At 71.8% G+C, this 57,671-nt stretch carries 49 protein-coding genes and 2 pseudogenes (1 of these 51 running past the window's edge); 32 read left to right on the top strand and 19 right to left on the bottom strand.

Features of this window, described 5'->3' with window-relative positions:
- Positions 1-1,463, top strand: the 3' portion of a protein-coding gene (locus OP18_RS41235) for a bifunctional FO biosynthesis protein CofGH (RefSeq protein ID WP_052388102.1). It extends 1,018 nt beyond the left edge of the window; the window shows 1,463 of its 2,481 coding nt (coding positions 1,019-2,481); the start codon falls outside the window, past its left edge; it ends in the stop codon at positions 1,461-1,463.
- On the opposite strand, the gene OP18_RS41230 is transcribed toward OP18_RS41235, so the two are convergent.
- Positions 1,436-2,122: a signal peptidase I gene (locus tag OP18_RS41230; protein WP_033364644.1), complete on the bottom strand. Its 687-nt coding sequence runs from the start codon at positions 2,120-2,122 to the stop codon at positions 1,436-1,438. The two genes, OP18_RS41235 and OP18_RS41230, sit on opposite strands and share 28 nt — an antisense overlap.
- A 399-nt stretch (positions 2,123-2,521) precedes the next feature.
- Between OP18_RS41230 and OP18_RS56075 the strand changes: the two genes are divergently transcribed.
- Positions 2,522-2,779: a WhiB family transcriptional regulator gene (locus OP18_RS56075; protein ID WP_033364663.1), complete on the top strand. Its 258-nt coding sequence runs from the start codon at positions 2,522-2,524 to the stop codon at positions 2,777-2,779.
- 47 nt (positions 2,780-2,826) lie between these two features.
- Here OP18_RS56075 and OP18_RS41220 read toward each other — a convergent pair whose 3' ends face one another.
- Entirely contained in the window at positions 2,827-3,183 is a 357-nt protein-coding gene (locus tag OP18_RS41220) for a DUF3499 domain-containing protein (RefSeq protein WP_033364642.1), read from the bottom strand.
- Positions 3,184-3,356: 173 nt separating this feature from the next.
- Here OP18_RS41220 and OP18_RS41215 point away from each other — a divergent pair, with 173 nt between their 5' ends.
- Positions 3,357-3,806 (top strand): metallopeptidase family protein, encoded by a 450-nt coding sequence (locus tag OP18_RS41215; protein ID WP_033364641.1) that lies wholly within the window; start codon positions 3,357-3,359, stop codon positions 3,804-3,806.
- Positions 3,807-3,810: 4 nt separating this feature from the next.
- Here the strand turns inward: OP18_RS41215 and OP18_RS41210 are convergent, their stop codons facing one another.
- From OP18_RS41210 to OP18_RS41195, 4 genes are read right to left on the bottom strand one after another with little or no spacing between them, the layout of a single operon-like run.
- A complete protein-coding gene (locus OP18_RS41210) occupies positions 3,811-5,157 on the bottom strand; it encodes an NAD(P)/FAD-dependent oxidoreductase (RefSeq protein ID WP_033364640.1) in 1,347 nt (448 codons plus the stop codon).
- Positions 5,154-5,747 carry a pyridoxamine 5'-phosphate oxidase family protein gene (locus OP18_RS41205; protein ID WP_052388101.1) on the bottom strand — a complete coding sequence of 198 codons (594 nt, stop codon included), beginning with the start codon at positions 5,745-5,747 and terminating at the stop codon, positions 5,154-5,156. The genes OP18_RS41210 and OP18_RS41205 overlap by 4 nt, the downstream gene beginning before the upstream one ends.
- Entirely contained in the window at positions 5,732-7,111 is a 1,380-nt protein-coding gene (locus OP18_RS41200) for an aspartate aminotransferase family protein (RefSeq protein ID WP_033364661.1), read from the bottom strand. The genes OP18_RS41205 and OP18_RS41200 overlap by 16 nt, the downstream gene beginning before the upstream one ends.
- On the bottom strand, positions 7,108-7,608 hold the full coding sequence (locus OP18_RS41195; protein ID WP_211273833.1) for an Lrp/AsnC family transcriptional regulator: 501 nt from the start codon (positions 7,606-7,608) through the stop codon (positions 7,108-7,110). Before OP18_RS41195 ends, OP18_RS41200 begins: the two co-directional genes overlap by 4 nt.
- 230 nt (positions 7,609-7,838) lie before the next feature.
- On the opposite strand from OP18_RS41195, the gene OP18_RS41190 reads away from it, so the two are divergent.
- The 6 genes from OP18_RS41190 to speB all read left to right on the top strand — a co-directional run bounded on the left by OP18_RS41190 (position 7,839) and on the right by speB (position 14,219).
- Complete coding sequence (locus OP18_RS41190) at positions 7,839-9,074, top strand: polyamine ABC transporter substrate-binding protein (protein WP_245635703.1); 1,236 nt, start codon at positions 7,839-7,841, stop codon at positions 9,072-9,074.
- A 4-nt stretch (positions 9,075-9,078) separates the two neighbouring features.
- Positions 9,079-10,227, top strand: a complete 1,149-nt coding sequence (locus OP18_RS41185) for an ABC transporter ATP-binding protein (RefSeq protein ID WP_033364638.1) — start codon at positions 9,079-9,081, stop codon at positions 10,225-10,227.
- A gap of 85 nt (positions 10,228-10,312) precedes the next feature.
- A complete protein-coding gene (locus OP18_RS41180; protein WP_033364637.1) occupies positions 10,313-11,221 on the top strand; it encodes an ABC transporter permease in 909 nt (302 codons plus the stop codon).
- Positions 11,221-12,024: an ABC transporter permease gene (locus OP18_RS41175; protein ID WP_033364636.1), complete on the top strand. Its 804-nt coding sequence runs from the start codon at positions 11,221-11,223 to the stop codon at positions 12,022-12,024. Before OP18_RS41180 ends, OP18_RS41175 begins: the two co-directional genes overlap by 1 nt.
- A gap of 3 nt (positions 12,025-12,027) precedes the next feature.
- On the top strand, positions 12,028-13,227 hold the full coding sequence (locus tag OP18_RS41170) for a saccharopine dehydrogenase family protein (RefSeq protein ID WP_033364635.1): 1,200 nt from the start codon (positions 12,028-12,030) through the stop codon (positions 13,225-13,227).
- Entirely contained in the window at positions 13,224-14,219 is a 996-nt protein-coding gene (gene speB / locus OP18_RS41165) for an agmatinase (protein ID WP_033364634.1), read from the top strand. Before OP18_RS41170 ends, speB begins: the two co-directional genes overlap by 4 nt.
- A 27-nt stretch (positions 14,220-14,246) precedes the next feature.
- Here speB and gabT read toward each other — a convergent pair whose 3' ends face one another.
- Together gabT and OP18_RS41155 are read right to left on the bottom strand one after the other, a co-directional pair.
- Positions 14,247-15,569, bottom strand: a complete 1,323-nt coding sequence (gene gabT, locus OP18_RS41160; RefSeq protein WP_033364633.1) for a 4-aminobutyrate--2-oxoglutarate transaminase — start codon at positions 15,567-15,569, stop codon at positions 14,247-14,249.
- The gene (locus tag OP18_RS41155; protein ID WP_033364659.1) at positions 15,569-16,999 is read right to left on the bottom strand and encodes a gamma-aminobutyraldehyde dehydrogenase; all 1,431 of its coding nucleotides are present in this window, start codon (positions 16,997-16,999) and stop codon (positions 15,569-15,571) included. Before OP18_RS41155 ends, gabT begins: the two co-directional genes overlap by 1 nt.
- A 115-nt stretch (positions 17,000-17,114) precedes the next feature.
- Between OP18_RS41155 and OP18_RS41150 the strand changes: the two genes are divergently transcribed.
- Complete coding sequence (locus OP18_RS41150; RefSeq protein WP_033364632.1) at positions 17,115-18,539, top strand: aldehyde dehydrogenase family protein; 1,425 nt, start codon at positions 17,115-17,117, stop codon at positions 18,537-18,539.
- On the opposite strand, the gene OP18_RS41145 is transcribed toward OP18_RS41150, so the two are convergent.
- The gene (locus OP18_RS41145; protein ID WP_052388099.1) at positions 18,511-19,494 is read right to left on the bottom strand and encodes a cation diffusion facilitator family transporter; all 984 of its coding nucleotides are present in this window, start codon (positions 19,492-19,494) and stop codon (positions 18,511-18,513) included. The genes OP18_RS41150 and OP18_RS41145 overlap by 29 nt on opposite strands.
- A gap of 122 nt (positions 19,495-19,616) precedes the next feature.
- On the opposite strand from OP18_RS41145, the gene OP18_RS41140 reads away from it, so the two are divergent.
- The 14 genes from OP18_RS41140 to OP18_RS41075 all read left to right on the top strand — a co-directional run bounded on the left by OP18_RS41140 (position 19,617) and on the right by OP18_RS41075 (position 36,002).
- Positions 19,617-20,987, top strand: a complete 1,371-nt coding sequence (locus tag OP18_RS41140) for a phosphomannomutase/phosphoglucomutase (protein ID WP_033364631.1) — start codon at positions 19,617-19,619, stop codon at positions 20,985-20,987.
- Between the two features lie 30 nt (positions 20,988-21,017).
- Positions 21,018-21,203, top strand: coding sequence for a Trm112 family protein (locus OP18_RS41135; RefSeq protein ID WP_033364630.1), 186 nt, complete (start codon positions 21,018-21,020; stop codon positions 21,201-21,203).
- On the top strand, positions 21,200-22,408 hold the full coding sequence (locus OP18_RS41130) for an SIS domain-containing protein (protein WP_033364629.1): 1,209 nt from the start codon (positions 21,200-21,202) through the stop codon (positions 22,406-22,408). The genes OP18_RS41135 and OP18_RS41130 overlap by 4 nt, the downstream gene beginning before the upstream one ends.
- Positions 22,405-23,367 carry a cation diffusion facilitator family transporter gene (locus OP18_RS41125; protein ID WP_033364628.1) on the top strand — a complete coding sequence of 321 codons (963 nt, stop codon included), beginning with the start codon at positions 22,405-22,407 and terminating at the stop codon, positions 23,365-23,367. The genes OP18_RS41130 and OP18_RS41125 overlap by 4 nt, the downstream gene beginning before the upstream one ends.
- 1 nt (position 23,368) lies before the next feature.
- On the top strand, positions 23,369-24,511 hold the full coding sequence (manA, locus tag OP18_RS41120; protein WP_033364627.1) for a mannose-6-phosphate isomerase, class I: 1,143 nt from the start codon (positions 23,369-23,371) through the stop codon (positions 24,509-24,511).
- A gap of 328 nt (positions 24,512-24,839) precedes the next feature.
- Positions 24,840-26,330 (top strand): adenosylhomocysteinase, encoded by a 1,491-nt coding sequence (gene ahcY / locus OP18_RS41115; RefSeq protein ID WP_033364626.1) that lies wholly within the window; start codon positions 24,840-24,842, stop codon positions 26,328-26,330.
- A gap of 145 nt (positions 26,331-26,475) precedes the next feature.
- Positions 26,476-27,318, top strand: coding sequence for an iron uptake transporter permease EfeU (gene efeU / locus OP18_RS41110; protein WP_033364625.1), 843 nt, complete (start codon positions 26,476-26,478; stop codon positions 27,316-27,318).
- A gap of 33 nt (positions 27,319-27,351) precedes the next feature.
- Positions 27,352-28,497, top strand: coding sequence for an iron uptake system protein EfeO (gene efeO / locus OP18_RS41105; RefSeq protein WP_033364624.1), 1,146 nt, complete (start codon positions 27,352-27,354; stop codon positions 28,495-28,497).
- 78 nt (positions 28,498-28,575) lie between these two features.
- Positions 28,576-29,835, top strand: a complete 1,260-nt coding sequence (gene efeB, locus OP18_RS41100) for an iron uptake transporter deferrochelatase/peroxidase subunit (RefSeq protein WP_033364623.1) — start codon at positions 28,576-28,578, stop codon at positions 29,833-29,835.
- A 285-nt stretch (positions 29,836-30,120) separates the two neighbouring features.
- Complete coding sequence (locus tag OP18_RS41095; protein ID WP_033364622.1) at positions 30,121-31,878, top strand: ABC transporter family substrate-binding protein; 1,758 nt, start codon at positions 30,121-30,123, stop codon at positions 31,876-31,878.
- 78 nt (positions 31,879-31,956) lie between these two features.
- Positions 31,957-32,943 (top strand): ABC transporter permease, encoded by a 987-nt coding sequence (locus OP18_RS41090; protein WP_033364621.1) that lies wholly within the window; start codon positions 31,957-31,959, stop codon positions 32,941-32,943.
- Positions 32,936-33,847, top strand: a complete 912-nt coding sequence (locus OP18_RS41085) for an ABC transporter permease (protein ID WP_033364620.1) — start codon at positions 32,936-32,938, stop codon at positions 33,845-33,847. The genes OP18_RS41090 and OP18_RS41085 overlap by 8 nt, the downstream gene beginning before the upstream one ends.
- On the top strand, positions 33,844-34,965 hold the full coding sequence (locus OP18_RS41080) for an ABC transporter ATP-binding protein (protein WP_052388098.1): 1,122 nt from the start codon (positions 33,844-33,846) through the stop codon (positions 34,963-34,965). Before OP18_RS41085 ends, OP18_RS41080 begins: the two co-directional genes overlap by 4 nt.
- Complete coding sequence (locus OP18_RS41075) at positions 34,962-36,002, top strand: ABC transporter ATP-binding protein (protein ID WP_033364619.1); 1,041 nt, start codon at positions 34,962-34,964, stop codon at positions 36,000-36,002. Before OP18_RS41080 ends, OP18_RS41075 begins: the two co-directional genes overlap by 4 nt.
- Positions 36,003-36,085: 83 nt before the next feature.
- On the opposite strand, the gene OP18_RS41070 is transcribed toward OP18_RS41075, so the two are convergent.
- A complete protein-coding gene (locus OP18_RS41070; RefSeq protein WP_052388097.1) occupies positions 36,086-37,012 on the bottom strand; it encodes an RDD family protein in 927 nt (308 codons plus the stop codon).
- 72 nt (positions 37,013-37,084) lie between these two features.
- Here OP18_RS41070 and OP18_RS41065 point away from each other — a divergent pair, with 72 nt between their 5' ends.
- Positions 37,085-38,080, top strand: coding sequence for a stage II sporulation protein M (locus tag OP18_RS41065; RefSeq protein ID WP_033364618.1), 996 nt, complete (start codon positions 37,085-37,087; stop codon positions 38,078-38,080).
- 9 nt (positions 38,081-38,089) lie between these two features.
- On the opposite strand, the gene OP18_RS41060 is transcribed toward OP18_RS41065, so the two are convergent.
- The 5 genes from OP18_RS41060 to OP18_RS41040 form a co-directional block, all read right to left on the bottom strand.
- A complete protein-coding gene (locus tag OP18_RS41060; RefSeq protein ID WP_081971551.1) occupies positions 38,090-39,433 on the bottom strand; it encodes a DUF58 domain-containing protein in 1,344 nt (447 codons plus the stop codon).
- A gap of 61 nt (positions 39,434-39,494) precedes the next feature.
- Positions 39,495-40,478 carry an AAA family ATPase gene (locus OP18_RS41055; protein ID WP_245635704.1) on the bottom strand — a complete coding sequence of 328 codons (984 nt, stop codon included), beginning with the start codon at positions 40,476-40,478 and terminating at the stop codon, positions 39,495-39,497.
- A gap of 17 nt (positions 40,479-40,495) precedes the next feature.
- Positions 40,496-41,869, bottom strand: a complete 1,374-nt coding sequence (locus tag OP18_RS41050; RefSeq protein WP_052388096.1) for a DUF4350 domain-containing protein — start codon at positions 41,867-41,869, stop codon at positions 40,496-40,498.
- The gene (locus OP18_RS41045) at positions 41,866-42,426 is read right to left on the bottom strand and encodes a DUF4129 domain-containing protein (RefSeq protein ID WP_033364615.1); all 561 of its coding nucleotides are present in this window, start codon (positions 42,424-42,426) and stop codon (positions 41,866-41,868) included. Before OP18_RS41045 ends, OP18_RS41050 begins: the two co-directional genes overlap by 4 nt.
- Positions 42,423-43,274 (bottom strand): hypothetical protein, encoded by an 852-nt coding sequence (locus OP18_RS41040; protein WP_033364614.1) that lies wholly within the window; start codon positions 43,272-43,274, stop codon positions 42,423-42,425. The genes OP18_RS41045 and OP18_RS41040 overlap by 4 nt, the downstream gene beginning before the upstream one ends.
- 119 nt (positions 43,275-43,393) lie before the next feature.
- Here OP18_RS41040 and mtrA point away from each other — a divergent pair, with 119 nt between their 5' ends.
- The 6 genes and pseudogenes from mtrA to OP18_RS62735 all read left to right on the top strand — a co-directional run.
- Positions 43,394-44,083, top strand: a complete 690-nt coding sequence (gene mtrA / locus OP18_RS41035) for an MtrAB system response regulator MtrA (protein WP_033364613.1) — start codon at positions 43,394-43,396, stop codon at positions 44,081-44,083.
- Positions 44,084-44,166: 83 nt separating this feature from the next.
- Positions 44,167-45,777, top strand: coding sequence for an MtrAB system histidine kinase MtrB (gene mtrB / locus OP18_RS41030; protein ID WP_052388105.1), 1,611 nt, complete (start codon positions 44,167-44,169; stop codon positions 45,775-45,777).
- On the top strand, positions 45,774-47,675 hold the full coding sequence (locus tag OP18_RS41025) for an LpqB family beta-propeller domain-containing protein (protein ID WP_156090143.1): 1,902 nt from the start codon (positions 45,774-45,776) through the stop codon (positions 47,673-47,675). Before mtrB ends, OP18_RS41025 begins: the two co-directional genes overlap by 4 nt.
- A gap of 8 nt (positions 47,676-47,683) precedes the next feature.
- Positions 47,684-48,439, top strand: coding sequence for a ComF family protein (locus OP18_RS41020; RefSeq protein WP_245635702.1), 756 nt, complete (start codon positions 47,684-47,686; stop codon positions 48,437-48,439).
- A gap of 345 nt (positions 48,440-48,784) precedes the next feature.
- A pseudogene (gene hpf, locus OP18_RS62740) lies at positions 48,785-49,139 on the top strand (ribosome hibernation-promoting factor, HPF/YfiA family); the annotation flags it as partial.
- A gap of 80 nt (positions 49,140-49,219) precedes the next feature.
- Positions 49,220-49,420: pseudogene (locus tag OP18_RS62735) on the top strand (sigma 54 modulation/S30EA ribosomal C-terminal domain-containing protein); the annotation flags it as partial.
- A 79-nt stretch (positions 49,421-49,499) separates the two neighbouring features.
- Here the strand turns inward: OP18_RS62735 and OP18_RS41010 are convergent.
- From OP18_RS41010 to OP18_RS41000, 3 genes are read right to left on the bottom strand one after another with little or no spacing between them, the layout of a single operon-like run.
- A complete protein-coding gene (locus OP18_RS41010) occupies positions 49,500-50,603 on the bottom strand; it encodes a glycerophosphodiester phosphodiesterase (RefSeq protein ID WP_033364610.1) in 1,104 nt (367 codons plus the stop codon).
- Between the two features lie 41 nt (positions 50,604-50,644).
- Positions 50,645-51,697, bottom strand: a complete 1,053-nt coding sequence (locus OP18_RS41005) for a GNAT family N-acetyltransferase (protein ID WP_052388095.1) — start codon at positions 51,695-51,697, stop codon at positions 50,645-50,647.
- Complete coding sequence (locus OP18_RS41000; RefSeq protein ID WP_033364609.1) at positions 51,694-52,842, bottom strand: GNAT family N-acetyltransferase; 1,149 nt, start codon at positions 52,840-52,842, stop codon at positions 51,694-51,696. Before OP18_RS41000 ends, OP18_RS41005 begins: the two co-directional genes overlap by 4 nt.
- A gap of 172 nt (positions 52,843-53,014) precedes the next feature.
- Here OP18_RS41000 and secA point away from each other — a divergent pair, with 172 nt between their 5' ends.
- Positions 53,015-55,936 carry a preprotein translocase subunit SecA gene (gene secA / locus OP18_RS40995; protein ID WP_033364608.1) on the top strand — a complete coding sequence of 974 codons (2,922 nt, stop codon included), beginning with the start codon at positions 53,015-53,017 and terminating at the stop codon, positions 55,934-55,936.
- A 1,321-nt stretch (positions 55,937-57,257) separates the two neighbouring features.
- Here the strand turns inward: secA and OP18_RS40990 are convergent.
- On the bottom strand, positions 57,258-57,671 hold a 414-nt coding region (locus tag OP18_RS40990), incomplete at its 5' end, for an Rv3235 family protein (protein WP_052388094.1).

The raw sequence follows: 57,671 nt of genomic DNA, 5'->3' as shown, positions 1-57,671 counted from the left end.
ACGAGCTGGCCGAGCGTTCCCGGCAGCACGGCTTCACGCTCAGGGAACGCCTCACCGTCTACCCGGAGTACGCGAAGAAGGGCGTCCCGTGGCTCGACGCCCGGCTGGCCGCCCACGTCGCGGCGCTCATGGACCCCGCGACCGGCCTGGCCCTGGAGGGCGTCAAGCCCGAGGGCCTGCCCTGGCAGGAGCCCGACGGCGGGATCGAGAGCAGCGGCCGCACCGACCTGCACGAGGCCATCGACACCGAGGGCCGCACCAGCGACCGCCGCGGCGACTTCGACGCCGTCTACGGCGACTGGCAGGAGGTCGCCGGCCGGGTCACCAGCGCGCCGGCCGCCCGCCTCGACAGTGAGGTCCACAATGGACTGCGGCTCGCCGAGGAGGAGCCGGGAAGCCTCCTGCTGCCACGGTACGAGGCCGCGGCGCTCGCGCTGTTCAATGTGGACGGCGCGGGACTGGAGGCGCTGACGCGGATCGCCGACGACCTGCGCCGCGACGCCGTCGGCGACGACATCACGTACGTCGTCAACCGCAACATCAACTTCTCCAACGTCTGCTACGTCGGGTGCCGGTTCTGCGCGTTCGCCCAGCGGGAGCGCGACGCGGACGCGTACCGGCTGTCCTACGAGGAGGTCGCCGACCGTGCCGAGGAGGCGTGGCGGGCCGGCGCCGGCGAGGTCTGCATGCAGGGCGGCATCGACCCGAAGCTGCCGGTGAGCGCGTACGCCGACCTGGTCCGCGCGATCAAGGCGAGGGTCCCGGGCATGCACGTCCACGCGTTCAGCCCGATGGAGATCGTGACGGCCGCGTCGAAGGCCGGCGTGTCGATCCGCGACTGGCTGACCCAGCTGAAGGACGCGGGCCTGGACACGATCCCGGGCACCGCCGCGGAGATCCTCGACGACGAGGTCCGCTGGGTCCTCACCAAAGGCAAGCTGCCGACGTCGGCGTGGGTGGAGGTGGTGACGACCGCGCACGAGCTGGGCATCCGGTCGAGCTCCACGATGATGTACGGCCACGTCGACCACCCCGGCCACTGGCTCGGCCACTTCCGCGTGCTGGCCGGCATCCAGGACCGCACGGGCGGCTTCACCGAGTTCGTGGCGCTGCCGTTCGTGCACCACAGCGCGCCGATCTACCTCGCCGGCATCGCCCGGCCGGGCCCGACGTGGCGCGACAACCGGGCCGTGCACGCGATGGCCAGGATCCTGTTGCACGGCCGGATCGACAACATCCAGTGCTCATGGGTGAAGCTCGGCGACGAGGGCACGGTCGCCATGCTCAACGGCGGCGCCAACGACATCGGCGGCACTTTGATGGAGGAGACCATCTCCAGGATGGCGGGCTCCGAGCACGGTTCCGCCCGCACCCAGCAGGAGCTGGAGGCGATCGGCAAGGCCGCCGGCCGCCCGGTCCGCCAGCGCACCACCACCTACGGCCACGTCACCGCCCGCGCCTGAACCAGCGGCGCGGCGGGGAAGCCGGCGGGCGAAGCGGCCGCCGGCACGCCGAAGGCAGCGGGCGGCAACACGGCAAAGGTGGCCGGCGGCGCGGCGGGGGAGTCGGCAGGCGGTGCGGCGGGCGAAGCGGGGACCGGCGGCGGCAGGGCAACGGGATCCGGCGGCAGCGCGCCGGTCGTGGGCACCATGGCCACCACCGCGACAAGGCCGCCGAGCACGACGATCCGCAGCACCCGCCGGCGAGGCCAGACGAGTGCCAGGATCAGCGCGCCACCGGCGATCTTGAACGGGTGCGTGCGGACCTGGACGACGGGCCAGCCCAGGTGCGGCAGGATCAGCCGGACCGGCCCGATCACCTGTCTTCGCTCCACCGGACGGGTGTCGGGCCGCTGGTTGGCGTCACCCTTCACCGTGAACGTGCCGTCCTCGGCCTGGGCGATCACCCGGTGGGTGACCAGCCCGCGGGGGTCGGAGTAGGTGACGATCTCGTAGACGGCAAGGGAATCGGCATTCGGATCGACGAGAATCACATCGCCGGCGTGCAGCGCGGGTGACATCGACTCCGACATGACCACGTAGGGCTTCCAGCCCAGGCCGGCGACGCCGACCGTGAACAGCACGATGGTGACCGCGGCGCCGAGCAGCAGCCGCCTGATCACGACAGTACCCCGGGTCGAGCCACTGCCGCGCCGAACTCCAGGTTTCCCCGCACATCGGCGTATTTCGGCGGTGGATCCGGGCCTCTGAGCGAAACGCGGGGAGCAAACCCGGCGCGTCCGGCGTGTCGCCCGTTACCTCCGGCGGGGCTTGCTCGGTATGGGTACGGCACGGGGTGCAGGCGATCGCCCGAGCGGGCCTATTTATCAGGTTCGGCTTGACGACGCACGCATTACACGCGTGTAATTTCACGGGGGATGTTCGAGGGGATGACCGAAAGTCGGCCATCTTTCGGACATATAGAACACCGCGCCGAGGAACAGCAACCTTGTAGGACATGCGCCTTCCGCGTGGGGGGTTGCGCCGGCATCGTCGCCGGCGCGCAAGAAGGAGGCACGCTGATGGACGGCCGACCAGTCGTGGCCGACCTGCTGGGTAACGCTCCGGAGTGGCAAGAACGCGCTTTGTGCTCGCAGACCGACCCGGAGGCATTCTTTCCGGAGAAGGGTGGGTCTACCCGGGAGGCCAAGCGCATCTGCTCACGCTGTGAGGTGCGGGCGGACTGCCTTGAGTACGCGCTCGGACACGACGAGCGCTTCGGGATCTGGGGTGGGCTCTCAGAACGGGAGCGTCGCAAGCTCAAACGACGCGCTGCCTAGCAGGTCGCAGGTTTTGTGAAGGGCGCCGGCCGCAGGGCCGGCGCCCTTCACGCGTCCGGAGGAATGACCCGCAGGTGCCCGCGGCGGCCCTGCTGGTGCGGGTGGTTGCCGGGGTCCTCCTTGTGCGGCGCGGGGCGGGCGGCCTCGCGGACCGCCTCGGCCAGGGCGACGAGGTCGTCGTTGGACGGCGGGGGTGGACCATACTCACCCTCGTGCCGGACCAGGTCCCAGCCCCGGGGTGCGGTCAGGCCGCGGGCGTGCGATTCACACAGGTCATAGGAGTGCGGCTCGGCGAACGCCGCGAGCGGACCGACGACTGCGGTCGATTCGGCATAAATGTACGTCAACGTCGCAACGGGCTGTCGGGGGCATCCGTTGCGCGAGCATCGACGTGGGGTCCTCACGGCCGAACCGTATCGCTCCGTGGGCCGCAGCCCAACCCCGAAGCCTCACGACACGCCGTGGTGACCACGCCGACACGCCCGTCCGGTTGACGAACGGCACGTCGAAGTGGCATGGACGATCGCACGGTGGCGCCGAACCACTGCCGTCGCGGTCGTGGCGCTACGCTGACAGCGTGGCGAGCCCCGATCGACGACGCAGCGGTCCCGGACGGCGCGGCCGCGACCGGCATGGTCGAGGGCTGCGCGGCCGGCTGGTGCCCGCCTCCCTGCCGATGTCCCGCACCCGCGCGGAGATGTTCGACGACCTGGTCCTCGACTCCGTCGAGCAGCTGGAGCAGCGCTTCGCCAACGAGCTGGCCGGCGTCGAGTTCGCCGTCGAGGACGTCCCGCCGGACCTGAACGTCTACGACTCCGACGTCCTGGAGGACGGCGAGGTGCCGCTGGCCAGGCTGCTGCCCGGCCGTCCCGGCCGGCACGGCGTGCCACCGCGCATCGTGCTCTACCGCCGGCCGCTGGAGTTCCGCGCCGCGGACCACGACGACCTCGCAGACCTGGTCCACGACGTGATCCTGGAGCAGGTCGCCAACCTGCTCGGGGTGGCGCCGGAGGATCTCGAGCCCTGACACGTCAGCCGCCCAGCACGCGCGCCATGAGGGCGGCCCGCCGCGACGGCCGCCCGGTCCGTGACTCCGACGCGTCGGCGCCGGTCATGACCCGCAGGGTGGTGTTGACCCCGAGCCAGCGCAGCGGCTCCGGCTCCCACCGCGGCGAGCGGTGCCCCACCCAGGGCAGGCCGACCAGCGGCGAGTCCACCTTGCGGATGAGGTCCGCGAGGGTACGGCCGGCGAGGTTGGACGTGCCGACCCCGTCGCCGACGTAGCCGCCCGCCCACGCCAGGCCCGTGACCGGGTCGAGCCCGACCGACGCCATCCAGTCCCGCGCGATGCCGAGCGGCCCGCCCCAGGTGTGCCCGATCTCGGCGTCGCCGAGCGCCGGGAACAGCTCGACCAGGACCCGGCGCAGCTCGGCGAAGACCCGCGGCGACGCGTCGAACGACGGCGAGACCGCGGATCCGAAGTGGTACGGCGCGCCCCGCCCGCCGAAGGCGAGCCGGTCGTCGGCGGTGCGCTGGCCGTAGATGATGAGGTGCCGGTGGTCGGAGAACGTCTCGCGGTGGGCCAGCCCGGCCGACGCCCAGAACGACGCGGGCAGCGGCTCGGTCGCGATCATCAGCGAGTAGACCGGCGCGATCGCCCGGCGCAGCCCCGGCAGCCGGGGCGTGAACCCTTCGGTGGCCCGCACCACGATCGGCGCGCGGACCGTCCCGTGTGGAGTGTCGGCCCGCCCGGCGCTGATCGCCGTGACCGGGGTCCGCTCGTACAGGCGCACCCCGAGCCGCTCGACGGCGTCGGCCAGCCCTCGCACCAGCTTCGCCGGCTGGATCGCCGCGCAGTGCGGCGTGTACGTGCCGCCGAGCACGCTGGTCGCGCCGACCCGCTCGGTCGCCTCGGCGGCCGACAGCAACCGCAGGTCGATCCCCAGTTCCTGCGCCTCGGCGACCTCGCGCCGCGCCCGCTCCAGCTGCACCGCCGAGCGCGCCAGGACGACGGTGCCGCCCTTGGCGTAGTCGCAGTCGATGCCCTCGGCCGCGGCGACCCGCCCGACCTCGTCCACTGTGGACTCCATGGCGGCGTTGAGCGCCAGGGCGGCGTCCAGCCCGTGCGTGCGGGCCAGCGCCGGCACCGACCGGGGGAACAGCGCCGAGCACCAGCCGCCGTTGCGCCCGCTGGCCCCGAACCCGGCGGTCTCCGCCTCCAGGACCACCACGCGCAGCGCCGGGTCGGCCTTGGCGAGGTAGTAGGCCGTCCAGAGTCCCGTGTACCCGGCGCCGACGATCGCCACGTCGGCGTCGACGTCGCCGGGCAACGGGGCACGCGGCGGCACCGAAGGAAGCACGGACATCCAGAAACTCATGATTCCTCCTCGCACTCGATCGGTTCGCCGCGTTCAACGCGAAACGGCACTACCCCGGTCCACACGTCATATCCGGCGTCCTCGGGGGAGGTGCTCGGCGGGCCGGCGCTCACCTTGACGGAGACCTCGGTGAGCGGCAGTGCGAGGACCAGGGTGGCGGCCAGTTCTTTGCGTGAGGGCGGCCGTACCTCGGCCCACCGGCCGGGCAGGATGTGCTCGCTGATCGTGCGCAGGGCCGGCACCTTGTCCTCGACGACCGTGCAACGGCCCAGGGCCATCACCGACCGGTAGTGCATCGAGGTCTCGAACGCGCTGCGGGCCAGGACCAGGCCGTCCAGCAGCGTCACCGTGAAGCAGCACGGCGCGCCGCCGGCGAGGGTGCGAAACAGCCGGCTGCCGGTGGAGCCGTGGAACAGCACCGAGGAGCCGGACCGGCCGTACGCGACGGGAATCGCGTACGGCTGTCCATCGTGGACGATCGCGACCTGGGCGACCGTCCCCGCGTCGAGAATGCCGTGCAGCACCGCCGGATCGTCGACCTGCAGCTCGGGCAGCCGGCGGACGCTGGTGCGGCTTACAGGCGCGCCCATGCCTCGGTCAGTACCGAGCGCAGGATCTGCTCGATCTCGGCGAAGTGGCCCTCGTCGCAGATCAGCGGCGGCGCGAGCTGGATCACCGGGTCGCCGCGGTCGTCGGCGCGGCAGTAGAGCCCGGCGTCGAAGAGGGCCTTGGACAGGAAGCCGCGCAGCAGCGCCTCGGACTCCTCGTCGTTGAAGGTCTCCTTCGTCGCCTTGTCCTTCACCAGCTCGATGCCGAAGAAGTACCCGTCGCCGCGCACGTCGCCGACGATCGGCAGGTCGTACAGGCGCTCCAGGTAGGACCGGAACAGCGGCGAGTTGGTCCGCACGTGCCCGTTGAGGTCTTCGCGCTCGAAGATGTCCAGGTTGGCCAGCGCCACCGCGGAGCCGACGGGGTGACCGCCGTAGGTGATGCCGTGGGCGAACCAGTTGGCGCCGTCCAGGAACGGCTCGGCGAGCCGCTCGGAGGCGAGCATGGCGCCGAGCGGCACGTAGCCGGAGGTGAGGCCCTTGGCGACGGTGATGATGTCGGGCTGGTAGCCGAAGCGGGTGGCGCCGAAGTACTCCCCGAGCCGGCCGAACGCGCAGATGACCTCGTCGGACACGAGCAGCACGTCGTAGCGGTCGCAGATCTCGCGGACCCGCTGGAAGTACCCGGGCGGGGGCGGGAAGCAGCCGCCGGCGTTCTGCACCGGCTCAAGGTAGACGGCCGCGACGGTCTCCGGGCCCTCGAACTCGATCGCCTCGGCGATGCGGTCCGCGGCCCAGACGCCGAACTGCTCCTCGGTCATCGACTCGTCGGGCCGGCGGTAGAAGTTGGTGTTGGGCACCCGGAACGTGCCGGGCACGAGCGGCTCGAACTCCTGCTTCAGCACGGGGATCCCGGTGATCGACAGGGCGCCCATCGACGTGCCGTGGTAGGCGATCGAGCGGGACAGCACCTTGGTCTTCATCGGCTTGCCGGTGCGCTTGAAGTACGAGCGGGCCAGCTTCCACGCGCTCTCGACGGCCTCGGAGCCGCCGGTGGTGAAGAAGACCCGGTTCAGGTCGCCGGGGGTCAGGTCGGCGAGCCGGTCGGCCAGCTCGATCGCCTTCGGGTGCCCGTAGGACCACAGCGGGAAGTACGCCAGCTCCGAGGCCTGCTTGGCGGCCGCCTCGGCGAGCTCGTGCCGGCCGTGCCCGGTCTGGACCACGAACAGCCCGGCGAGGCCGTCGAGGTAGCGCTTGCCGTTGCTGTCGTAGATGTACGGCCCGTCGCCGCGGACGATCACCGGGACGGGCGCCTCGGCATAGGCCGACAGGCGGGTGAAGTGCATCCAGAGGTGATCGCGGGCGGCCTGGTCGAGGCGCGCGGCGTCGGGCTGCTGATCGGTCATCGGGTCCCCCACGCATAGGTCTGCTTGGCGAGCTTGAGGTAGACGAAGGTCTCCGTGGCGGTCACGCCAGGGATGCTCCGGATCGTGTCGTTGAGAAGGTTGAGCAGGTGCTCGTCGTCGGTGCAGACCAGCTCGACGAGCAGGTCGTAGCCGCCGGCGCAGATCACCACGTAGTCGATCTCCGGCACCGCGGCGAGGGCCTTGGCGACCGGTCGCAGGTCGCCCTCGACCTTCAGTCCGATCATCACCTGCCGGGCGAAGCCCAGGGTCAGCGGATCCGTGACAGCCACGATCTGCATCACCCCGGTGTCGAGCAGGCGCTGCACCCGCTGGCGGACGGCCGCCTCGGACAGGCCCACGACCTTGGCGAGGGCGGCGTAGGACATGCGACCATCGCGCTGCAGCTGCTCGATGATCCGCTTGTTGACGTCGTCAAGGACGGGCTCGGTCACGTGTGGATTCTTGCCCATGACCCGGCAGTTGGCAACTAATTCCATAGCTTGATCCGTGCCGTTCTGCGGATTCGTGATGAGCCAGGAAGCGATCGTCGTTAGGGCCCGTATTTCAGCCGGGTGACGACGGTAACCTCGGTTTGACCATATGGCGCTTTTCGTTGTGCGGCTCGATCGTGACAACGGAATCCCTTGTCTGCGATGGCACCTCGTGTCAGGATCGGTCGTCGGTTACCGCCCCCCAAGGTTCCGGCCCGAGATCCGTAGGAGCCCTCGTGCGAAACCCCTCTCGCCCGCCGCTCTCCGCAGAAGCGGCCGCGGTCCTCAATGCCACCGGCCTGTCGCGCCGGACCCTGATGCGTGGTCTGTTCGCCGGTGGTGCCCTCATCGCGACGGGCGGCGGCCTGGCCGCCTGCGGCACGAAGCCCGCCAAGAAGACCGAGGCGGAGAAGGCGGCGTGCGTCGCCACCGACGTCTCCGCCACCGAGAAGAAGCTGACCTTCTCCAACTGGCCCCTCTACATCGACGTCGACGAGAAGGACGAGACGAAGCGGCCGACCCTCGACGCGTTCGCCGCGAAGACCGGCATCGCCGTCACGTACAACGAGGACGTCAACGACAACAACGAGTTCTTCGGCAAGGTCCGCAACCAGCTGCAGGCCTGCCAGTCGATCGACCGCGACGTCATGGTGCTCACCGACTGGATGGCCTCCCGCGTCGTCGGCCTCGGCTGGGTCCAGCAGTTCGACAACGCCAAGACGCCGAACTTCACCAAGAACGTCCTCGCGACCCTGCGCAACCGGCCGTGGGACAAGGACATGAAGTTCGCCGCGCCATGGCAGTCGGGGCTCACCGGCATCGCGTACAACGCGAAGGTCACCAAAGAGGTCCGCACCATCGACGAGCTGCTCACCCGCGCCGACCTCAAGGGCAAGGTGGCGGTGCTCTCCGAGATGCGCGACACCGTCGGGCTGATCCTCATGTCGCAGGGCAAGGACCCCGGCACCGTCACGGAGGCGGAGTTCGACGCCGCGCTGGAGAAGCTCAAGAAGGCCGTGGACTCCGGCCAGATCCGCAAGTTCACCGGCAACGACTACAAGGAAGACCTCAACAAGGGCGACCTCGCGGCCTGCATCGCGTGGTCCGGCGACGTCATCCAGCTCAGCGCCGAGAACGAGGACGTCAAGTTCGTCACGCCCGAGTCGGGCCTGATGCTGTGGTCGGACAACATCCTGATCCCGTCGACGGCGACCCACAAGGGCAACGTCGAGCAGCTCATCGACTACTACTACGACCCGAAGGTCGCGGCCGAGCTGGCGGCGTACGTCAACTACATCTGCCCGGTCCAGGGCGCGCAGGACGAGATGCAGAAGCTCGACCCCGACCTGGCCGGCAACCAGCTGATCTTCCCGGACGCCGCGACGCTCGCCAAGACCAAGGCGTTCAAGGCCCTCACCGAGGACGAGGACAAGAAGTTCTCGGCGAAGTTCGAAGCGATCTCGGGGGCCTGAGCCGATGACCGAGCAGCCATACGGAGCGAGCGGTGCCGACCTCAACCTGGTCGGCGTGACGAAGTCGTTCGGCGCGTTCACCGCCGTCGACGATCTCAGCCTGACGGTGCCCCAGGGGTCGTTCTTCGCCCTGCTCGGCGCCTCCGGTTGCGGCAAGACCACGACCCTGCGGATGATCGCCGGGCTCGAGGAGCCGACGACCGGCCGTATCCTGCTCGGCGACCAGGACGTGACGCGGCTGCGGCCGTACAAGCGCCCGGTCAACACGGTGTTCCAGAGCTACGCGCTCTTCCCGCACCTGTCCATCGCCGACAACGTCGCGTTCGGCCTGCGCCGGCGCGGCGTCAAGGGCATCGCCGACCAGGTGGAGCGGATGCTCCACCTGGTCGACCTCGACGGGTTCGGCAAGCGCAAGCCGTCGCAGCTGTCCGGCGGCCAGCAGCAGCGCGTCGCCCTGGCCCGGGCCCTGATCAACCACCCGCAGGTGCTGCTGCTCGACGAGCCGCTCGGCGCCCTCGACCTGAAGCTGCGCCGGCAGATGCAGGTCGAGCTCAAGCGGATCCAGACCGAGGTCGGCATCACGTTCGTGCACGTGACCCACGACCAGGAGGAGGCCATGACCATGGCCGACACGGTCGCGGTCATGAACGCCGGCAGGATCGAGCAGCTCGGCAGCCCGGTGGAGATGTACGACTTCCCCGGCACCGCCTTCGTCGCCAACTTCCTCGGCCAGTCCAACCTGTTCGCCGCCACGGTCACCGGCCGCTCCGGCGACGACGTCCTGGTCGAGTCGCACGGCGCCCGCTTCTCGGTGCCCGCCGCCCGCTGCCGGGTCACGGACGGCCCGGGGTGGCTCGGCGTGCGCCCGGAGAAGCTGCACCTCGCGACCGGGCTGGACAAGGTGCCGTCCGGGCACCAGTCCGTCACCGGCATCATCACCGACTCCTCCTACGTCGGCGTCAGCACCCAGTACCTGGTGCGGCCCGCCTGGGGCGACGAGCTGACCGTGTTCTCGCCCAACTCCGGCGTCGCCGCCCCGCTCGCGGTGGCCGGCGAGGTGACCGTGCACTGGCGCCCCGAGCACGCGTTCCTGCTGCCGCGTCCCGAAGGGCAGACGGTGGCGCCGGTCGTCGACGCCGAGGCCCTCGCATGAGCGGCCCGCAGCGGAGCGAGGAGCTGCGAATCAGCAGCTCAGTGTGGAGCTCAGGGCGGCGCCGGAGCGTAGCGGAGGTGGCGGCATGAGCGCGTTGGGTCATGTCGGGGCCGGGGCCCCCGCCGGTACACCGGCGAAATTGGCGAAGCCGAGGAGGCGGTGGCTGCCGTACGTGCTGCTGCTGCCCGGCGGCCTGTGGCTGCTGCTGTTCTTCGCGGTGCCGGCGATCCAGCTCTTCGCGACCAGCCTCTACGACCCGAGCGGCTCGCTCGAAGAGGGCTACGCGATGACGTGGCAGTTCAGCAACTACGCCGACGCCGCCGCCGAGTACCTCCCGCACTTCATGCGCTCGCTCGGCTACGCGGCCCTCACCACCGTCATCTGCCTGCTGCTGGGCTACCCGCTGGCGTACGCGATCGCGCTCAAGGGCGGCCGTTGGAAGAACCTGCTGCTGGTGTGCGTGATCGCGCCGTTCTTCACCAGCTTCCTGATCCGCACCCTGGCCTGGAAGGTCATCCTGTCGGACAACGGCTGGGTGGTGTCCACGCTCAACGCGCTGCACGTGCCGCTGCCCGACGGCCGGCTCCTGGCCACCACCCCGGCCGTGATCGCCGGCCTGGTCTACAACTTCCTGCCGTTCATGGTGCTGCCCCTGTACGCCAGCCTGGAGAAGCTCGACCCGCGGCTGCTGGAGGCCGCCGGCGACCTGTACGCCCGGCCGGTCGCCCGCTTCACCCGGGTCGCGCTGCCGCTGTCGATGCCGGGTGTCGTGGCCGGCACGCTGCTCACGTTCATCCCGGCCGCGGGCGACTACATCAACGCGCAGCTGCTCGGCACCAACCGCCAGTACATGATCGGCAACGTCATCCAGTCGAAGTTCCTGAAGGTGGGCGACTACCCGAGCGCCGCCGCGCTGTCGTTCACGCTCATGGCCGCGATCCTGGTGCTGGTCTTCGTCTACGTGCGGCGCGCCGGAACGGATGAGGTGCTCTGATGCTGCATCGCCTGCGCCGCTACGTCGCCGACCACTGGGTCATGGGGATCGGCCTGCTCGTGCTGCTGTACCTGTTCGTGCCGATCGGCGTGGTCGCCGCGATGTCGTTCCGCGACGCCGGCCGCAACGCGCCGTACTCGCTGGAGAACTACAGGTTCACCTGGGCGCACTGGGCCGACCCGTTCGGCGCCGCCGGCATCGGCCACGCCTTCTGGCTCAGCATCGCGATCGCCGCGCTCGCCACGCTCGGCGCGGTCATCCTCGGCACGCTGATGTCCTTCGCCCTGGCCCGCCACACGTTCCGCGGGCGCGCCGCGACCAACACCCTGATCTTCCTGCCGATGGCGACGCCCGAGATCGTCATGGGCTCCTCGCTGCTGGCCCTGTTCGTCGCCGCCGGCGTGCAGCTCGGCTTCTGGACGATCGTCATCGCCCACGTCATGTTCTGCCTGTCGTTCGTGGTCGTCACCGTCAAGGCCCGCCTCGCCGGGCTCGACCCGCGGCTGCAGGAGGCCGCGATGGACCTCTACGCCAACGAGACGCAGACGTTCCTGCGGGTCACGCTGCCGCTCGTCATGCCCGGCATCGTCGCGGCGGCCCTGCTGTCCTTCTCGCTGTCCTTCGACGACTTCATCGTCACGAACTTCAACTCCGGCAGCGTCGTCACGTTCCCGATGTTCGTCTGGGGCGCCTCCCAGCGAGGCATCCCGCCGCAGATCAACGTGATCGGCACCGCCATGTTCGTCATCTCCTTCCTGGTCGTGCTCATCGGCCAGCTCCCCAACATGCGTCGGAAGGCTTAGCGCATGCGTCTGCTCATCGTCGGCGCCGGTGGCGTCGGCTCCGCCGCCGTGCGCATCGCCGCCCGCCGCGACTTCTTCGAGGCGTGCGTCGTCGCCGACTACTCCCTCGACCGGGCCCGGGCCGCCGTCATGGACGCCCGCTTCACCGCGGTCCAGCTCGACGCCTCCTCGGCCGCCGCGGTGCACCAGCTGTGCGTCGCGCACCGCATCACGCACGTGCTCAACGCCGTCGACCCGCGGTTCGTCATGCCGATCTTCGAGGGCGCGTTCGCCGCCGGCGCGCACTACCTCGACATGGCGATGTCCCTGTCGAAACCGCACCCGGAGCGGCCGTACTCGCAGACCGGCGTGAAGCTCGGCGACGAGCAGTTCGCCGCCGCCGGGCGGTGGGAGGCGGCGGACCGGCTCGCCCTGGTCGGCATCGGCGTCGAGCCGGGCCTGTCCGACGTGTTCGCCCGGTACGCCGCTGACGAGCTCTTCGCCCAGGTGCACGAGATCGGCGTCCGCGACGGCGCGAACCTCGTCGTCGAGGGCTACGACTTCGCGCCGTCGTTCTCGATCTGGACGACGATCGAGGAGTGCCTGAACCCGCCGGTCATCTGGGAGCGTGAGCGCGGCTGGTACACCACGGCGCCGTTCTCCGAGCCGGAGGTGTTCGACTTCCCGGCGGGCATCGGCCCGGTCGAGTGCGTCAACGTCGAGCACGAGGAGGTGCTGCTCATCCCGCGCTGGGTCAGCGCCGAGCGGGTCACGTTCAAGTACGGCCTCGGCGACGAGTTCATCGACGTGCTCAAGACCCTGCACAAGCTGGGCCTGGACAGCACCCGCCCGGTCCGCGCCGGCGGGGTCGAGGTCGCGCCCCGCGACGTGGTCGCCGCCTGCCTGCCCGACCCGGCCGGCCTCGGCGACCGCATGCACGGCAAGACCTGCGCGGGCACGCTCGTGACCGGCATCGGCAAGGACGGCTCGCCGCGCCGCACCTACCTGTACCACGTCATGGACAACGCCTGGTCGATGCGCGAGTACGGCTCCCAGGCCGTCGTGTGGCAGACCGCGATCAACCCGGTCGTCGCCCTGGAGCTGCTCGCCGCGGGCACCTGGTCGGGCCGCGGCGTGCTCGGACCGGAGGCGCTGCCGCCGAAGCCGTTCCTGGAGCTGCTGACCGCGTACGGCTCGCCCTGGGGGATACGGGAGGAGCAATGACCAGATACGGGCCGATGTACGGGCCGGACATCACGTTCCTCGGGGTACCGGCCTGCGACCTCGCCGCGCTGCCCGAGGCCGACGTCGTCATCATCGGCGCGCCGTTCGACGGCGGCACCTCCCACCGCCCCGGCACCCGCTTCGGCCCGGGCGCCATCCGGCAGGCCTGCTATCTCGCCCACGACGGCTCCCGGCCGTCCCTCGCGCTGCGCGTCGACCCGCTGCGCGACCTGCGCGTCTACGACGCCGGTGACGTCGAGATGTTCTCCGGCGACGCGGCCGGCTCGATCGCCGCGCTGCAGGACGCGGTCGCCGGGGTCGCCGCGGCCGGCGCCATCCCGGTGATCCTCGGCGGCGACCACACCATCGCCTGGCCCGACGCCACCGGCGTGGCCCGCCACCTCGGCTACGGCCGGGTCTCCCTCGTGCACTTCGACGCGCACGCCGACACCGGCGACACCGAGTTCGGCTCCCTGGTCGGGCACGGCCAGCCGATGCGCCGGCTCATCGAGTCCGGCGCCGTGCGCGGCGACCGCTTCCTGCAGCTGGGGCTGCGCGGGTACTGGCCCGGCCCGGAGACCCTCGACTGGATGGCGCGGCAGCGCATGCGCTCCTACGAGATGACCGAGATCGTCGCCCGCGGGCTCGACGACTGCCTCACCGAGGCCTTCGCGATCGCCACCGACGACTGCGACGGCGTCTTCCTGTCCGTCGACGTCGACGTGGTCGACCCCGGCATGGCCCCCGGCACCGGCACCCCCGAGCCCGGCGGCCTCACCGCCCGCCAGCTGCTCGACGCGGTCCGCCGGTGCTGCTACGAGCTGCCGGTCGTCGGGGTCGACGTGGTCGAGGTGTCGCCGCCCTACGACCACGCCGAGATCACCGCGTACCTGGCCAACCGCGTCGTGCTGGAGGCCCTGTCCGCGATCGCCCGCCGGCGCCGCGGCGACCCCTGGGACCCGCGCCGCCCGCTGCTCGACGGCCGGGGCTGAACGCTCCCGGCCGCCGAGGCGGGGTACCTACAGCGCCGACTCCAGCACGTCCAGGGCGCGGTGCAGGGTCGCGTCGTCCATCACCAGCGGCGGCAGGAACCGGATCACGTTGCCGTACGTGCCGCAGGTGAGCAGCAGCAGGCCGGCCTCGTGCGCCGCCTTCTGGATCGCCGCGGTCCTCGCCGCGTCCGGGGTGGCGCCCAGCGGGGCGCCCCGGCCGTAGGCCCGCTCCGCCGTCACGGCGCCGGGCTCCGCCGAGCCCGGCACGACGATCTCCACGGCGAGCATGGCGCCCCGGCCGCGGACGTCGCCGATGACCGGGTGCGCCGCGGCGAGGGATTCCAGGCGCGGCCGCATGACCGACTCGATCCGTCGCGCCGCGGCGCACAGGTCGAGCTCGCGCATGGTCTCGATCGACGCGAGCGCGGCCGCGCAGGCTATCGGGTTGCCGCCGTACGTGCCGCCGAGGCCGCCGGCGTGCACCGCGTCCATCACCGCGGCCCGGCCGGTCACCGCGGCCAGGGGCAGCCCCCCGGCGATACCCTTCGCGGTGGTGACGAGGTCGGGCTCCACGCTCTCGTGGGTGGTGGCGAACCACTCGCCGGTGCGGCAGAAGCCGGTCTGGATCTCGTCGGCGACGAACAGCGCCCCGGCCGAACGGGCCCACGCGGCGATCGCCGGCAGGAACCCGGGCGCCGGGACGATGAACCCGCCCTCGCCCTGGATCGGCTCGATGAGCACGGCGGCGACCTGGTCGGCGCCGACCTGCTTCTCGATCATGCCGATGGCGAGCGAGGCCGCGTCCGGGCCGGACAGCCCGTCGCGGAACGGGTACGACATCGGCACCCGGTAGATCTCCCCGGCGAACGGGCCGAAGCCGTGCTTGTAGGGCATCGCCTTCGCGGTGAGCGCCATCGTGAGGTTCGTGCGGCCGTGGTAGGCGTGGTCGAACACCACGACCGCCTGCCGCCCGGTGGCGTGCCGGGCGATCTTCACCGCGTTCTCCACGGCCTCGGCGCCGGAGTTGAACAGCGCCGAGCGCTTCTCGAACGCGCCCGGGGTCAGCGCGTTGAGCTGCTCGCAGACCGCGACGTACCCCTCGTACGGCGCGATCATGAAGCAGGTGTGGGTGAAGCGCTCGACCTGCCGCCGCACCGCCTCCACCACCTTCGGCGAGGCGTTGCCGACGTTGGTCACGGCGATGCCGGCCGCCATGTCGATCCACTCGCGGCCGTCCACGTCGGTCAGCGTGCCGCCCGACGCGTGGTCCACGTAGGAGGAGATCATGCTGCCGACGCCGCGGGCGACCGCCGCGCCGCGCCGCTTGTGGATGTCGCTGGACGCCGTCATCACAGCTCGATGTTGTGCATGACGTGCTTGATCCGGGTGTAGTCCTCCAGCCCGTACATGGACAGGTCCTTACCGTAGCCGGAGGACTTGAAACCGCCGTGCGGCATCTCGGCGACGATCGGGATGTGGGCGTTGACCCACACGCAGCCGAAGTCGAGCCGGCGGGTCATCCGCATGGCCCGGCCGTGGTCCTTCGTCCAGACCGAGGAGGACAGCCCGTACTCGACGCCGTTGGCCCAGCGGACCGCCTCGTCCTCGTCGGTGAAGCGCTGCACGGTGATGACCGGCCCAAAGACCTCGTCCTGGATGATCTCGTCCTCCTGGCGCAGGCCGGACACGACGGTCGGGGCGTAGAAGTACCCCTTGTCGCCGACCCGGGCGCCGCCCGCGTCGAGCTTCGCGTGGTCCGGCAGCCGGTCGAGGAAACCGGCCACCCGGGCCAGCTGGTTGGCGTTGTTCAGCGGGCCGTAGAGCACGTCCTCGTCGTCGGGCGCGCCGGTCTTCGTGGCGGCGGCCTGCTCGGCGATCGCGGCCACGAAGTCGTCGTAGATGCCGGGGCCGGCCAGCACGCGGGTGGCCGCGGTGCAGTCCTGCCCGGCGTTGAAGTAGCCGGCGACCGCGATCGCCTCGGCGGCCGCCTCGAGGTCGGCGTCGTCGAACACCACGACCGGCGCCTTGCCGCCGAGCTCCAGGTGGGTGCGTTTGAGCATCGGCGCGGCCGCGCCGGCGACCTCGCGGCCCGCGCGCACCGAGCCGGTGATCGACACGAACTGCGGCGTCGGGTGCGACACCAGGGCCCGGCCGGTGTCCCGGTCGCCGGTGACCACGTTGAGCACGCCGGGCGGCAGGAACTCCGCGGCCAGCTCGGCCAGCAGCAGCGTCGACACCGGGGTGGTGTCGGAGGGCTTGAGCACGACGGTGTTGCCGGCCGCGAGGGCCGGCGCGATCTTCCAGACGGCCATCATCAGCGGGTAGTTCCACGGGGTCACCTGCGCGCAGACGCCGATCGGCTCGCGGCGCACGTAGCTGGTGTGGCCCTTCATGTACTCCCCGGCGGACTTGCCCTCCAGGACGCGGGCGGCGCCGGCGAAGAACCGGACCTGGTCCACCGCGGGCGGCAGCTCGTCGCTGGTGGTCAGCGCCCGCGGCTTGCCCGTGTTCTGGCACTCGGCGTCGATGAGCTCGGCCGCGCGGTCCTCCATGGCGTCGGCCAGCTTCAGCAGCGCGCGCTGGCGCTCCGCCGGGGTGGCGTCCCGCCACGTCTCGAACGCCTTGCTGGCCGCCTTCACCGCGCGGTCCACGTCGGCCTCGCCGGAGACCGGGGCGGAGGCGAACACCTCACCGGTCGACGGGTCGATCAGGTCCGAATAACGGCCGTCGGCGGGCTCCACGTGGGCGCCGTCGATGAAGTTCTGCAGTTGCTTGGTCATGTCCACTCCTTTGAGTGCCGGCAGCCACATCCTTCCATCGATTCCGCAGCGCACAACCCTTTGGGCAACTGTTTCCGCGTCGTGAACGGGCGGGCGGCGGCGTAGGCTGGCGGGTGTGACCCCGTTCTACATCGCCGGCCGACCGGCGACCAGCGACGACGCCGTCGAGATCCGCCACCCGTTCGACGGCCGGGTGGTCGGCAGCACGTCCAACGCCACCCCGGCGCAGGTCGAGGAGGCCGTCGCGGCGGCCGCGGCGGCCCGTGCGAGCGCCGCCGCCCTGCCCGCGAGCGCCCGAGCGGCGGCGCTGGACCACGTCAGCGCCCGGCTCAAGGAGCGCGCCGAGGAGGTCGCCCGACTGATCACCGGGGAGAACGGCAAGCCGCTGAAGTGGTCCCGCGGCGAGGTCGGCCGGGCGGTGTCGACGTTCCGCTGGGCCGCCGAGGAGGCCCGCCGCTTCTCCGGCACCGTGCAGCGCCTCGACACCGACCCCGCCGCCACCGGCCGCATCGCGCTGGTCAAGCGGGTGCCGAAAGGGCCGGTGCTCGGCATCGCCCCGTTCAACTTCCCGCTGAACCTGGTCGCGCACAAGGTCGCCCCGGCGATCGCGGTCGGCGCGCCGATCGTGCTCAAGCCCGCGCCGGCCACCCCGCTCAGCGCTCTGCTGCTCGGCGAGATCCTCGCCGGGACCGACCTGCCGGAGGGGATGTGGTCGATCCTGCCGGTCCCCAACGACCGCGCCCCGGGCCTCGTCGCCGACCCGCGCCTGCCGGTGGTGTCCTTCACCGGCTCCGGTCCGGTCGGCTGGCAGATCCGCGACGCCGTGCCGCGCAAGCACGTCACCCTCGAGCTCGGCGGCAACGCCGCGGTCCTGGTCTGCGAGGACTGGGACGACCTGGACTGGGCCGCGACCCGCATCGCCACCTTCTCCAACTACCAGGCCGGGCAGAGCTGCATCGCCGTGCAGCGGGTGTACGTGCACGAGCGGCACTTCGACGCGCTCACCGACCGGCTGGTCGCGGCGGTCGAGGCGCAGGTCACCGGCTCGCCATGGGAGGACGCCACCGACGTCGGCCCGCTGATCAGCCACGACGCCGCGCAGCGGGTCGAGTCCTGGGTCACCGAGGCGGTCTCGGCCGGCGCGAAGCTGCTCACCGGCGGCACCCGCGACGGCGCCGCCTACGCGCCGACCGTGCTCACCGGCGTGCCGGCCGGCGCGAAGGTCGTCGCCGAGGAGGTCTTCGGCCCGGTCCTGGTCCTGGAGCGGGTCGCGTCCGACGAGGCCGGCCTCGCCGCGGTCAACGACTCGCGGTACGGGCTGCAGGCCGGCGTCTTCACCCGCCGGCTCGACCGCGCGTTCGAGGCGCACCGCGTCCTGGACGTCGGCGGCATCATCGTCGGCGACGTGCCCAGCTACCGTGCCGACCAGATGCCCTACGGCGGCGCCAAGGCCAGCGGCGTCGGCCGTGAGGGTCTGGCCAGCGCGATGGCCGACTACACCGAGGAGCGGGTCATGGTCCTGACGGGCCTGCAGCTCTAGTCGGGGCGGAGCCCGGCGGCCGGTCCTGCGTCTCGTGCAGCCGCTGGTCCCACACGTCGGGCTCCAGGAAGACGAAGCACTCGTCGTCGAGGGACTCGCGGATGCGGGCCTCGGCCCGGTTGATCGCCTCCGCCACCCGCCCCACGGTCTCGGCCGGGTCGAAGGCGACCTTGGCCGCGATCAGCAGCTGGTCGGGGCCCAGGTGCATGGTGCGCAGGTGGATCATGCGGGTGGCGAGCGGCTCGGCCTCGATCGCCGCCTCGATGCGGCGCAGTGTCTCCTCGTCGGCGGACTCGCCGATCAGGAGGCTGCGCATGCGCTGCGACAGGGTGATCGAGATGACGACGAGCAGCAGGCCGATGGCGATGGTCCCGAGCGCGTCCCAGCGCCCGTCGCCGGTGACGACGGCGAGGGTGATCCCGACCGAGGCGAAGAGCAGGCCGGTGAGCGCCCCGAAGTCCTCGGCGAGCACGACCGGCAGCTCCGGCGAGCGGGTGGTCCTGATGAAGCGCAGCCACGGCAGCCCACGCCGGGCCGGCTGCGCCTCGTGCACCGCGGTGCGCAGCGAGAACGACTCCAGCACGATGGAGACGCCGAGCACCCCGAACGCCCACGCCGGCGACTCGACCGGCTCGGGGGAGTGCAGCTTCTCCCACCCCTCGTACAGGGCGAAGACACCGCCGACGAGGAAGATCACCAGGGTGACCAGGAAGCCGTAGAAGTAGCGGAACCGCTGGTAGCCGAAGGGGTGCAGGGAGGAGGCCTCCCGCTTGGCCCGCCGGCCGCCGAGGAGCAGCAGCAGCTGGTTGGCGGTGTCGGCCACCGAGTGCACGGCCTCCGCGAGCATCGCCGAGGACCCCGTGAAGAGGAACGCGACGAACTTGCTCACGGCGATGCCGAGGTTGGCGGCGAACGCGGCGATGATCGCCCTGATGGAGTTACCTTCCTCGGCCACATCCGACCTGTTACCACACTCGCGACGTGAACTAACACCGGCAACTCCGGACTGACACGTGCGCGGAACGTCACCGCACTAGGCTTCGACCGAGAGCAGCGACCATGACAGGAGCACGGACTGTGATCGACCTGAGCCGGATCGTCAAGGCCTATGACGTGCGGGGCACGGTGCCCGACCAGCTCGACGAGCCGGTCGCCGAGGCGCTCGGCCGGGCGTTCGTGCAGACGCTGCGCAGCCGCGGCGAGTTCGCCGAGCGCGTGGTGACCGCGCACGACATGCGCGAGTCCGGTCCGGCGCTCGCGTCGGCGTTCGCGGCGGGTGCGCGTGCCGAGGGCGCCGACGTGGTCGAGGCCGGGCTCGGATCCACCGACCTGCTGTACTTCGCCTCCGGCACCCTCGACCTGCCCGGCGCGATGTTCACCGCCAGCCACAACCCGGCGCAGTACAACGGCATCAAGCTGTGCAAGCAGGGCGCGAAGCCGGTCGGGCAGGACTCGGGTCTGGCCGAGATCCGCGACCGGGCGCAGGCCATCCTGGAGGGCCGGGGCGAGCCGCCGGCCGGCGGCCGGGTGGGCGGCATCGAGCAGCGCGGCATGCTGGACGCCTACGCGAGCTACCTGCGCGGCCTGGTCGACCTCACCGGCATCCGCCCGCTGACCGTCGTCGTGGACGCCGGCAACGGCATGGGCGGTTACACGGTGCCCGCCGTGCTCGGCGAGGGCCTGCCGTTGACGATCGTCCCGCTGTACTTCGAGCTCGACGGCTCGTTCCCCAACCACGAGGCCAACCCGCTGGAGCCGGCCAACCTGGTGGACCTGCAGGCGAAGGTCCGCGAGACCGGCGCCGACCTGGGGCTCGCCTTCGACGGCGACGCCGACCGCTGCTTCGTCGTCGACGAGCGCGGCGAGGCCGTCTCACCCTCGACGATCACCGCGATGGTGGCGGTCCGCGAGCTGGCCAAGGCGCCCGGCGCCACGATCATCCACAATCTCATCACCTCCCGGGCGGTGCCGGAGATCGTGCGCGAGCACGGCGGGGTGGCGGTGCGCACCCGCGTCGGGCACTCGTTCATCAAGGCCGAGATGGCCAGGACCGGCGCCGTGTTCGGCGGGGAGCACTCCGCGCACTACTACTTCAGCGACTTCTGGGGTGCCGACACCGGCATGCTCGCCGCCATGCACACCCTGGCGATGCTCGGCGGCCAGGGCGCCCCGCTGTCGGCGCTGACCAAGGACTACGTCCGCTACGCGGACTCCGGGGAGATCAACTCCACGGTCGCCGACCCGGCCGCGAAGCTGGCCGAGATCGAGGCCGCCTACCCGGTGCCGGTCGACCGCCTCGACGGGATCACGCTGGACTTCCCCGACGGCAGCTGGGTCAGTGTGCGGCCGTCCAACACCGAGCCGCTGCTGCGGCTTAACGTTGAGGCGCCGACCGCGGAGCGGATGGCAGCCCTGCGCGATGAAATGCTTGACGTCATCCGCCGCTGACGATCGCCGTTCGAAGGAGTTGGAAGAGACGTGTCCGTCGACCCCGCCCTGCTTTCCATCCTGCGCTGTCCCGACGAGCACCACGCGGAGCTGACGCTCGACGAGGCAGCCCAGACGCTGACCTGCACGCAGTGCGGGCGGATCTACGAGATCCGGGACGGCATCCCGGTGCTGCTGCTCGACGAGGCCCGGCTGCCCGAGGGCGGTGCCGCATGAACCCCCTGGAGGGCACCGCGGGCGTGCGCGGGCACCGCGAGATCGACCTGTCGCTGCTGGACGACGCCGCCGCCCTGGAGCGCAACGACCCGGGCGGCATGCTGCGCGCCACCGCGTCCGCCGGCGCCCAGGTCCGCGAGTCGGCGGCCCTCGCGGCGGAGACCGACCTCAGCGCCCTGGCCGACGAGGGCCGGCCCCGCGCCGTCGTGATCGCCGGGGTCGGCACCGCCGCGCGCACCGGCGACATCCTGGAGACGGTGGCGGGCCCGCGCTGCCCGGTGCCGGTGCTCGCGCACCGCAGCGCCGGCATCCCGGGCTGGGTCGGCGCGGCCGACGTCGTCATCGCCGTCTCCGCGTCCGGCCGCTCCCCGGAGGCCCTGGCCGCGGCCGAGGCCGCCGGCCGCCGCGGCGCCCGGCTCGTCGCGATCGGCGCCCCGGACACGCAGCTGCACGCGCTCGCCGACCGCTTCCGGGCGCCGTTCATCCCGGTGCCGCGCCGCGCGCCGGCCCGGGCCAGCCTGTGGGGCCTGGCCGTGCCGGTGCTCCTGGCCGGCCGGCAGCTCGGCCTGGTCAAGGTCAACGAGGCGGACTTCGCCGAGACCGCCGCGCGCCTGGACGCCGACGCCGACCGGTGCCGCATGACGCTCGAGTCGTTCGTCAACCCGGGCAAGAGCCTCGCGCTGGACCTGGCGCTGTCGGTGCCGATCGTCTGGGGCTCCTCGCCGCTGGCGAACGTCGCGGCCCGCCGCTTCGGCGACACCCTGGCCGCCAACGCCCGCTACCCGGCAGTCGCCGGCGCCCTGGGCGAGGCTGGCCGAGGCCGGGTCGGCCTGCTCGACGGCGTCTACGGCGGCCTGGCAGAGGCCGGCCGGGACATCTTCGCCGACCCGTCCGACGAGGACGAGTCGGTGACCCGGCTGCGGCTGGTGCTGCTCCGCGACGGCGGCCTGTCCGCCGACGAGGAGGAGGCCGACGGCGAGCCGTCGGTCGTGGAGGAGAAGCGCGCCGAGGCGGTCCAGCAGCTCGCCGAGCGCCGCGGCGTGCGGGTCAGCCTCATCACCGCCGAGGGCGGCTCTGCCCTGGAGCGACTTGCGTCTCTCGTCGCGGTGCCGGACTTCGCTTCGATCTATCTTGGACTCGCGCACGGCTTCGACCCCATGGCCGTGCCCGCCGTGTCCGAGATGAAGGAGCTGGTCAGTCCATGAGCACAGAGGGCGGGACGAAGGCCGTCGTCGCGGCGCTGTTCGCGAATCTCGGCATCGCGGTCACCAAGTTCGTGGCGTTCCTGCTCACCGGGTCGTCGTCGATGCTGGCCGAGTCGATCCACTCGGTCGCCGACTCCGGCAACCAGGGGCTGCTGCTCTTCGGTGGCCGGCAGTCCAAGCGTCGCGCGGACGCCGAGCACCCGTTCGGCTACGGCCGGGAGCGCTACGTCTACGCGTTCGTCGTCGCCGTCGTGCTGTTCTTCGTCGGCGGCATCTTCGCGCTGTACGAGGCCTGGCACAAGATCAGCCACCCGGAGCCGATCGACAAGTGGCAGTGGGTCCCGGTGGCCGTGCTGGTCGCCGCGATCGTCATGGAGAGCCTGTCGTTCCGCACCGCGATCCAGGAGACCCGCAAGATCAAGGGCGAGGCCGGCTGGTGGCAGTTCATCCGCCGGGCGAAGCAGCCGGAGCTGCCGGTGATCCTCCTGGAGGACCTCGCGGCCCTGGTCGGCCTGGTCCTCGCGCTGTTCGGGGTCGGCATGACGCTCATCACCGGCGACGGCATCTGGGACGGCATCGGCACCGCGGCGATCGGCCTGCTGCTCATCGTGGTCGCCGCGATCCTCGCGGTGGAGATGAAGGGCCTGCTCGTCGGTGAGGCCGCGTCCCCGGAGCAGATCGCCCAGATCCGGGCGGCGATCGTCGGCGGCCCCGAGGTCGAGTCGCTCATCCACATGCGCACCGTGCACCTGGGCCCCGACGAGCTGCTCGTCGCGGCCAAGATCGCGGTCCGGCACGACGAGACCGCGGGCGAGGTGGCCCGCGGCATCGACGCGGCCGAGGCCCGGATCCGGGCGGCGGTGCCGATCGCCAGGATCATCTACCTGGAGCCGGACATCTACCAGGCGGGCAAGCCCTCCTCCGGGACGGGCGTGCCGGACACCGCGGAGGCGCACTAGCGTGGAGCTGCTCGACAGCCCGATCCGGAAGTACGCGTGGGGTTCGCGCAGCGCGATCGCCGCGTTGCAGGGCCGGCCGTCGCCGGCCGCCGAGCCCGAGGCCGAGCTGTGGATGGGCGCGCACCCGGCGAGCCCGTCCCGGCTGGCGGTGAGCGGCACGTCCCTGGTGGACGCGATCGCCGCGGACCCCGAGGGCCTGCTCGGCGCGTCGGGCGTGGCCCGGTTCGGGCCCCGGCTGCCGTTCCTGCTCAAAGTCCTCGCGGCGGCCCAGCCGCTGTCGCTGCAGGCGCACCCGACCCTCGCCCAGGCCCGGGAGGCGCACGCGGCCGGGCACCCGTCCTACGTGGACGCGTGGCACAAGCCGGAGATGCTGGTCGCGCTGACCGACTTCGACGCGCTGTGCGGCTTCCGCGACCCGGCCGTCACCGCCGCCGACCTCGCCGCGCTCGACGTGGCCGGGCTGGAGGAGACGGTCGGCGCGCTGCGTCAGCAGGACAAGGCCGCCGCGCTGCACGACGCGGTGCGCGGCCTGCTCGGCAAGCCGGACTCGCGGCTGGTCGACGAGGTCGTGGCCGCCTGCGCCGCCCGCGGCGGGGCGTACTCGCTCGCGCCCGAGCTCGCCGAGCAGTACCCGGGCGACGCCGGGGTCATCGTCGCGATGCTGCTCAACCGGGTCCGGCTGCGGCCGGGCGAGGCGGTCTGGATGCCCGCCGGGAACCTGCACGCCTACCTGCGCGGCGTCGGCGTGGAGATCATGGCGGCGTCGGACAACGTGCTGCGCGGCGGGCTGACCCCGAAGCACGTCGACGTGGACGAGCTGCTGCGGGTGCTGCGCTTCGAGGTGCTCGACGACCCGGTCACCCGGCCGGTCGACCTCGGGCCGGGGCTGGTCACGTGGCCGGTGCCGGTCGAGGACTTCACCCTGCACCGGGCGGTGCTCGATCCGGCCGACGCGGGCACGACGGCGGTCCGGCTGCCCGGCGGCGGGCCGCGGATCGTGCTGTGCGTGCGCGGGGCGGTGCGGATCGACGACGGCGTGGTGCCGGTCACGCTCGCCGCGGGCGAGGCGGCGTTCGCGCCCGCGTCCCGGGGCGCGCTCGCGGTCAGCGGCGAGGGCGAGGTCTTCCAGGCCGCCACGCCGTAGCCGGCGGTACCGGCGGAAACCGCAACCGAAAAAGCGCTGACTTGTCCGGATTCGTCTTGACATTGAGCTAGCAGAGAGTAGTGTTCTGGCTACGCAGGGTTCGGAACTGAGTCCGAGCCTCATGCGGGGGAACCAAACCGGGGGGAAGCACGGGGCGGTGAGAGCGATCTCACCGCCCCGTGCGCTGTCCAAAGGCCGGTGAGCGTTCCTCGAGCGCTGCCGCGTACCGTAAGAGTCGCGCCGCTCTGGGCCCTTGGCCGCGTCTGGTCGATCAGCGCGGCCCGGGACGGGCCCAGGTTCACATCCGGCCCACAGACCAGGAGACTGCATGACCAGCACGCTGCCGCCGCGGACCGACCAGGCGAACCGCCCGAAGACCGTCGCCGAGGGCGACTTCAAGGTGGCCGATCTTTCCCTGGCGGCCTTCGGGCGCAAAGAGATCCAGCTCGCCGAGCACGAGATGCCCGGTCTGATGGCGATCCGCCGAGAGTTCGCCGCGTCGCAGCCGCTGCGGGGCGCGCGGATCACCGGCTCGCTGCACATGACGATCCAGACCGCGGTGCTGATCGAGACCCTCGCGGCGCTCGGCGCGCAGGTGCGCTGGGCCAGCTGCAACATCTTCTCCACCCAGGACCACGCGGCCGCCGCCATCGCGGTCGGCCCCGAGGGCACGCCGGAGCAGCCGGCCGGCATCCCGGTCTACGCCTGGAAGGGCGAGACCCTGGAGGAGTACTGGTGGTGCACCGAGCAGGTCCTGCTGTGGCCGGACGGTGAGGGCCCCAACATGATCCTCGACGACGGCGGCGACGCCACGCTGCTCGTGCACAAGGGTGCCGAGTTCGAGGGCCTCGGCGCGGTCCCCGCGGTCGACACCGCCGACTCGGAGGAGTACGCGGTCATCCTCGGCCTGCTGCACACGTCCCTCGCCGAGGACAACCGCCGCTGGACCAAGATCGCCGCCGGCATCAAGGGCGTCACCGAGGAGACCACCACCGGCGTGCACCGCCTCTACGAGATGCAGCAGCAGGGCACGCTGCTCTTCCCGGCGATCAACGTCAACGACTCGGTCACCAAGTCGAAGTTCGACAACAAGTACGGCTGCCGCCACTCGCTCATCGACGGCATCAACCGCGCCACCGACGTGCTGATCGGCGGCAAGGTCGCGGTCGTGTTCGGCTACGGCGACGTGGGCAAGGGCTGCGCGGAGTCGCTGCGCGGCCAGGGTGCCCGGGTCATCGTGACCGAGGTCGACCCGATCTGCGCGCTGCAGGCCGCGATGGACGGCTACCAGGTCGCCACGATCGAGGACGTCGTCTCGACCGCCGACATCTTCATCACCGCGACCGGCTGCCTCGACGTCATCACCGCCGAGCACATGGCGCAGATGAAGCACCAGGCGATCGTCGGCAACATCGGCCACTTCGACAACGAGATCGACATGGCCGGGCTGGCCAAGCGGTCCGACGTCACGCGGATCCAGATCAAGCCGCAGGTCGACGAGTGGAAGTTCGACGACGGCCACTCGATCATCGTGCTGTCGGAGGGCCGCCTGCTGAACCTGGGCAACGCGACCGGCCACCCGAGCTTCGTGATGTCCAACAGCTTCGCCAACCAGGTCATCGCGCAGATCGAGCTGTTCACCAAGCTGGAGCAGTACCCGATCGGCGTCTACACGCTGCCGAAGCACCTCGACGAGAAGGTCGCCCGGCTGCACCTGGACGCCCTGGGCGTCAAGCTCACCGAGCTGACCAAGAAGCAGGCCGAGTACCTCGGCATCCCGGTGGAGGGTCCCTTCAAGCCGGACCACTACCGCTACTGACACCAGCGCGCACAGGGCTCGGTCGCTGCGGCGGCCGGGCCCTGTGTCGTTTCGCGGGGCCCCTCTACAACTTGTAGAACCCGGCGGCCGGCCGGTAAGGTAACGCTGACCTAAGTAAGGTTCGGCTAACCTGCGGAGCGCTCGAATGACCGCCATCTACCTGATCGGCCTGCGCGAAGGGCTCGAGATCACCCTGGTGGTCTCGATTCTCGTCGCCTTCCTGGTCAAGAGCGACCGCAAGCACCTGCTGAAGTTCGTCTGGGCCGGCGTCGCGGCCGCGGTGCTGCTGTCCGTCGGCTTCGCCGCCCTGCTGGAGGCGGGCGCGGCGACGCTGAGCTTCGAGCACCAGGAGCTGTTCGAGGCGTGCGCCTCCTTCGCCGCCGTCATCTTCGTCACCTGGATGATCTTCTGGATGCGCCGGATGGCCCGCCGGATGGGCGCCGAGCTGCGCGGCCGGCTCGAGGAGGCGATCCAGGTCGGTGCCTGGGCGATCGCCGGCATGGCGTTCCTCGCGGTGATCCGCGAGGGCCTGGAGACCTCGATCCTCTTCTACGCCGCGGCGCAGGGCACGAAGGACTCCGCCGAGCCGCTGATCGGCATCAGCCTCGGGCTGCTCACCTCGGTCGTGCTCGGCTGGCTGCTCTACGCCAGCGCCGTGCGCATCAACCTGACCCGCTTCTTCACCTGGACCGGCGCGCTGCTGGTCCTCGTCGCCGCCGGGATCTTCAAGTACGGCGTGCACGACCTGCAGGAGAGCGGTGTCCTGCCGGGCATCAACACGCACGCGTACGACGTGACCGGGGCGCTGCCGCCGGACACCTGGTATGCCGAGCTGCTGCGCGGCATGTTCAACATCACGCCGCAGCCGACCGTGCTGGAGACCGTCGCCTGGCTCGGCTACGGCATCCCGGTCCTGGTCCTGTTCCTGCTGCCGCTGCTGAAGAAGACCCCGACGCCGGCGTCCCAGCCGGTCAGCACGTCGGCCTGAGCCTGAGCGCCTCACCCCTTTCGTAGGAGAACCATGCGTATTTCAGCCTTGATCGCGGTGAGCGCCGGCACGGCGGCCGCGCTGACCCTCGGTGGCTGCGGCGGCGGTGACGGCACCGGCGACGCCAAGCCGGCGGCCGGCGGCAACGGCAAGATCGCCGTGACCGCCACCGACACCGAGTGCAAGGTCGAGAAGACCGAGGTCGCGGCCGGCGCCGTGACGTTCGCGGTCAGCAACAAGGGCAGCAAGGTCACCGAGTTCTACGTGTTCGCCTCCGGTGACCGGATCATGGGCGAGGTCGAGAACGTGGCGCCCGGCCTGAGCCGCGAGCTCATCGTCGAGCTGCCCGCCGGCACCTACGAGACGGCCTGCAAACCCGGCATGAGCGGCAAGGGCATCCGCGGCGGCTTCAAGGCCACCGGCGAGACCAAGCCGCTCACCGACGACGCGAAGCTCGCCCAGGCGGCGCAGGACTACCAGCGCTACGTGAAGAGCCAGACCGGCGCGCTGATCGACAAGACCACCGAGTTCGTCGACGCGGTCAAGGCCGGCGACATCGAGAAGGCCAAGGCGCTCTTCCCGATCGCCCGCACGTACTGGGAGCGCATCGAGCCGGTCGCGGAGAGCTTCGGCGACCTCGACCCGGCCATCGACGCCCGCGAGGCGGACCTGGAGACGGGCCAGGAGTGGACCGGCTTCCACAAGATCGAGAAGGACCTCTGGGTCACCAAGGACATCAGCAAGTCCGGCCCGACCGCCGACAAGCTGCTCGCCGATGTCAAGACGATCGTCGAGAAGTCCAACAGCGTGCAGCTGTCGCCGCTGAACCTGGCCAACGGCGCCAAGGAGCTGCTGGACGAGGTCGCCACCGGCAAGATCACCGGTGAGGAGGACATCTGGTCGCACACCGACCTGTGGGACTTCGCGGCCAACCTCGAAGGCTCCCGCGCCGCGATCGCCGCGCTCCGCCCGGTGATCGAGGAGAAGGACGCGGCCCTGGCCAAGACCCTCGACGAGAAGTTCGCCGCGGCCCAGGCCGAGCTGGACAAGCACCGCAAGGGCGACGGCTGGAAGTTCCACAACGAGCTGTCCGAGGGCGACCTGAAGGCCCTCGGCGACGCGATCAACGCGCTCGCCGAGCCGATCAGCAAGGTCGCCCCGCTGGTCGCCGGCAAGTAGGCCGGCACGGTCCCGGCCGCGAGGCCGGGACCGCACCCGCACCGCACCCCGGCACCGCACCCACGGAAGGGACGCACGATGGATCGACGCAAGATGCTCGGGCTCGCCGGCGCCGGCGCCATCGGTGCCGCGGCCGCGGGCGTGGCCGGCGCGACGCTGATCGACGGCGCCACGCATCCGGCGCAGGCCGCGGACGCGGGTGCGGCGATCCCGTTCTACGGCGAGCACCAGGCGGGCATCGTCACCCCCGCCCAGGACCGGCTGCACTTCGTCGCCTTCGACGTCATCACCGACAAGAAGGCCGAGCTCGTCGAGCTGCTGGAGAAGTGGACCCACGCCGCCGCGCGGATGACGCAGGGCCGCGACGCCGGCAGCATCGGCGCGGTCAACGGCGCCCCGGAGGCGGCGCCGGACGACACGGGCGAGGCGCTCGGCCTGCCGCCGTCCGGCCTCACCCTCACCATCGGCTTCGGGCCGACGCTGTTTCGCACCGCCGACGGCAAGGACCGCTTCGGCATCGCGGACCGCCGCCCCGCCGCCCTGGCCGACCTGCCGCGCTTCGCCAAGGACGCGCTCAAGCCGGAGATCTCCGGCGGCGACATCTGCATCCAGGCGTGCGCGCACGACCCGCAGGTGGCCGTGCACGCGGTGCGCAACCTCGCCCGCATCGGCTTCGGCGTGGTCAGCGTCCGGTGGACGCAGCTGGGCTTCGGGCGCACCTCCTCGACCTCCCGCGGCCAGGTGACCGCCCGCAACCTGTTCGGCTTCAAGGACGGCACCGCCAACCTCAAGGCCGAGGACACCCAGCTGCTCAAGGACCAGCTGTGGGTGCAGCCGGGTGACGGCGCGGAGTGGATGACGGGCGGCTCGTACGTCGTCACCCGCAAGATCCGCATGCTCATCGAGACCTGGGACCGCACCTCGCTCGGCGAGCAGGAGGCGATCATCGGGCGGAACAAGGGCGAGGGCGCGCCGCTGGGCGGCAAGGGTGAGTTCGACGAGCCGCAGTTCGCCGCGAAGGGCGCCGACGGCCAGCCGCTCATCGCCGCGGACGCCCATGTGCGGCTCGCGCACCCGGACGCCAACGAGGGGGCCCGGCTGCTGCGCCGCGGCTACAACTTCGTCGACGGCTCGGACGGGCTCGGCCGCCTCGACGCCGGGCTGTTCTTCATCGCCTACCAGCGTGATCCACGCCGGCAGTTCGTGCCCGTGCAGACCCGTCTCGCGCGGCAGGACTCGCTCAACGAGTACATCCGCCACGTGTCAAGTGGTTTGTTCGCGTGCCCTCCGGGCATCCGTGCGGCCGACGACTACTGGGGTCGGGCACTCTTCGCGTAGATTCGACACATTTGAAGGTGTGTTTCTCGGATATTTCGGGCGCAAGTCAGCAAGATCTAATTTCACCATCTGTAACATAGGGACTTCGGAACGTCCGTTTCGTTGTCCAAATGGTCAGGCAACAGTCCGCATAACGGGACAGTTACGAATCTCTACATCCTCTATGCAGGTAGCCCCGCGCGTCGTTTCCTTTAGGCACCACAACGCAGCCTGGTTGGCCCACGGTCGTGCCCGCGACCGCGGACTCCATCGTGGCCAGGGCTGTCGTTCCTGACTGGAGGAGACATGCGCACGAGATCGAAGGGGCTCACCGGCCTCATCGCGGTCGCGGCGGCTTCGCTGCTCACGTTGACCGCCTGCGGTGGCGGGAGTGAGAGCAACAAGGAGACGCCGACGTCCAACGCCGGTTTCGCCGACTGTGAGAAGAGCCCGAACACCTGCAACAGTGGCAACACCAAGCCGGGCGGCGAATACATCTTCGGCCTCGAGCAGAGCTTCACCAGCTGGAACGTCAACACCGAAGAGGGCAACACGCTCGTCGCGGCACAGGCCCTGTCGGGCGTCCTCCCGCAGCCCTTCAAGTCCGACCCGAGCGGTCAGCTCCAGCTCAACGCCGACCTGCTGGCCTCGGCCGAGCTCACGAACCAGAACCCGCAGACGGTGGTCTACAAGATCAAGCCCGACGCGGTGTGGAGTGACGGCACGGCCATCAGCGCCGACGACTTCATCCTCGGCTGGAAGTGGAACTCCGGCAAGAAGGAGCACTGCTCCGAGTGCACGCCGGCCAGCACCTCCGGCTATGACCTGGTCAAGAGCATCGTCGGGTCGGACAACGGCAAGACCGTCACGGTCACCTTCGAGGAGGGCAAGACCTACGCCGACTGGAAGGGCCTCTACTCCACCGACGGCCTCTACCCGGCCCACCTCGCGACCAAGCAGGGCTTCGACCTGAACAAGCCGGAGGGCGTCAACAGCGCCTCGAACTGGTTCAGCGAGACCGTGCCGACCTGGTCCGGTGGCCCGCTGCTGATCGACACGTTCAACAAGGACCAGTCGCTGGTGCTCAAGAAGAACGACAAGTGGTACGGCAAGGTCAAGCCGTCGCTGGACAAGGTCGTCTTCAAGTTCATCGTCGACCAGGGCAGCGTCATCCCGGCCCTGCGCAACAAGGAGATCACCGGCATGTCGCCGCAGCCGAACGCGGCGCTGGTGAACGGCGCGGCCGAGACGCCCGGCGTGATCTACCGCATCGGCCACGGGTACCAGTGGGAGCACCTGGACCTGAACCTGAAGAACAAGTACCTGGCCGACGTCGCGCTGCGCCAGGCGATCTTCACCGCGATCAACGTCAAGTCGGTCATCGACAAGACCTACGGCGTGTTCGACAAGGCGGCCAAGCCGCTGGGCAGCCACAACTTCTTCCCGGGTGACCCGAACTACAAGGACTTCGTCACCCCGACGGGCCAGGGCTCCGGCGACATCGAGAAGGCCAAGAAGATCCTCACCGACGCCGGTTACAAGATCGAGAACGGCAAGCTGATCACGAAGACCGGCGAGGCCGTGCCGTCGCTGCGCTTCCGCCACACCAAGGGCAACCAGCTGCGCGCCACGACCGGCGAGCTGGTCCAGGCCGCGCTGAAGAACATCGGTCTGGACATCAAGATCGAGGTCACCGAGACGCTGGGCAAGACGCTCTCGTCCGCCGACTACGACATGATCATCTTCGCCTGGGTCGGCAGCCCGCTCTTCCAGGGCTCGGCCGAGCAGAACTGGGTCACCGGCAACGGCGGCAACTACGGCAGCTACTCCAACGCCGAGGTCGACAAGCTGACCAACGAGGGCGCCCGGTCGCTCGACCCGAAGAAGGCCGCCGACCTGATCAACCAGGGCAACGAGCTCATGGTCAAGGACGCCTATGTCCTGCCGCTGGCCCAGAAGCCCACGCTGACGTTCACGTACTCGGACTACGTCAACATCCGCGACAACGCCACGCAGTGGAGCCCGACGTACAACATCCAGGAGTGGGGCCAGAAAGCGGCCTGACGCGCCGGATCGACGGGGACCCCGGACGCCGACCGGCGTCCGGGGTCTTCCCGCACCTGCGAACAGCGGAGGAAACTCATGATCGCCTATGCGGTGCGCCGGCTCCTGATCGGAATCCCGGTGCTCATCGCCGCCTCGATATTCGTGTTCGTCGTCGCCTCGTTCTCGGGCAACCCCATCGACGACATGGAAGCGCGCAACCCACCGGTGCCGCTGGAGACCAGGCAGTTGGAGGCCCACCGGCTGGGCCTCGACAAGCCCCTGGTGGAGCGGTACGTGAACTGGCTCGGCAACCTCGTCCTGCACGGCGACTTCGGCCAGTCCACCGAGAAGACCATCAACATCGGCGACCAGCTCGGTGACCGGCTCTGGGTCACCCTGCGCCTGGTCTTCGTCGCCATGCTGCTGGCCGTGCTCCTGGCCGTGATCTCCGGCGTGCTGAGCGCCGTCAAGCAGTACAGCAAGATCGACTACGGCTTCACCTTCGTCGGCTTCCTCGCCCTGTCCATCCCGTCGTTCTGGCTGGCGCTGCTGCTCAAGGAGGCCGGCGTCGCGTACAACCAGAGCACCGGATCCCAGGTCTTCTACACGCTCGGCGATCAGGACTACAACCACGACACGTTCGACACGTGGGGCAAGATCACCGACATCGCGGGGCACATGGTGCTGCCCACCATCTCGCTGACGCTGATCACGTACGCGGCCTGGAGCCGGTACCAGCGCAGCGCGATGCTCGAGGTGCTCAACAGCGACTACGTGCGGCTGGCCCGATCCAAGGGGCTGCGCCGCCGGCAGGTCATGATCCGCCACGCGCTGCGGACCGCGCTGATCCCCCTCGCCACCATCACGGCCGTCGACATCGGCGGGATCTTCGGCGGCGCGGTGATCACCGAGACCGTCTTCAACTGGTCCGGCATGGGCACCTACCTGCTGGAGTCCGTCACCCGGCGGGACGTCAACTCGCTGCTCGGCTGGCTGCTCGTCTCCGGCCTCGTGGTGATCGTCTTCAACATCATCGCCGACCTCCTCTACGCCGTGCTGGACCCGAGGATCCGCTATGAGTAGCTCACTGGTCACCAAGGCCCCCGAGACCACCCCCGTCCTGACCACGCGCCAGCGCAGCCAGCTCGAGCTGGTGCTGCGCCGCTTCCTGCGGCACCGGCTCGCCGTCGGCAGCCTCGTGCTGTTCCTGCTCATCGTGCTGTTCGCGTTCGTCGGGCCGCTGCTGTGGAAGTACGACTACGCCTACATCGACGGCCCGAGCTTCTCCCCGCCGTCGGCGCAGTATCCGCTCGGCACCGACCAGGCCGGCCACGACCTTCTCGGCCAGAGCATGCGCGGCACCCAGCAGTCGCTGAAGATCTCGCTGCTCGTCGCGCTGATCGCGACCACCTTCGGCGCGCTGTGGGGCGCCGTCGCCGGCTTCTACCGTGGCCGGGTGGACGGGCTGCTCATGCGCATCGCCGACGTGGTGCTGACCCTGCCCAGCATCGCGATCGCGGTGACCCTGTCGGTCAACTTCCAGGGCGGCGCCAGCTGGTGGGGGCTCGCCCTCGTGCTGTCGTTCCTGGCCTGGGCCGGCGTCTCCCGGGTCGTCCGCGGCGTGGTGCTGTCGCTGCGCGAGCAGGAGTTCGTCGAGGCGGCCAAGGCGATGGGCGCGAGCGACCTGCGCATCATCGTCCGGCACCTGCTGCCCAACGCCCTCGGCACGATCATCGTCGCGGCCACGGTGATGATCGCCACCACGATCCTCGCCGAGACCGCGCTGTCCTTCATCGGCTTCGGCGTGCAGCGCCCGGACACCTCCCTGGGCCTGCTCATCAACGACGCCAAGCTCTCCGTGCAGGACCAGCCGTGGCTGTTCTACTTCCCGGGCATGTTCATCATCCTCATCGCGCTGACCGTCAACTTCATCGGTGACGGCCTGCGCGACGCGTTCGACCCCCGACAGACACTGGTGCGCCGATGACCTCCATCGAACTCAACACCCGCCCCACCGCGACCGACACCGTGCTGGAGGTCGACAACCTCAGCGTCTCGTTCCCCACCGAGGACGGCCTGGTCAAGGCGGTCCGGGGCGTGTCGTACACGCTGCGGCGCGGCGAGACGCTCGGCATCGTCGGTGAGTCGGGCTCCGGCAAGTCGGTCACGTCGCTCGCGCTCATGGGGCTGCTGCCCAGCTCCGCGAAGATCACCGGCTCGGCCCGCTTCCGCGGCGAGGAGCTGCTGGGCAAGAACGACCGCGAGATGAGCAAGATCCGCGGCAAGAACCTGGCGATGATCTTCCAGGATCCGCTGACCTCGTTGAACCCGGTGTACAGCGTCGGCAAGCAGATCGCCGAGGCCGTCCTGGTGCACCACGACGTGAGCAAGCGCGCCGCCTGGGAACGCGCGGTCGACCTGCTCAAGGTCGTCGGCATCCCGTTCCCGGAGCAGCGGGTGAACAACTACCCGCACGAGATGTCCGGCGGCATGCGCCAGCGGGTCGTGATCGCCATCGCGATGGCGAACAACCCCGAGGTCATGATCGCCGACGAGCCGACCACGGCGCTGGACGTCACCGTCCAGGCGCAGGTCCTGGAGGCGCTCGAGGCGGCCCGCACGGAGATCGGCGCCGCGCTGGTGCTCATCACGCACGACCTCGGCGTCATCGCCGGGCACGCCGACCGGGTCTGCGTCATGTACGCCGGCAAGCTGGTCGAGTCGGGCACCGTCGACGACATCTTCTACCGGCCGCGGATGCCCTACGCCCTCGGCCTGCTGGGCAGCCTGCCCCGCGTCGACGAGGGCCGCGACGCCCGGCTCACCCCGATCGTCGGGACGCCGCCGTCGCTGCTCAACCTGCCGCCCGGGTGCCCGTTCCGGCCGCGCTGCCCGATGGCCCAGGACGTCTGCGAGGAGGTCGAACCCGACCTGCTCCCGGTCGAGCCCGGCGGCCAGCACGCCGCGGCCTGCCACTTCAGCACTTCTCTCGTCGACACGCAGGCCACCGACGTCTTCGCGGTGACCTCCGTCGACGTGGACACCGAAGAGGTCGCGGTGGCCGACACGGCCCTGGCCGCCGACACGCCGGAGGACGCCGCATGACGACCGAACTCACCAAGCCGGCCGCGACCGGGACCGTGATCTCGGCCCGCAACCTGGTCAAGCACTTCCCGGTCCGCTCGCGGGGCATCCTGCGCCGGCGGATCGGCGAGGTGCACGCCGTCTGCGACGTCTCCTTCGACATCGGCGCCACCGAGACCCTCGGCCTGGTCGGCGAGTCGGGGTGCGGCAAGTCGACCACGGCCCGGCTGCTGCTCAACCTGATCCGCCCGACCAGCGGCGAGATCCACTACGCGGGCAAGGATCTCGCCCAACTGTCCCGCGCGCAGATGCGGCCGCTGCGCCGCGACCTGCAGATCGTGTTCCAGGACCCGTTCGCCTCACTCGACCCCCGCATGACGGTGTTCGAGATCATCGCCGAGCCGCTGCGGATCCACGGCCTGTTCTCCGACGGCGGCGCGGCCAAGGTCCGCGAGCTGATGTCGACCGTCGGGCTCAACGCCGAGCACGGCAACCGCTACCCGCACGAGTTCTCCGGCGGCCAGCGCCAGCGCATCGGCATCGCCCGCGCGCTGGCCCTGCGGCCGAAGGTGCTGGTCCTCGACGAGCCGGTGTCCGCGCTGGACGTCTCCATCCAGGCCGGGGTCATCAACCTGCTGGAGGACCTGCAGCGCGAGCTCGGGCTGTCCTACCTGTTCGTCTCCCACGACCTGTCCGTGGTCCGGCACATCGCCCACCGCGTCGCGGTCATGTACCTGGGCCGCATCGTGGAGACGGCGACGGTCGAGGACCTGTTCACGAAGGCGTCGCACCCGTACACGCAGGCGCTCATCTCGGCGATCCCGCTGCCGGACCCGCGCAAGGAACGGGTCCGGCAGCGGATCCTGCTCACCGGCGACGTGCCCAGCCCGGTCGACCCGCCGAGCGGCTGCCGGTTCCGCACCCGCTGCCCGAAGTTCGCCGGCCAGCTCAGCGCGCAGGAACGCGAGCTGTGCACGAACGAGGTGCCCGCCCTGACCGACCGCGGTCAGGGCCACCGCAGCGCCTGCCACTACGCGGAGGCCGTCCAGCTCGTCTAGGACGCCCCGCTCCCGGCCCCGGTCTGCGCGCACAGGCCGGGGCCGCGGCACGTGTCCCGGCGGCCCCGGCCTGTGCGCGGCGGCTACCGCGGCACGGCGGGGCGCAGCGGGTGCGACGCCGGGGCCGGCTCGAACGGGCCGACGAGCTGCGGGCCGCCTGCGGCGGGCAGACCGGGCCACACGCTGGCCGACGCCGCGCGGGCCTTGACCAGCTGCACGCTCGCCCGCCGGTTGCGCTCGGCGATCACCGCCGCCAGGTACGCCCACCCAGGCGCCTCCGGCGGAGGCGGGGGAGTCGTGCACATGGCGACCTCGCGGGCCAGGGCGCGGCCCAGGGCCGTGCGGGACGGCTCGGTGATCTCGCGGTTGCGGGCCAGGAAGTGCCGCACGGCGAGCGCCAGGCTGTCGTCCAGGCCGGTCAGGTCGAGCCGGGCCGCCCAGCCGCGCAGCGGCGGCGGCATCGCCGGCACCCAGCCCCAGCTGGCGGGGGTCCGCTCGTGGATGACGATGGTGCCGGCGGCCCAGTCGCCGAGCCGCTTGCCGCCGCGGCCGACGAGCATCGTGCCGAGGCTCGCGACCCAGGTGACCACGGGCAGCAGCAGGCCGGGCCACTCCAGGGTCATGCCGACCAGGGCCCGGGTGAACGCGTGCCGGAAGCGCACCGGCCCGCCGTCGTCGCGCACCACGCGCAGCCCCATCGCGGCCTTGCCGGGGGTGCGCCCGCGCAGGACCGTCTCGAAGAACGCCGGGTACCCCAGCGTGACGGTCGCCAGGATGACCGTGAAGACCGCCTGGCCCAGGCCGTCGTCGAAGAGCCCGGCGGCGCTGCTCACCAGGCGGAACAGCGCGGCCAGCACGACCAGGAACATGAAGAGCGCCACCTGGCCGAAGGCGTCGATGATCAGGGCGAGCACCCGCGAGCCGAGCCGGGCGACGCGCACGTCGAGCTCGACGGCCTCCCCGCTGACCAGGCGGTCTCCTGGGCTCTCCGGGGCGGTGGCGATGCTCATGGGCAACAGTGTGCAACAGCGGCGCCGCGACGGTGGACCGCGTGGGGTGCCGGGGCCGTCTACGCTGCCGTCGTGGATCTGGACGCATACGTGGCGGAGCACGCGGCCGAGTGGCGGCGGCTGGACCAGCTGGCCCGCCGCCGGCGGGTGACCGCCGCCGAGGCCGACGAGCTGGTCGCGCTCTACCAGCGCGCCGCCACGCACCTGTCGGTCGTGCGCAGCCGCTCGCCCGACCCGGCGCTGGTCGCCCGCCTGTCCCGGCTGGTGCTCGCGGCCCGCAACGCGATCACGGGCACGCCCGCGTTCTCCTGGCAGCGGGTCGGGCACTTCTTCGTGGCCGGGTTCCCGCTCGCCGTCTACCGGGCGTGGCCGTGGTGGTCGGCCGTCGCCACGACGTTCAGCCTCGTCGCGTTCGGCATCATGGGGTACGTGGTGGCCAACCCCGAGGTCGCCGAGCTGTTCATGGACGACGCGACGATCACCAGGATGATCCAGAGCGACTTCGTCGGCTACTACAGCCAGTTCGCGTCGCAGAACCAGACGCTGCGCGTGTGGACCAACAACGCGGTGCTCACCGCGGAGTGCCTCGCCGGCGGCGTGCTGATCCTGCCGGTGCTGGTCGTGCTGTTCACCAACGCGCTCAACGTCGGGCTGACCGGCGGCGTGATGATCGCCTACGGGCGCGGCGACGTCTTCTTCGGCATGATCATGCCGCACGGTCTGCTGGAGCTGACCGCGGTCTTCGTCGGCGCCGGGGTCGGGCTGCGCGTCGGCTGGGCCTGGATCGCGCCCGGCCCGCTGCGCACCCGCGGCCGCGCGCTCGTCGAGGCGGCCCGCGAGGGCATGCTGGTCGCGCTCGGCCTCGTGGTGGTGCTGCTGGTCAGCGGCGTCCTGGAGGGCTTCCTCACGCCGTCTTCCCTGCCGATGCCGGTCAAGGACGTCATCGGGGCGCTGGTCTGGCTGGCGTTCCTCGCGTACGTGGTGATCCTCGGCCGCGCGGCGCACCTGGAGGGCGAGTCGACGGACCTGCCGGAGGAGCTGACCGAGGCCCCCGTGCCGACGGCCTGAGCCCGGCGGCTACAGCCGGCCGGTGGCCTTGAGCGCCAGGTAGTGGTCGGTGACCCGGGACGCGAACACGTCCGCCGGGGCGTCGACCACCTCCACGCCGTGGCGGCGCAGCGCGGCGCTGACCCGCTCCCGCTCGGCCAGGGTCCGCTGGGCGGCGGCCGCGGCGTACACCTCCTCGGCGGCGGCGTCCGGCGGGACCTGCGCCATGCGGCTCAGCTCGGGATCGTGCACCGCGGCCACGACGACCTTGTGCCGGGCGGCCAGCTGCGGCAGGACCGGCAGCAGCCCGTCGCCGAGCGCCCCCGGCTCCAGGGCGGTGAACAGCACCACCAGCGCGCGCTTGCGCTCCCGCCGCAGGATCTCCCCGGCGACCAGGCCGAAGTCCGTCTCGACCAGCGCCGGCTGCAGCGGGGCCATCGCGGTGACGAGCCGCCACAGCAGGGTGCTCTTGTCCACGTTGGTCACCGACGCGCGGACCGCGGTGTCGACGGCGAGCAGGTCGACCCGGTCGTCGGCCCGGGCGGCGACGGAGGCGAGCAGCAGCGCCGCGTCCATGGCCGCGTCCAGGCGCGGCTCGTCGCCGATGCGCGCCGCCGAGGTGCGGCCCGTGTCCAGGACGCAGACGAGCCGCCGGTCGCGCTCCGGCCGCCAGCTGCGCACCACCACGTCGGAGCGGCGGGCGCTGCCGCGCCAGTCGATCGAGCGCACGTCGTCGCCGATGACGTACTCGCGCAGCGTGTCGAACTCGGTGCCCTGGCCGCGGCCGCGGGTCACCACCGAGCCGTCCAGCACGCGCAGCCGGGCGACCTTCTCCGGCAGGATCCGCCGGGACGCGAACGCCGGGTACACCCGCAGCTGCCACGGCGGTGTCATGGCGTCCGCGGCGCGCCGGGTGGTCTGCCGGTACGCGAGGCGCAGCGGGCCGTAGGAGCGCAGCGTGACCCGGACCGCCGGCCGGTCGCCGCGCCGCGTCGGGGTCAGCGTCGTGGTCAGCCGGACCGTCCGGCCCGGCCCGATCCGCACATCCTGCTCGGTCGGGTGCGCGCCGGCGGACGGCACCCACGCGTCGCGGACCCGCCCGGTGAACGGCCGGCCGGCGCCGTTGCGCACGGTCAGCTCGACCGTGCCCGTGTCGCCGAGCCACAGCGACCGCTGGCCGGAGCGGGTCAGCGTCAGCGCCTTCGGCGGCACCGCGGCGACGGCGTCCAGGGCACAGGCGGCGGCGACGGCGGTGAGCAGGGCCGCCGCGCCGAGCCACAGCCACGCCCCGCCGACCCGGTCGCCGAGGGCGACGCCGGCCAGCGCGAGCAGCAGCGTCCCGGCGGCGACGGCGGCGGCCGGGCGCCAGGTGATCACTCGGGCCCCCCGGTGCCCGCCGGCGCGGCCGCGGACCGGTGCGGTGCGGGACGGCGGGTCATCGGGGGGTCGGCACCGTGGCCAGCACGGAGTCGAGCACCGCGTCGGCGGTGACGCCCTCCAGCTCCGCCTCCGCCCGCAGCCGCACCCGGTGCCGCAGCGTCGGGCGGGCCAGGGCCTTCACGTCGTCGGGCGTGACGTACTCGCGGCCGGTCAGCCACGCCCACGCCTTCGCCGCGGCGAGCAGCGCCGTCGCGCCGCGCGGCGACGCGCCCAGCTCCAGCGACGGCGACCGGCGGGTCGCGCGGCACAGGTCGACCACGTACGCCAGCACCCCGTCGGCGACCGCGACCTGCTGCACGGCGGCGCGGGCGGCGGCGAGGTCGGCCGCGGTCGCGACCGCGCGCACCCCCGCGTCGTGCAGCCGGCGCGGGTCGAAGCCCTGGTGGTGGGCGCGCAGCACGCCGAGCTCCTCCTCCCGGGTCGGCAGCGGCACGGTCAGCTTCAGCAGGAACCGGTCCAGCTGCGCCTCCGGCAGCGGGTAGGTGCCCTCGTACTCGATCGGGTTCTGGGTCGCGGCGACCAGGAACGGGTCCGGCAGCGGGCGGGCCCGGCCCTCGACGGAGACCTGGCGCTCCTCCATGACCTCCAGCAGCGACGCCTGCGTCTTCGGCGGTGTCCGGTTGATCTCGTCGGCGAGCAGCAGGTTGGTGAAGACCGGCCCCTCGCGGAACTCGAACTCGGCGGTGCGGGCGTCGAAGATCAGCGATCCGGTGACGTCGCCCGGCATCAGGTCCGGGGTGAACTGCACCCGCTTGGTGTCCAGGTCCAGCGCCGCGGCGACGGTGCGCACCAGCAGCGTCTTCGCCACCCCCGGCACACCCTCCAGCAGCACGTGCCCGCGCGCGAGCAGGGCGATCACCATGCCGGACACGACGGCGTCCTGGCCGACGACGACCTTGCCGACCTCGGCCCGCAGCCGGCCGAGGGCCGCGCGGGCGTGCTGCGGGTCGCCGACCGGCTCGGGCGCCGGCTGGGCCAGCGGGATAGCGGTGTCGGTCACCGTCGGGCTCCTTCTGAGAAGTCGGGTTGTTCGGTGGTGACGGCCGCGCCCAGGGACTCGGCCAGGGCCTCCAGCCGGACGGCCGCGGCGACCAGCGAGTCGTCGTCCTCGGGCGGGGCGCCGAAGAGCGTGTCCATGACCAGGTGCGGCGGCCAGCCGCTCGCCGCGGCGACCGCGGCCACGACCCTCTCCCGGCCGGTGCCGGGATCCAGCCGCAGCAGCCGGGCCATCCTGCTCAGCGCGGCGGCCCGCAGCGTCGTGAGGGACTCCTCGCGGGCCCTGGCCCGCTGGTAGAGCCGGCCGCGGCCGGTGACCGTCTCGCCGGCGCGGACCACCACGGGCAGCGGCTCCACGACCGGCCCGCCCATCCTGCGGGCCCGGGCGAGGGCGTACAGCAGGAACGCGACGACGAGCAGCACGGCGACCACGTAGGTCCAGGCCGGGAACGCCTGCCACAGCGGGTTCGGCGGGTCGGCGACCGGCGTGTCCCCCTCGCCGCCCGGCGCCGAGCTGGCCGGACCGCTGCCCCCGGCGCTGCCGGCGCCGCCGGGGGCGGTCGCGGTCGGCACGCGGGAGGGGGTGGTCCGCGCCGGGCTCGGCCCGGTCGTCTGGTCCGGCCGCAGCGTCGGACCGCCCAGGCCCGGGTCGCGCTCCGGGTCGGGCGGCGCCTCGCGGTGGTGCAGGTCGACCCAGACCAGCCGCGGCCTGGCGGTCAGCAGGCCGAGGGCGAGCCGGGCGTTGCCGTGCTCGCCGATGCGGTCGTTGCGGAACGGGTCGGCCGAGCCGACGATCGCCATCGTCGTCCAGCCGCGGCTGAACAGCACGAGCGAGTCGTCGTAGCAGCGGGCGAGCTGCCGCTCGACACCGGTGTCGACGGGTCCGTAGCGGGTGCGGCGCACCGCGGCCGGGCCGGCGTCGGTCGCGGGCCCGAAGTCGCAGCCCGGCGCGCTGACCCCGCTGGCGTACGCCCGGCGGCTGCCCTCGATCGGCAGCTGGCCGCGCAGCAGGGTCTGCCGGCTCGGCTCGATGACCACGACCCGGGTCGAGCCCGGCAGCAGCGCGAGCCGGCGCAGGTACTCGGGGTGCACGAACTGCGGGGTGGTGAGCAGGATCGTGACGTCGCCGCGGTGCTCTGGGCGGAAGGCGTCGGCGGTGCCGCCGACCCGGGAGACCGTGACCCCGGCGCCCCGCACCGCGTCGGCGAGGGAGCTGGCGCCGATGCCGGCGGTGCTCACCGGCGACAGGTACGCGGGGTCGTCCTCGTCGGGCTGCTCCCACTGGTACAGCACCACGCCCGTCAGCAGGGCCAGCAGGACCACGACGGGCGGCACCGCCAGCCGCAGCCAGCGCCGGGAACGCGCCTTCCTCATGCGTCGACCTCCGCCGCGTACTGCCGCATCAGGGTGTCGTGCTCGGCGGTGGCGGGCACCTGGCCGTACCAGATGTCGGAGAAGACGCCGGTCGCGCCGCGCAACGGCGACTCGACCGCCGGCTCCACCGCCGCCGCCGCGAGCGCCACCTCGGTGACCGTCATGCCGGGCAGGATCTCCACCGCGCGCCGGTCGGCCAGGCCGCGCACGATCGCGCGGAGCCGCTCGCGCACCGCCTCGGCGTAGCGGCCCTCCGCGGCGAGCCGGTCGGCGAGCGACAGGAACACCCGCGCCGGCAGATCGGGCAGCTCGTCGCCGGACGACGCCAGGTCCTCCTCGGCCGGCTCGGGCACCTCCTCGGGCTCCGGCGTGTCCTTCTTCGCGCGCTTCGCCCGCTTCGACCGGCGCAGCCGCGGGAACCGGGTCGGGATCCAGCGCGGGTACCAGTAGTGCAGGGCGCCGCCGATGACCGACAGCAGCAGCAGGCCGAACACCAGCAGCGGCACGCCGATCGTGTCGTCGAGCAGCTGCAGCAGCTCCGCCCAGCCGCGCGTCATCGCCGCACCGAGCCGAGCAGGGCGGTGTGCGCCAGGTCGACGGGGCGGCCGAGCCGGCGGGAGCGGCCGACGGCGACGTCCAGGCCCTCGACGCGCATCCGGGTCTCCAGGTAGAGCACCGCGTCGAGGCAGGCGAGCGCGGCGTAGACGACCGTGTTCGCCAGGATCCACACGGCGACGGTGGTGATCTGACTGAGCAGCGCGTCGTGCGGCAGCACGGTCTCCAGCAGCGTGCTGGTGCCCCAGCCGATCGCCACCCGGATCGCCGCCCAGCCGCCGTAACCGCCCAGCCGGATCGCCACCCCGCGCATCCCGACCGGGGCGAGGTTGAGCGAGCGGGTCAATGCGCGGCCGGGGCCGACCCGGTCGACCACCAGGGCGGGCGCGGCCAGGCCGATCGCGCCGAAGAAGAAGAACCAGGGCAGCGCCACGACAGCGCTCGGCAGCAGGATCAGGCCGACGGCCAGCGCCAGCAGCAGCAGCGCCGGGGCCCGCCGCCCCCACTGACGCAGCAGGTCGCGGGCCGGCACCGGCGTGCCGAGCAGGGCGGGCCCGGCGGCGGCACCGGTCAGCCCGCCGAGCAGCGCCAGCACGACGCCCTCGGTGCTCAGCCCGACGCAGAAGACCAGCCACCACAGCCCGCCGTCGTCGCTGGTGAACACGTCCGTCGTGCCGTCGACGCCGGCGGCGGCACGCAACGGGAACAGCACCGCCTGCTCGCACACGGCCAGCACGAACGCGGCGATCAGGAGCAATCGGGCATTGGTGCGCAGCAGCTGCACCGCCGCGTCCAGCAGCTCACCGAACGTGAGCGGACGCAAGGGGATGACGGGGCTGGGCTGCTCCACGCCGACACCGTAGTCGGCGGGTGCGAATGTGGTGGTCCGCCCTACCGGAAAGCCGGAAACTCGCCAAGATCGGGCATCGGGTTCCCACCTTCGGGCGTCGAGGTGAAATATTGGACCGCATGAGAGCCCGTGTCCTGGTGGTCGACGACGACCCCGCCCTTGCCGAGATGCTCGGCATCGTCCTGCGCAGCGAAGGCTTCCTCCCCTCGTTCGTCGCGGACGGCGAGCGTGCGCTCGGCGCGTTCCGGGACAGCCGGCCCGACATCGTCCTGCTCGACCTGATGCTGCCCGGCATGTCCGGCATCGACGTGTGCCGGTCCATCCGCGCCGAGTCCGGCGTGCCGATCGTCATGCTCACCGCCAAGAGCGACACGGTCGACGTGGTGCTCGGCCTGGAGTCCGGCGCCGACGACTACGTGATGAAGCCGTTCAAGCCCAAGGAGCTGGTCGCCCGCATGCGGGCCCGGCTGCGCCGCGGCGAGGACGTCGCCCCCGAGCTGCTGACGATCGGTCCGCCCGGCAACCAGATCACCATCGACGTGCCGGCGCACACCGTCATGCGCGACGGCGAGGAGGTCAAGCTGACCCCGCTCGAGTTCGACCTGCTGGTGGCCCTGGCCCGCAAGCCGCGCCAGGTCTTCACTCGCGAGGTGCTGCTCGAGCAGGTCTGGGGCTACCGGCACGCCGCCGACACCCGCCTGGTCAACGTGCACGTCCAGCGGCTGCGCGCCAAGATCGAGCCCGACCCGGAGAAGCCGGAGATCATCCTGACCGTCCGCGGCGTGGGCTACAAGGCCGGCACCGGCTGATCCAGGGATAGGGCCCCACCGTGTTGCGCATCGACCCGATCATCGTGCAGGTCCGCCGTGTCCGCCGCCTCCGGCCGCGGCGGCTGGTCCCGCTCGCGGCCAGCCGCCGGCTGCGGCGCTACTACGCCGCGGCGCGGCGGCAGTGGCGGCGGTCGCTGCAGTTCCGGGTCGTGGGCATCACGCTGCTGCTCTCGGCGATCCTGGTGTCGGCGTTCGGCTACACGGTCGCGTCGCTGATCAGCCAGGGCGTGCTGCGCACCCAGGTCGACACGTCGAAGGAGCGGATCCTGCGCGGCGCCCGGGAGGCCGCCAAGAAGCTGGAGGGCTACACCCAGGCCGACGACCCCGGCCTGCCCGGCCAGGTGCGGGTCGTCGCGACGGACCTGTCCAGGTCGATGGACGTGCCCGACTCCGAGGTGATCATCCTGCGGCGCAACTCGCTGGCGGAAGCCTCGCCCGACACCAGCGCGGCCGCGGTGATGCGGCAGGCCCCGATGCGCAAGCTGCGCGAGTCGGTCGTCGGCGACCGGCCCGGCACCTACCAGCAGATCGAGACGCTCGACGTCGGCCAAGGGCCGACCCGTTACCTGGTGATGGGCACCCCGATCGTCACCGGTGGCGAGCCCTTGGAGCTGTACTACCTGCTGCCGTTGAAGGCCGAGAACGAGCTGGTCGAGTTCGTCGCGCTGGTCGTGACGGTCACCGGCATCGCGCTCGTGGCGCTGCTGGCGCTGATCGCGGCCACGATGACCCGGCTCGTGGTCAAACCGGTCCGGGTCGCCGCCCGCACCGCGCAGCGGCTCTCCGCCGGCCTGCTCGACCAGCGCATGCAGGTCAAGGGCGAGGACGACCTGGCCCGGCTGGCGGCCGCGTTCAACCAGATGGCGGCCAACCTGCAGCGCCAGATCGTCCGGCTGGAGGAGATGTCGCGCCTGCAGCGGCGCTTCACCTCCGACGTGTCGCACGAGCTGCGCACCCCGCTGACCACCGTGCGGATGGCCGCCGACCTGCTGTTCGCCTCCCGCGACGACTTCGACCCCGCCGCCGCGCGCAGCGCGGAGCTGCTGCAGGCGGAGCTGGACCGGTTCGAGGACCTGCTCACCGACCTGCTGGAGATCAGCCGGTTCGACGCCGGGTTCGCCGCGCTGGACGCCGAGCCGACCGACCTCGTGCCGATCGTGCGGCGGGTGGCCGAGCGGCTGGAGTCGCTCGCCGAGCGCTGCGGCGTACCGTTGCGCGTGGACGCCCCCGAGGACGGCGCGATCGCCGAGGTCGACCCGCGGCGGGTCGAGCGGGTGCTGCGCAACCTGCTCGGCAACGCCATCGAGCACGGCGAGGGCAAGCCCGTGGTGGTGACCCTGGCCATCGACGAGGCCGCGGCGGCGGTGACTGTGCGCGACCACGGGGTCGGCCTCAAGACCGGCGAGGAGAAGCTCGTGTTCAACCGCTTCTGGCGGGCGGACCCGTCCCGGGCCCGCCAGACCGGTGGCACCGGGCTCGGCCTGTCGATCAGCCTGGAGGACGCCCGGCTGCACGGCGGCTGGCTGGAGGCGTGGGGCGCGCCCGGCAAGGGGGCCCAATTCCGCTTGACCCTGCCGGTGCGCTCCGGCGACCGGCTGGTCTCCTCGCCGCTGCGCCTGGTGCCCGACGACGCCCGCGCCGACGAGGCCGCACTGATCGGGGAGACGCCGTGAGCACGGTCCGGCGGTTGGTCGCCGGGTTGGCTGTCACTGCCTTGCTGCTCGGTGGCTGCAGCCTGCCCGACAGCACCGATCCGAAGTACGTCGGCCCCGCCGCGACGCTGAACCCGGCCCAGGACCGCGCCCAGGACCCGCCGAGCCCGCAGGGCGTCAACAACCTGTCGGACCTCGTCGTGCGGTACCTGATGACGTCCGTCGGCGGCAACGTCACCAGTCCCGACCAGCCGGACGCGGTCTCGGAGACCCAGGCCCGCATGAAGACGTTCATGACGGAGGCGGCGCGGGACCGGTGGTCGCCGGGGCCGCAGGCACCCCTGATCGTGGTGCAGGCGAAGTTCAACAACCTCGAGGGGGTGCCGGGCACCAACCGGAGCAGCCTCGCGGTCGAGTTCACCCCGATCGGCCAGCTCAACCGCGACGGGCAGCTCGTGTCGGCGCAGCTGCCCGACAACTTCGAGCCGAACTTCGTGTTCGAGGGCGAGGAGAGCGGCGGCGAGATGCGGCTGTCCAAAGTGCCCGACACCATGCTGCTCAGCGTCGGCGGGCTCAACGAGTGGTATCAGCCACAGCCCGTCTACTTCTGGGAGTCGGGCGTCGACGCGCCGAAGCTGGTGCCCGACCTGCGCTACATGCCGCGGGTGCTGCCGGCCTCGAAGCGGGTCAGCGAGGTCATGCTGTGGCTCGTCGACGGCCCGTCCACGTGGCTGGCCCCGGTGGTGGAGAAGCTGCCGTCGGACGTCGAGACGAAGGACAAGCCGACGCTGCAACCCGACGGCAGCGTGGTGGTGAACCTCAGTTCGAAGGCGCGGGCGAAGAGCCCGGAGGACCTGCGTAAGCTGTCGAGCCAGATCCGCTGGTCGCTGGAGCGGCACCCGCCCGTCACGCTGTCGTACGAGAACGCCAAGGACACCACGAACGCCTCCGACGGCTACGAGAGCGACAACGCCGCCGTCGTGCCGGGCGAGCCCGACCAGGAGAAGTTCGTCGTCGTCGACGGGGTGGTCCGCCCGTCCGACATCCCGGTCGGCGGCCCGCCGCAGCTGTTCCTGCCCGGGCCGTTCAACACCGGCGTCGTGTCGGCCACGATCAACCGAGAGCACACGCGGGCGGCGCTGGTCCGCCGGCTGAACGGCAAGCAGCAGCTGGTCGTCAGCGGCGCGGACTCCTCGGCCGAGCCGAAGTACGTCGACAGCACCGTCCCGCCGAGCGCCGCGCTGAGCCGGCCCGCCTGGATCAACCGGCCGGCGCAGCGGTTCCTGGTCGCCGACGGCAGCCGGCTGTGGACGGTCACGCCACCGGCGAAGGCCGGCGAGGCGGCGAAGGCCGACGTCGTGCCGGGCATCGTGTCCGGCGCCGGCGACGCGACCCTCACCGCGGTGTCGGCGTTCTCGGTGGCGCCCGACGGGCGGCGCATCGCGCTCATCGTCAACGGCAAAGCCATGATCGCCCCGGTCCGGATCGAGAACGGCCGGCTGCGGCTCGGCGAGCAGCGCCCGGTGCCCAACACCCTCGGCGACAACCAGGCCATCGGGTGGCTCAGCGAGACCACGCTCGCGATCGGCGGCAAGCCCAGCCCGGAAGGGAACCTGCTGCCCAACGCGAGCTACTCGCTGATCTCGACGAGCATCGACGGCACGGGCGAGACCCCGCTGCCGCTGCGCAGACCGAGCGACACCAGCACCTACATCATCAGCCAGCTGTCGGCGCGGACCAACGACCCGACCGAGTCGCTGCAGCAGGTACTGGTCCTGTTCGAGGCCAACCAGCAGGCGCGGGCCGTGTTCGCCGACAACACCAGCGAGATCAAGCTGAGCAACGCCGGCCCGGCGGTGTCGCCATCGGCGAGCCCGCCGCCGACCGGGAAGCCGACATCGCCCTTCTACGCGGACTGAGCGGCGTCGTGCTCGCCGATCTGCTGGACCTGGTGCTGCCGGCCACCTGCGCGGGCTGCGACGAGCCCGCGCGGCAGGCACTGTGCGGGCCGTGCCGGGAGGCGCTCGCGGCCGCCCGGCCGGGCCGGACGCGGCCGGTGCCCGAGCCGCCCGGGTTGCCGCCGGTGTACGCCCTGGCGGCGTACGCGGGATCGGTACGGCGGATGCTCATCCAGTACAAGGAACGCAACCGGCACGAGCTGGCGCCGGTGCTCGGCGGGCTCCTGGCGAGGGTGGTGCTCACGGCCGTCACCGAGCCTGGGCCGCCCGGCGTGGTTCGGTCCGGCGCGGCGCGCGGTTCTTCGGCTGCCGCCGGGCTCGGGGCGGCCGGGGGCGGTGGGGTGGTGACGCTGGTGCCGGTGCCGGCCACCTCGGCCGCGGCGCGGCGCCGGTTCGGCGACCACATCGACCGGATCGCGCGGGAGGCGTCCGTGGCGCTGCGGCGGCGGGGCGTCGACGTCGGCGTCGCGGGGCTGCTGCGGGCGCTGCCCAAGCGGGAGGACTCGGTCGAGCTGTCGGCGGCCGAGCGGGCCCGGGCGGCCGGGTCGGCGTTCGCGGTGCGCGGCCGGCGCCTCACGGCCGGCGCCTCGACGGGCCGGGTCGTGCTCGTCGACGACATCATCACCACCGGGTCGACGCTCGCGGCGTCAGCGGCCCGGCTCGCCGCCGCCGGGGTCCGGGTCGACCGCGTCGCCGTGCTGGCCGCTACGCAGCGTGCCACGTAGCATGCGCCGTTCGTGGCGTTACGAGCGGAACGTGACTTCTTGCGCCACTCGGGGTAATCCGCGAGGAGGGTTTCACGAGTTGGACACAGAGTTCTTGTGAACCAGGGGTGACTAGTGGCTGTCCTCGGTTTAACGTCGAGAGACGAGCTGACCGAGAGCCGTGCGATCAGCCTCAGCCGGCGTCCGCGAAGCGCCGGTTCGGAAGGGAGGAAGCTGCCCCATCCGTTTCGGTCGCGTGCCGCGTGGGCTCAGCCTCTGGGGAGGCGCGCTCGGGCCGATCTAGTGCCGACAACAAACCCGAACCCAAACCCGTTTCTTTAGCTAGACCCGTGGGGGAGGCCAGGAGTGGACATCGTCGTCAAGGGCCGCAACGTCGAGGTGCCCGACCATTACCGGCAGCACGTCGCAGACAAGCTGCAGAAGGTCGAGCGATACGACCACAAGCTCATCCGCGTCGACGTCGAGTTGTTTCACGAGCGCAATCCGCGCCAATCCGATCACTGCCAGCGTGTGGAGATCACGTGTGTCTCCCGGGGGCCGGTGATCCGGGCGGAGGCCTGCGCCGCCGACTTCTACAGCGCGCTGGACGCCGCGATCACCAAGCTGGACAGCAGACTCAGCCGGGCCGCCGACCGGCGGCGCGTTCACCGGGGACGGCACGCGCCCGTCTCCGTCGCCGCGGCGACCGCGTCGCTGGCGTTCACGCCGCCCGAGCGGGCCGGCGTCGCCGCCGCGGGTGGCCGTGAGGACCAGATCGAAGCGGACGGGTTCGACCTGATCGAGGAGCAGGACGACCAGCCGTGGCACATCGTGCGGGAGAAGGAGCACCCGGGCGAGCCGATGACCGTGGACGACGCGCTGTTCCACATGGAGCTGCTGGGCCACGACTTCTACCTGTTCAACGACAAGGAGTCGGGCCGGCCCAGCGTCGTGTACCGGCGCAAGGCGTACGACTACGGGGTCATGAGCCTCGGCGCGTGAGCGACCAGCGCAGGTGACGGCGTGAACCGTCGCGGCGGGCCGGTGCTGGACCGGCCCGCCGCAACCACTGACGGGGCGCCTACAGGTCGCGGGCCAGCACCGCCGTGTCCGGGTAGTCGGCGAAGACGCCGTCGAGCCCCGCCGCGAGGAACGTCCGGATCTCGGTGATCACGTCGCCCCACGCGTTGGGGTCGGTGCCCCGGCGCAGGTTCAGCGGCAGGAACTGGTTCTCGTTGCGGAAGGTCCATGCGTGCACCCGCAGGCCGCGCGCGTGCGCGTCGGCGATGAGCGGGGTCGGCTGGAGCAGGTTGCCGGCCGCGTCCCGGGCGATGACCAGGTTCTTGGTGGCGCCGACGCCGTCGGCGAAGGTCTTGAGCCAGTCCAGGCCGGCCGGCTTGGCGAGGTCCGCCCAGGTGCGCGGGTCGCCGGTGCTGCGGAAGTCGAACGGCGAGCCGACCGCGTCCAGCAGCACCACCGACGGGGTGTCCACCAGGCCGCGCAGCTTCTCGATGCTGGTCGGCTCGAAGGACTGCAGGAAGGCCGCCGCGTCGCGTCCGGCCAGGCCGTTGCGCTTGAGCACCCGGGCGAGCAGCGGCTCCAGGGCCAGCCCGATCGACGCGAAGTAGGTGGGGTGCTTCGTCTCCGGGTACACGCCGATGCGGCGGCCCGCGGCCCGCCCGGCGGACTTCGCCAGGTCGATGACCTCCTGCAGGGTCGGGATCTGGAAGTACCCGTCGTAGATGGTGTTGTGCGCCCGCACCGCGGGGAGCCGCTCGACCGCACGCAGCGTCTTGAGCTCCGCGAGGGTGAAGTCCTCCGTGAACCACCCGGTGACGGCGACCCCGTCGATGGTCTTCGTGGTCCTACGGCCCGCGAACTGCGGCTTCGACGCCACGTCGGTGGTGCCGGAGATCTCGTTCTCGTGCCGGGCGACCAGCTGGCCGTCCTTCGTCGGCACCAGGTCCGGCTCGATGAAGTCCGCGCCCATGGCGATCGCCAGGCGGTACGCGGCCAGGGTGTGCTCGGGCCGGTGCCCGCTCGCCCCGCGGTGGCCGATGACCAGCGGCCGGGACGGGTTCGGCGGCTTGCCGGTGTGGGCGGCTGCCGGGCTGACGAGGGCCTGTGGGAGGACCGCGGCCCCGGCGGCCACTCCCATGCCCGAGATCACTGCACGTCGACGCATGCGCCCGATGCTCGCGGGCGCACGGCAACACCCGATGACGCCTAGGTGGCCGCCGGGCGCAGCTTGGCGAACTGAATGTTGTCGATCCTGGTGCCGTCCGGCCCGGGTAGCCGCCCGCGCTGCAGGCCCTCCCGGTGGTAGCCGGCGGCCTCCAGCACCCGCTGCGACGCGATGTTGTCCGGCGCGGTGCCGGCGATCATCCGCGCCATGCCGATCTCGAACCCCCAGGCGGTGACGAGCCGGGCGGCGCGGGCCGCGTACCCCTTGCCGCGCGCGGCGGGGGTGAGGCTGTAGCCGATCATCGCCTCGCGCAGCGCCGGCTCCGCGTAGAACAGCGCGATCTCGCCGAGGTAGCCGTCGTCGGCCGCGGCGCGGACGGTCATCTCGGCGCGCTGCCCGGCCAGCCACTTCGACACCGACTCGGCGCACTGGCGGGCGACGACGGCCGGGTCCATCGGGGTGCCCACGACCGAGCGGCCGCTGACGTCCGGAAGGCTGCGCATCTGGTACGTGTCGGGCCCGTCCTCCTCGACGATCGGGCGCAGCGTGACGACGCCGTCGGTGAGCGAGCCGCCGGGCAGGTCCGGCAGCACCCGCACGCTCGGCCCCGGCGGGTCGGCCGCGGTCCGCGCCCACACGACCATGTCCTGCCAGCCGCCGTCGCGGGTCCTGGTCGAGCCGCGCGCGACGCCTTCCCGGACGAAGCCGCCGGCGACCGCGACGCGCTGGCTCGCCCCGTTGGTCAGCGCGGTCACCAGGTACAGCCGCTGCAGACCGGACTCGAAGAGCCGCCCGGCGAACTGGTCGAGCGCGGCCGAGGCGACCCCCTGGCGGCGGGCCCACGGCGCCACCCAGTAGCCGACCTCGGCGGTGCCGTCGCCGCGCGGGGTCGAGCCGACGCTGCCCAGCACGCGGTCGGTCCCCGGGTCGACGACCGCGAGGTCCTCGGGCTTGCGCCGGAAGAACTCCAGCGCGTCGTCGCGGGTGTACGGCTGCGGCAGGAACGGCAGGTAGTGGGCGATCACCGGGTCGCCGCACGCCTCGGCGACCGCGTCGGCGTCGTCGTCCCGGAACGGCCTGAGCGCGACCTTCACCGCAGGTCCCGCTTCAGCAGGGTCGCCACCCAGCCGTCGAGCCGGACGCCGCGTTGCTCGCAGCTGTCGCGCTGCACCCCTTCGACCACGAAACCCACCTTCTCGGCCACCCTTCTCGATCCGTGGTTGCCCACATGTGCCCGCCAGACGATCCGGCCCAGGGCGAGCCGGTCGAACCCGAAGCCGCAGAGCGCCCGCGCGGCCTCGGTCATGAAGCCCTTGCCCCGGATCCACGGCGCGGAGGAGAAGCCCAGCTCGGCCGTCACCAGGTCGGTCGGGTTGATCCGCAGGTCGATGGTGCCGGCGAACCGGTCGTCGGGGTCCGCGAGCACGAAACCGACGCCGGTGCCGCGCAGCCAGCCGGCCTCGTACCGGTGATGGATGAAGTCCAGGGCGTGCTCCGGGCCGTAGTCCAGCGGGACGGACGTCCACTGGACGGTCTCCGGGTCGCGGAACGTCTCGACCAGGTCGTCCAGGTCGCTCTCCCGCGCCATCCGCAGCGTGCCCGGCCCGGCGGGCAGACGGGTCGGCGGGTTGCCGAACGTGTGGGCGCGCAGCGCGCCAGGGCCGCCCGGGGCCACCCACGGCGGAGGCGTGTCGCAGACCTCGCCGGGCAGCAGTACCCCGTGCCAGCCGTCGACGAAGCCGCCCTCCTTCGCCGGCAGCAGCGAGCGCACGACGCCGTCGAACGTGAAGCCGATCCGCTCGGCGCTGAGCTTCGAGGCGTGGTTGCCCACCTCGGCCCGCCAGACCAGCCGGGTGAGGCCGAGGACCTCGAACGCCCAGTGCGCGACGGCCCGCCCGGCCCGCTCCGCGACCCGCCGCCCGCGGGCCCACGGCGCCACCCAGGTGCCCAACTCGGCGTGCTTGTTGCGCAGGTCCAGGGTGACCAGGCCGGCGGAGGCGAGCAGTTCACCCGTGCGGGCGTCGAACACCCCGAGCGGGGCGGACGTTTCGCTGACCCACGCGGCCCGGGACATCTCCCGCACGTAGGCGACGGCCTGTTCGCGCAGGTAGGGCACCGGGACCATGGTCCAGCGCTGGATCAGGGGATCCTGGCAGGCGCGGAAGACGTCCTCCGCGTCGTCCTCCTGCCAGGCGCGCAGGACGAGCCCGTCGCCGGTGGTGAGTTCGATCGGCTCCATGTCCGCCGATCCTGCCCCAAATGTGCCCGCCGCCAACGGATATTTCTTCGCTACCTGGAGGTGATTTATACCATTTTGTACTTCCGTGTCCGTACAGTGACAGGGCGGGGGCGTCAGTTCGGTCGGGAAGCCGCCTACGATGGGTCGCAGACGTTTGAGGGAGCGCTGACCCGTGTCGATTTTCGAGAAGATCCTCCGCGCCGGCGAGGGACGCCAGCTGCGGCGGTTGAAGGCTGTCGCCGTGGCCGTCAACTCGCTGGAGGAGGAGTACGCCGACCTGTCCGACGAAGAGCTGGCCGACATGACGAACCAGTTCAAGGAGCGGCTCGCCGACGGTCAGACGTTGGACGACATCCTGCCCGAGGCGTTCGCGGTCGCCCGCGAGGCCGCCTCCCGGGTGCTCGGGCAGCGCCACTACGACGTGCAGGTCATGGGCGGTGCCGCCCTGCACTACGGCAACATCGCCGAGATGAAGACCGGTGAGGGCAAGACGCTCACCTGCGTGCTCCCCGCCTATCTCAACGCGCTCTCGGGCAAGGGCGTGCACGTCGTGACCACCAACGACTACCTCGCCCAGCGCGACGCCGAGTGGATGGGGCGCGTGCACCGGTTCCTCGGCCTGACGGTCGGCACCGTGCTGCCCAACCAGCCGTCGTCGGCGCACCGGGCGGCGTACGAGTGCGACATCACGTACGGCACCAACAACGAGTTCGGCTTCGACTACCTGCGCGACAACATGGCGTGGTCGCGCGACGAGCTGGTGCAGCGGGGCCACAACTTCGCGATCGTCGACGAGGTCGACTCGATCCTCATCGACGAGGCCCGCACCCCGCTGATCATCGCCGGCCCCGCCGAGCAGTCGGCGCGGTGGTATCAGGAGTTCGCCCGGGTGGTCGGCCGCCTCAAGCGCGGCAAGGACGGCGACGGCGACTACGAGGTCGACGAGTCCAAGCGCACGATCTCCGTCACCGAGCGCGGCGTCGGCAAGGTCGAGGACCAGCTGGGCATCGACAACCTGTACGAGTCGGTCAACACCCCGCTCGTCGGTTACCTGAACAACGCCATCAAGGCCAAGGAGCTGTACAAGCGCGACAAGGACTACGTCGTCAACGACGGCGAGGTCCTCATCGTCGACGAGTTCACCGGCCGCATCCTGCACGGCCGGCGCTACAACGAGGGCATGCACCAGGCCATCGAGGCCAAAGAGGGCGTCGAGATCAAGCAGGAGAACCAGACCCTCGCCTCGATCACCCTGCAGAACTTCTTCCGCCTGTACTCGAAGCTCTCGGGCATGACGGGCACCGCCCAGACCGAGGCCGCCGAGTTCAACAAGGTCTACGGCGTCGGCGTCATCAGCATCCCGACGCACCGCTCGATGGTCCGCGTCGACCACCCCGACGTCATCTACAAGACGGAGAAGGCCAAGTACAACGCCGTCGTCGACGACATCGTCGAGCGGCACGCCCTCGGCCAGCCGATCCTCGTCGGCACCGTCTCGGTCGAGAAGTCGGAGCTGCTGTCGCAGCTGCTGCGCAAGCGCGGCGTCGCCCACGCGGTCCTCAACGCGAAGTTCCACGCCAAAGAGGCCGAGATCATCGCGCAGGCCGGCCGCAAGGGCGCCGTCACCGTCGCCACCAACATGGCCGGCCGTGGCACCGACATCCTCCTCGGCGGCAACGCCGAGTACCTCGCCGCCGCCGAGCTGCGCCAGCGTGGCCTGTCGGAGGAGGAGGACCCGGAGGAGTACGCGGCCGCCTTCGAGGACGCCCTCACCCGCTGGGAGAAGCTCGTCGAGGACGAGTCCGACGAGGTCACCGACGCCGGCGGCCTCTACGTCCTGGGCACCGAGCGGCACGAGTCCCGCCGCATCGACAACCAGCTGCGCGGCCGCTCCGGCCGTCAGGGCGACCCGGGCGAGTCCCGGTTCTACCTGTCGCTGCAGGACGAGCTGATGCGCCGCTTCCGGGCCAGCGCGGTCGAGGCGGTCATGGACCGCTTCAACATCCCCGAGGACGTGCCCATCGAGTCCAAGATGGTCACCCGCCAGATCAAGAGCGCCCAGACCCAGATCGAGGCGCAGAACGCCGAGATCCGCAAGAACGTCCTCAAGTACGACGAGGTCCTCAACAAGCAGCGCAAGGTCATCTACGCCGAGCGCAAGCGCGTCCTGGACGGCGAGGACCTCAGCGAGCAGGTCCGTAACATGATCGACGGCGTGGTCGGCGACTACGTCACGGCCGCCACCTCCCTCGGCGAGGCCCCCGAGGACTGGGACCTCGAGCAGCTGTGGACCAACCTCAAGCAGCTGTACCCGGTCGGCGTCACCATCGAGGATCTCGAGGAGGAGGCCGGCGGCTCGCTGGACCCCGAGTTCCTCAAGAACCAGCTCATCGACGACGCCCACGCCGCGTACGACCGCCGCGAGGAGGAGCTCGGCGCCGAGGCCGTCCGCGAGCTGGAGCGCCAGGTCCTGCTCAACGTCATCGACCGCAAGTGGCGCGAGCACCTCTACGAGATGGACTACCTGCAGGAAGGCATCACGCTGCGGGCCTACGCGCAACGCGACCCGGTGGTCGAGTACCAGCGCGAGGGCTTCGACATGTTCCAGCAGATGCAGGAAGGCATCAAGGAGGAGGCGGTCGGCTTCCTGTTCAACCTGGAGGTCCAGGTCGAGGAGGCTCCCGCGCCGCAGCTGGACGTCGCCTCCGCCGCCGAGACCGGCGCCAACGTCCCCCTGCCCGAGCCGCAGGTCGAGATCCGCGCCAAGGGCCTCGGCGGCAACCGCATGCCGCGTGCCCTGCAGTACTCGGCCCCGACGATCGACGGCGAGGCGGGTGTCGTCATCGAGCAGCAGGACGAGGCCCCCGCCCTCGGCATCGGCGGCGGCACCGGGACCGGGACCGGCACCCGCGCCAACCCGCCGTCGCCGGGCACGGGCGTGCGCCGCTCGGGCCCCGCGGCCCCGTCGGCCGGCGCCCGCAAGCCCTCCCCGGGCCAGGCGGTCGCCAGCAACGGCCCGTCCCGCAACGCCCCCTGCCCGTGCGGCTCCGGCAAGAAGTACAAGCGCTGCCACGGCGCCCCCGGCGGCGCCTGACGCTTCCCGCCGACGCCCGCCCTCCCCTGAGCTTCTCGGAGGGCGGGCGTCGCCGCGTTCCCACCCGGCCGTTCGCTTCCCGTTTCCGGGGCCTCGGCGCCACCGTGCTCCGCAGACCACTCCACGCCTGTTCCGTTCCGCCCGCGGGCCGCACCCGGCGACCGCGCCGCTGTGGTGGTGGCGTCCGTTGGGCACCGGGTCCGGTGGGCGCCGGCTCCCGTCGCCGGCGTTCCTGCGGGGCGGCGAGTGTTACCGACCGCGCGAGCAGTGACTTCCATGGAGCGGTTGGCTCCTGCGGGTTCGGCCCGGGGTGGCGGGCTGGTCCGCTGATGGTCGGTTCCGCGCGCGGCGGCGGGGCGATTCGGTCCGGCATGCGGTGTCGCGGTGGGCGTTAGCAGCGGTCCCGCGTTCGGGTCCGTGCCCGGCCGGGTCGTTGTGCGGCCAGCGGGTTGCGTGGGCGGGTGTTGTGCGGCCAGCGGGTCGCGTGGGCGGGTGTTGTGCGGCCAGCGGGTTGCGTGGGCGGTTGTTGTGCGGCCAGCGGGTTGCGTGGGCGGTTGTTGTGCGGCCAGCGGGTTGCGTGGGCGGTTGTTGTGCGGCCAGCGGGTCGCGTGGGCCGGTGGCGGTGGCGGGCGTGGGTGGTGGTCCCGTGAGTGCGGCGACTGGGCGGTGGATCACGCAGCCGGTCGCCCGCGTCAGCGGTGGGTCGCGCGGGCGGTGGGTCGCGCGGGCGGTGGCGGGCAGTGCACCTCCTGGAACGGTGGCCGTATGACGTATGGCCGGTCTGTGGGTGGACGGAAGCGGTCGACCGTGGCCGGTGCGCCCATATTGCGCGGTGATCCCACCGGCTGACCGGCCGTCGATGCCCGTGTGCGCTGGCCGCGGTGGTCCGCCGGCCGGTTCGCCCGGTGCGCGGTGGTGTCCAGGCAACGTGGTCGCTTGGCGGTGGGGCCGGCATTGTCGCTGGCTGGGGCAGTGGTCGCGGCTGGAACCCCGGTACGCCCGCCGCCCCTCCAGCGGGCGCACCGGGGGTTTCGCTGGCCCTTGTCCGTGGAGGGCGAGCCGCTGAGCAGCGGGGACCACGCCGGCGCCGCGAGGTTGGCCGGGATGGTCCCCGCTGCCAGGTGGCCAGCCCGGGACGAAGGGCTGGTCGGTGGCGGGGCGCCGTCCTGCCCCGTGCCGGGACGGCGGTCCGCACGGATGCGGGGGTGAGGTCCGGTGCGCCCGCCGCCCTCCCATCGGTGGGCGCACCGGACCTCGTGCGGGGAGTGTGTGCCGTGGGCCGGTGCGCCTGCCGCCCTCCCTCGGCGGGCGCACCGGTGCTTCAGACCACCTGGACGAGGGTGCAGAGCCAGGTGGACGTGCCGGGGGCGGGGCGGGTCTGGCGTTCGAGGCGGACGGCCATCGCCCAGGCGGTGGTGCCCTGCTCGAGGACGGCGACGAGCTCGGCGACGCCGGGGAGGGGCTCGCTGACGAGCATGCGGCGCACGCGGACGAGGCTGCCCTGGCGGGCGGCGTGGGACGGGGACATGCGGACCCGGACGGTGCGGCGGGTCAGCTGGTCGGTGACGGCGGCGCAGTGCTTCGGGTGGGTGACCTGGCGCAGGTGGGCGGCCGGGCGGTAGCCGTTGAGGATCTCGACGCACATGCCGACGAACCGCTGGGCGGCCGGGTGCGGAGGTGGCGCGGGCGGCTCGCCCGCCTGCGGGGCCGGGCGGCGGGGGCGGGCGGAGGCTCC

The organism is Dactylosporangium aurantiacum (assembly GCF_000716715.1).
In the GTDB taxonomy this organism is placed as follows: Bacteria; Actinomycetota; Actinomycetes; order Mycobacteriales; family Micromonosporaceae; genus Dactylosporangium; species Dactylosporangium aurantiacum.
This window is presented reverse-complemented; position numbering and strand designations above follow the sequence as displayed.

Bases quoted from the DNA above. Each gene is read 5' to 3' on its own strand.
- OP18_RS41175 (WP_033364636.1), top strand. From the start codon at position 11,221: ATGCTGCATCGCCTGCGCCGCTACGTCGCCGACCACTGGGTCATGGGG.
- OP18_RS41010 (WP_033364610.1), bottom strand. From the start codon at position 50,603: ATGCGTCGACGTGCAGTGATCTCGGGCATGGGAGTGGCCGCCGGGGCC.
- OP18_RS41070 (WP_052388097.1), bottom strand. From the start codon at position 37,012: ATGAGCATCGCCACCGCCCCGGAGAGCCCAGGAGACCGCCTGGTCAGC.
- OP18_RS41185 (WP_033364638.1), top strand. From the start codon at position 9,079: ATGACCGAGCAGCCATACGGAGCGAGCGGTGCCGACCTCAACCTGGTC.
- OP18_RS41090 (WP_033364621.1), top strand. From the start codon at position 31,957: ATGATCGCCTATGCGGTGCGCCGGCTCCTGATCGGAATCCCGGTGCTC.
- OP18_RS41205 (WP_052388101.1), bottom strand. From the start codon at position 5,747: ATGGGCGCGCCTGTAAGCCGCACCAGCGTCCGCCGGCTGCCCGAGCTG.
- OP18_RS41130 (WP_033364629.1), top strand. From the start codon at position 21,200: ATGAACCCCCTGGAGGGCACCGCGGGCGTGCGCGGGCACCGCGAGATC.
- efeB (WP_033364623.1), top strand. From the start codon at position 28,576: ATGGATCGACGCAAGATGCTCGGGCTCGCCGGCGCCGGCGCCATCGGT.
- OP18_RS41075 (WP_033364619.1), top strand. From the start codon at position 34,962: ATGACGACCGAACTCACCAAGCCGGCCGCGACCGGGACCGTGATCTCG.
- OP18_RS41045 (WP_033364615.1), bottom strand. From the start codon at position 42,426: ATGACGCGCGGCTGGGCGGAGCTGCTGCAGCTGCTCGACGACACGATC.
- OP18_RS41050 (WP_052388096.1), bottom strand. From the start codon at position 41,869: ATGAGGAAGGCGCGTTCCCGGCGCTGGCTGCGGCTGGCGGTGCCGCCC.
- efeO (WP_033364624.1), top strand. From the start codon at position 27,352: ATGCGTATTTCAGCCTTGATCGCGGTGAGCGCCGGCACGGCGGCCGCG.
- OP18_RS56075 (WP_033364663.1), top strand. From the start codon at position 2,522: ATGGACGGCCGACCAGTCGTGGCCGACCTGCTGGGTAACGCTCCGGAG.
- OP18_RS41000 (WP_033364609.1), bottom strand. From the start codon at position 52,842: ATGGAGCCGATCGAACTCACCACCGGCGACGGGCTCGTCCTGCGCGCC.
- OP18_RS41195 (WP_211273833.1), bottom strand. From the start codon at position 7,608: ATGGAATTAGTTGCCAACTGCCGGGTCATGGGCAAGAATCCACACGTG.
- OP18_RS41155 (WP_033364659.1), bottom strand. From the start codon at position 16,999: ATGACCAAGCAACTGCAGAACTTCATCGACGGCGCCCACGTGGAGCCC.
- OP18_RS41095 (WP_033364622.1), top strand. From the start codon at position 30,121: ATGCGCACGAGATCGAAGGGGCTCACCGGCCTCATCGCGGTCGCGGCG.
- speB (WP_033364634.1), top strand. From the start codon at position 13,224: ATGACCAGATACGGGCCGATGTACGGGCCGGACATCACGTTCCTCGGG.
- ahcY (WP_033364626.1), top strand. From the start codon at position 24,840: ATGACCAGCACGCTGCCGCCGCGGACCGACCAGGCGAACCGCCCGAAG.
- OP18_RS41080 (WP_052388098.1), top strand. From the start codon at position 33,844: ATGACCTCCATCGAACTCAACACCCGCCCCACCGCGACCGACACCGTG.
- gabT (WP_033364633.1), bottom strand. From the start codon at position 15,569: ATGACGGCGTCCAGCGACATCCACAAGCGGCGCGGCGCGGCGGTCGCC.
- mtrA (WP_033364613.1), top strand. From the start codon at position 43,394: ATGAGAGCCCGTGTCCTGGTGGTCGACGACGACCCCGCCCTTGCCGAG.
- OP18_RS41170 (WP_033364635.1), top strand. From the start codon at position 12,028: ATGCGTCTGCTCATCGTCGGCGCCGGTGGCGTCGGCTCCGCCGCCGTG.
- OP18_RS41125 (WP_033364628.1), top strand. From the start codon at position 22,405: ATGAGCACAGAGGGCGGGACGAAGGCCGTCGTCGCGGCGCTGTTCGCG.
- OP18_RS41210 (WP_033364640.1), bottom strand. From the start codon at position 5,157: ATGAGTTTCTGGATGTCCGTGCTTCCTTCGGTGCCGCCGCGTGCCCCG.
- OP18_RS41085 (WP_033364620.1), top strand. From the start codon at position 32,936: ATGAGTAGCTCACTGGTCACCAAGGCCCCCGAGACCACCCCCGTCCTG.
- OP18_RS41180 (WP_033364637.1), top strand. From the start codon at position 10,313: ATGAGCGCGTTGGGTCATGTCGGGGCCGGGGCCCCCGCCGGTACACCG.
- efeU (WP_033364625.1), top strand. From the start codon at position 26,476: ATGACCGCCATCTACCTGATCGGCCTGCGCGAAGGGCTCGAGATCACC.
- OP18_RS41200 (WP_033364661.1), bottom strand. From the start codon at position 7,111: ATGACCGATCAGCAGCCCGACGCCGCGCGCCTCGACCAGGCCGCCCGC.